General features: G+C 69.5%; 48 protein-coding genes and 2 tRNA genes (2 of these 50 cut by a window edge). 33 read left to right on the plus strand and 17 right to left on the minus strand.

Features of this window, described 5'->3' with window-relative positions; all coding sequences use genetic code 11:
- The 10 genes from ACYU7G_RS13575 to ACYU7G_RS13620 form a co-directional block, all read left to right on the plus strand.
- Positions 1-716, plus strand: the 3' portion of a protein-coding gene (locus ACYU7G_RS13575) for an Fpg/Nei family DNA glycosylase (protein ID WP_461108692.1). It extends 109 nt beyond the left edge of the window; the window shows 716 of its 825 coding nt (coding positions 110-825); the start codon falls outside the window, past its left edge; the stop codon is at positions 714-716.
- A 75-nt stretch (positions 717-791) separates the two neighbouring features.
- Positions 792-1928, plus strand: coding sequence for an ROK family transcriptional regulator (locus ACYU7G_RS13580; RefSeq protein ID WP_461108694.1), 1137 nt, complete (start codon positions 792-794; stop codon positions 1926-1928).
- Positions 1929-2043: 115 nt separating this feature from the next.
- The gene (locus tag ACYU7G_RS13585) at positions 2044-3348 is read left to right on the plus strand and encodes an extracellular solute-binding protein (RefSeq protein WP_461108696.1); all 1305 of its coding nucleotides are present in this window, start codon (positions 2044-2046) and stop codon (positions 3346-3348) included.
- Positions 3349-3427: 79 nt separating this feature from the next.
- Positions 3428-4414 (plus strand): carbohydrate ABC transporter permease, encoded by a 987-nt coding sequence (locus tag ACYU7G_RS13590; RefSeq protein WP_461108698.1) that lies wholly within the window; start codon positions 3428-3430, stop codon positions 4412-4414.
- Complete coding sequence (locus tag ACYU7G_RS13595; protein ID WP_461108700.1) at positions 4411-5253, plus strand: carbohydrate ABC transporter permease; 843 nt, start codon at positions 4411-4413, stop codon at positions 5251-5253. Before ACYU7G_RS13590 ends, ACYU7G_RS13595 begins: the two co-directional genes overlap by 4 nt.
- Positions 5250-6737: a glycoside hydrolase family 3 N-terminal domain-containing protein gene (locus ACYU7G_RS13600; protein WP_461108702.1), complete on the plus strand. Its 1488-nt coding sequence runs from the start codon at positions 5250-5252 to the stop codon at positions 6735-6737. Before ACYU7G_RS13595 ends, ACYU7G_RS13600 begins: the two co-directional genes overlap by 4 nt.
- A 46-nt stretch (positions 6738-6783) precedes the next feature.
- Positions 6784-7986 carry an MFS transporter gene (locus ACYU7G_RS13605; protein ID WP_461108704.1) on the plus strand — a complete coding sequence of 401 codons (1203 nt, stop codon included), beginning with the start codon at positions 6784-6786 and terminating at the stop codon, positions 7984-7986.
- A 63-nt stretch (positions 7987-8049) separates the two neighbouring features.
- The gene (locus ACYU7G_RS13610; RefSeq protein WP_461108706.1) at positions 8050-8766 is read left to right on the plus strand and encodes an HAD family hydrolase; all 717 of its coding nucleotides are present in this window, start codon (positions 8050-8052) and stop codon (positions 8764-8766) included.
- Positions 8766-11267 carry a glycoside hydrolase family 65 protein gene (locus tag ACYU7G_RS13615; RefSeq protein WP_461108708.1) on the plus strand — a complete coding sequence of 834 codons (2502 nt, stop codon included), beginning with the start codon at positions 8766-8768 and terminating at the stop codon, positions 11265-11267. Before ACYU7G_RS13610 ends, ACYU7G_RS13615 begins: the two co-directional genes overlap by 1 nt.
- A 2-nt stretch (positions 11268-11269) precedes the next feature.
- Positions 11270-12580 carry a hypothetical protein gene (locus tag ACYU7G_RS13620; protein ID WP_461108709.1) on the plus strand — a complete coding sequence of 437 codons (1311 nt, stop codon included), beginning with the start codon at positions 11270-11272 and terminating at the stop codon, positions 12578-12580.
- A gap of 1 nt (position 12581) precedes the next feature.
- Here ACYU7G_RS13620 and cls read toward each other — a convergent pair whose 3' ends face one another.
- The 4 genes from cls to ACYU7G_RS13640 all read right to left on the minus strand — a co-directional run bounded on the left by cls (position 12582) and on the right by ACYU7G_RS13640 (position 16749).
- Positions 12582-14015, minus strand: a complete 1434-nt coding sequence (cls, locus tag ACYU7G_RS13625; RefSeq protein ID WP_461108711.1) for a cardiolipin synthase — start codon at positions 14013-14015, stop codon at positions 12582-12584.
- 40 nt (positions 14016-14055) lie between these two features.
- Positions 14056-15030 carry an aldo/keto reductase gene (locus ACYU7G_RS13630; RefSeq protein ID WP_461108713.1) on the minus strand — a complete coding sequence of 325 codons (975 nt, stop codon included), beginning with the start codon at positions 15028-15030 and terminating at the stop codon, positions 14056-14058.
- A 65-nt stretch (positions 15031-15095) separates the two neighbouring features.
- Entirely contained in the window at positions 15096-15431 is a 336-nt protein-coding gene (locus tag ACYU7G_RS13635; RefSeq protein WP_461108715.1) for a TraR/DksA family transcriptional regulator, read from the minus strand.
- 34 nt (positions 15432-15465) lie between these two features.
- Entirely contained in the window at positions 15466-16749 is a 1284-nt protein-coding gene (locus ACYU7G_RS13640; RefSeq protein WP_461108717.1) for an MFS transporter, read from the minus strand.
- A gap of 173 nt (positions 16750-16922) precedes the next feature.
- On the opposite strand from ACYU7G_RS13640, the gene ACYU7G_RS13645 reads away from it, so the two are divergent.
- Positions 16923-17696, plus strand: coding sequence for a cyclase family protein (locus ACYU7G_RS13645; RefSeq protein ID WP_461108719.1), 774 nt, complete (start codon positions 16923-16925; stop codon positions 17694-17696).
- Positions 17693-19372, plus strand: a complete 1680-nt coding sequence (locus ACYU7G_RS13650; RefSeq protein ID WP_461108721.1) for a thiamine pyrophosphate-binding protein — start codon at positions 17693-17695, stop codon at positions 19370-19372. The genes ACYU7G_RS13645 and ACYU7G_RS13650 overlap by 4 nt, the downstream gene beginning before the upstream one ends.
- An 8-nt stretch (positions 19373-19380) precedes the next feature.
- Here the strand turns inward: ACYU7G_RS13650 and ACYU7G_RS13655 are convergent.
- A tRNA-Pro gene (locus ACYU7G_RS13655) sits at positions 19381-19456 on the minus strand.
- A gap of 65 nt (positions 19457-19521) precedes the next feature.
- Positions 19522-19911: a phage holin family protein gene (locus ACYU7G_RS13660; protein ID WP_461108723.1), complete on the minus strand. Its 390-nt coding sequence runs from the start codon at positions 19909-19911 to the stop codon at positions 19522-19524.
- A 211-nt stretch (positions 19912-20122) separates the two neighbouring features.
- On the opposite strand from ACYU7G_RS13660, the gene ACYU7G_RS13665 reads away from it, so the two are divergent.
- Genes ACYU7G_RS13665 through ACYU7G_RS13685 form a run of 5 tightly spaced genes read left to right on the plus strand, consistent with a single transcriptional unit; the run spans position 20123 to position 25828 of the window.
- Entirely contained in the window at positions 20123-21136 is a 1014-nt protein-coding gene (locus tag ACYU7G_RS13665) for a LacI family DNA-binding transcriptional regulator (protein ID WP_461108725.1), read from the plus strand.
- 55 nt (positions 21137-21191) lie between these two features.
- Positions 21192-22601: a glucuronate isomerase gene (uxaC, locus tag ACYU7G_RS13670; RefSeq protein ID WP_461108727.1), complete on the plus strand. Its 1410-nt coding sequence runs from the start codon at positions 21192-21194 to the stop codon at positions 22599-22601.
- On the plus strand, positions 22598-24001 hold the full coding sequence (locus ACYU7G_RS13675; RefSeq protein ID WP_461108729.1) for a mannitol dehydrogenase family protein: 1404 nt from the start codon (positions 22598-22600) through the stop codon (positions 23999-24001). Before uxaC ends, ACYU7G_RS13675 begins: the two co-directional genes overlap by 4 nt.
- A 52-nt stretch (positions 24002-24053) precedes the next feature.
- Complete coding sequence (gene manD, locus ACYU7G_RS13680; protein WP_461108731.1) at positions 24054-25283, plus strand: D-mannonate dehydratase ManD; 1230 nt, start codon at positions 24054-24056, stop codon at positions 25281-25283.
- Positions 25280-25828 carry a gluconokinase gene (locus tag ACYU7G_RS13685; protein WP_461108733.1) on the plus strand — a complete coding sequence of 183 codons (549 nt, stop codon included), beginning with the start codon at positions 25280-25282 and terminating at the stop codon, positions 25826-25828. Before manD ends, ACYU7G_RS13685 begins: the two co-directional genes overlap by 4 nt.
- A 125-nt stretch (positions 25829-25953) precedes the next feature.
- Here ACYU7G_RS13685 and rhaI read toward each other — a convergent pair whose 3' ends face one another.
- Together rhaI and ACYU7G_RS13695 are read right to left on the minus strand one after the other, a co-directional pair.
- Positions 25954-27120 carry an L-rhamnose isomerase gene (gene rhaI / locus ACYU7G_RS13690; protein WP_461108735.1) on the minus strand — a complete coding sequence of 389 codons (1167 nt, stop codon included), beginning with the start codon at positions 27118-27120 and terminating at the stop codon, positions 25954-25956.
- A gap of 5 nt (positions 27121-27125) precedes the next feature.
- On the minus strand, positions 27126-27488 hold the full coding sequence (locus tag ACYU7G_RS13695; protein WP_461108737.1) for an L-rhamnose mutarotase: 363 nt from the start codon (positions 27486-27488) through the stop codon (positions 27126-27128).
- 371 nt (positions 27489-27859) lie between these two features.
- Here ACYU7G_RS13695 and ACYU7G_RS13700 point away from each other — a divergent pair, with 371 nt between their 5' ends.
- The gene (locus ACYU7G_RS13700) at positions 27860-28882 is read left to right on the plus strand and encodes a LacI family DNA-binding transcriptional regulator (RefSeq protein WP_461108739.1); all 1023 of its coding nucleotides are present in this window, start codon (positions 27860-27862) and stop codon (positions 28880-28882) included.
- A gap of 175 nt (positions 28883-29057) precedes the next feature.
- Positions 29058-30542, plus strand: coding sequence for a rhamnulokinase (locus ACYU7G_RS13705; RefSeq protein ID WP_461108741.1), 1485 nt, complete (start codon positions 29058-29060; stop codon positions 30540-30542).
- On the opposite strand, the gene ACYU7G_RS13710 is transcribed toward ACYU7G_RS13705, so the two are convergent.
- Positions 30543-31679, minus strand: a complete 1137-nt coding sequence (locus ACYU7G_RS13710; RefSeq protein ID WP_461108743.1) for a class II aldolase/adducin family protein — start codon at positions 31677-31679, stop codon at positions 30543-30545.
- Positions 31680-31765: 86 nt separating this feature from the next.
- Positions 31766-31839: transfer RNA gene (locus ACYU7G_RS13715), tRNA-Gly, on the minus strand.
- 150 nt (positions 31840-31989) lie between these two features.
- Here ACYU7G_RS13715 and tig point away from each other — a divergent pair.
- The 7 genes from tig (at position 31990) to ACYU7G_RS13750 (ending at position 41840) form a co-directional block, all read left to right on the plus strand.
- Positions 31990-33546: a trigger factor gene (tig, locus tag ACYU7G_RS13720; protein ID WP_461108745.1), complete on the plus strand. Its 1557-nt coding sequence runs from the start codon at positions 31990-31992 to the stop codon at positions 33544-33546.
- A 159-nt stretch (positions 33547-33705) separates the two neighbouring features.
- Positions 33706-34917 carry an AI-2E family transporter gene (locus ACYU7G_RS13725; protein ID WP_461108747.1) on the plus strand — a complete coding sequence of 404 codons (1212 nt, stop codon included), beginning with the start codon at positions 33706-33708 and terminating at the stop codon, positions 34915-34917.
- Positions 34918-35025: 108 nt separating this feature from the next.
- Positions 35026-35622, plus strand: a complete 597-nt coding sequence (locus tag ACYU7G_RS13730; protein WP_461109597.1) for an ATP-dependent Clp protease proteolytic subunit — start codon at positions 35026-35028, stop codon at positions 35620-35622.
- Positions 35623-35630: 8 nt separating this feature from the next.
- Positions 35631-36275 carry an ATP-dependent Clp protease proteolytic subunit gene (locus ACYU7G_RS13735; RefSeq protein ID WP_461109598.1) on the plus strand — a complete coding sequence of 215 codons (645 nt, stop codon included), beginning with the start codon at positions 35631-35633 and terminating at the stop codon, positions 36273-36275.
- 122 nt (positions 36276-36397) lie between these two features.
- Positions 36398-37681 carry an ATP-dependent Clp protease ATP-binding subunit ClpX gene (gene clpX / locus ACYU7G_RS13740; protein ID WP_461108749.1) on the plus strand — a complete coding sequence of 428 codons (1284 nt, stop codon included), beginning with the start codon at positions 36398-36400 and terminating at the stop codon, positions 37679-37681.
- A 48-nt stretch (positions 37682-37729) separates the two neighbouring features.
- Positions 37730-40933, plus strand: coding sequence for a S41 family peptidase (locus tag ACYU7G_RS13745; RefSeq protein ID WP_461108751.1), 3204 nt, complete (start codon positions 37730-37732; stop codon positions 40931-40933).
- Between the two features lie 175 nt (positions 40934-41108).
- On the plus strand, positions 41109-41840 hold the full coding sequence (locus tag ACYU7G_RS13750) for a hypothetical protein (protein ID WP_461108753.1): 732 nt from the start codon (positions 41109-41111) through the stop codon (positions 41838-41840).
- On the opposite strand, the gene ACYU7G_RS13755 is transcribed toward ACYU7G_RS13750, so the two are convergent.
- Positions 41796-42758 carry an EamA family transporter gene (locus tag ACYU7G_RS13755; RefSeq protein ID WP_461108755.1) on the minus strand — a complete coding sequence of 321 codons (963 nt, stop codon included), beginning with the start codon at positions 42756-42758 and terminating at the stop codon, positions 41796-41798. The two genes, ACYU7G_RS13750 and ACYU7G_RS13755, sit on opposite strands and share 45 nt — an antisense overlap.
- Before the next feature lie 79 nt (positions 42759-42837).
- On the opposite strand from ACYU7G_RS13755, the gene ACYU7G_RS13760 reads away from it, so the two are divergent.
- The 3 genes from ACYU7G_RS13760 (at position 42838) to ACYU7G_RS13770 (ending at position 45888) form a co-directional block, all read left to right on the plus strand.
- Positions 42838-43719 carry a LysR family transcriptional regulator gene (locus ACYU7G_RS13760; protein ID WP_461108757.1) on the plus strand — a complete coding sequence of 294 codons (882 nt, stop codon included), beginning with the start codon at positions 42838-42840 and terminating at the stop codon, positions 43717-43719.
- Between the two features lie 312 nt (positions 43720-44031).
- A complete protein-coding gene (locus ACYU7G_RS13765; protein ID WP_461108759.1) occupies positions 44032-45099 on the plus strand; it encodes a 3-deoxy-7-phosphoheptulonate synthase in 1068 nt (355 codons plus the stop codon).
- A gap of 144 nt (positions 45100-45243) precedes the next feature.
- The gene (locus ACYU7G_RS13770) at positions 45244-45888 is read left to right on the plus strand and encodes a vitamin K epoxide reductase family protein (protein WP_461108761.1); all 645 of its coding nucleotides are present in this window, start codon (positions 45244-45246) and stop codon (positions 45886-45888) included.
- On the opposite strand, the gene ACYU7G_RS13775 is transcribed toward ACYU7G_RS13770, so the two are convergent.
- From ACYU7G_RS13775 to ACYU7G_RS13800, 6 genes are all read right to left on the minus strand, one after another.
- Positions 45881-46495 (minus strand): DNA-3-methyladenine glycosylase, encoded by a 615-nt coding sequence (locus ACYU7G_RS13775; protein WP_461108763.1) that lies wholly within the window; start codon positions 46493-46495, stop codon positions 45881-45883. The two genes, ACYU7G_RS13770 and ACYU7G_RS13775, sit on opposite strands and share 8 nt — an antisense overlap.
- A gap of 86 nt (positions 46496-46581) precedes the next feature.
- Positions 46582-50211 carry a discoidin domain-containing protein gene (locus ACYU7G_RS13780; protein WP_461108765.1) on the minus strand — a complete coding sequence of 1210 codons (3630 nt, stop codon included), beginning with the start codon at positions 50209-50211 and terminating at the stop codon, positions 46582-46584.
- A 119-nt stretch (positions 50212-50330) separates the two neighbouring features.
- Complete coding sequence (locus ACYU7G_RS13785; RefSeq protein ID WP_461108767.1) at positions 50331-50645, minus strand: hypothetical protein; 315 nt, start codon at positions 50643-50645, stop codon at positions 50331-50333.
- Positions 50646-50738: 93 nt separating this feature from the next.
- Positions 50739-53294, minus strand: a complete 2556-nt coding sequence (gene valS, locus ACYU7G_RS13790; protein ID WP_461108769.1) for a valine--tRNA ligase — start codon at positions 53292-53294, stop codon at positions 50739-50741.
- A gap of 66 nt (positions 53295-53360) precedes the next feature.
- On the minus strand, positions 53361-54158 hold the full coding sequence (locus ACYU7G_RS13795; RefSeq protein WP_461108771.1) for a DsbA family protein: 798 nt from the start codon (positions 54156-54158) through the stop codon (positions 53361-53363).
- A 152-nt stretch (positions 54159-54310) separates the two neighbouring features.
- The gene (locus tag ACYU7G_RS13800) at positions 54311-55078 is read right to left on the minus strand and encodes a DsbA family protein (RefSeq protein WP_461108774.1); all 768 of its coding nucleotides are present in this window, start codon (positions 55076-55078) and stop codon (positions 54311-54313) included.
- A 160-nt stretch (positions 55079-55238) separates the two neighbouring features.
- On the opposite strand from ACYU7G_RS13800, the gene ACYU7G_RS13805 reads away from it, so the two are divergent.
- The 4 genes in view from ACYU7G_RS13805 to ACYU7G_RS13820 are tightly spaced (at most 8 nt apart) and all read left to right on the plus strand, a layout consistent with a single transcriptional unit that may run on beyond the window.
- Positions 55239-56579 (plus strand): bifunctional folylpolyglutamate synthase/dihydrofolate synthase, encoded by a 1341-nt coding sequence (locus ACYU7G_RS13805; RefSeq protein WP_461108776.1) that lies wholly within the window; start codon positions 55239-55241, stop codon positions 56577-56579.
- Positions 56576-56926 carry a DUF4233 domain-containing protein gene (locus tag ACYU7G_RS13810; protein WP_461108778.1) on the plus strand — a complete coding sequence of 117 codons (351 nt, stop codon included), beginning with the start codon at positions 56576-56578 and terminating at the stop codon, positions 56924-56926. Before ACYU7G_RS13805 ends, ACYU7G_RS13810 begins: the two co-directional genes overlap by 4 nt.
- Positions 56927-56934: 8 nt before the next feature.
- Entirely contained in the window at positions 56935-57342 is a 408-nt protein-coding gene (ndk, locus tag ACYU7G_RS13815; protein ID WP_461108780.1) for a nucleoside-diphosphate kinase, read from the plus strand.
- Positions 57339-57526, plus strand: the 5' portion of a protein-coding gene (locus ACYU7G_RS13820) for a lysostaphin resistance A-like protein (RefSeq protein ID WP_461108782.1). The gene runs 934 nt beyond the window's last position; the window shows 188 of its 1122 coding nt (coding positions 1-188); it begins with the start codon at positions 57339-57341; its stop codon lies beyond the right edge, outside the window. Before ndk ends, ACYU7G_RS13820 begins: the two co-directional genes overlap by 4 nt.

Raw genomic sequence — 57526 nt, forward strand, 5'->3', positions numbered from 1 at the left:
AGCGCCTCGACGGATCCGTCCTGACCGGCGCCGAGGCCGTCGGCAAGCACCTGTTCGTGTCGTTCGACGTGCCGGAGCCGGCCCTGGTGCACATCCACCTGGGACTGATCGGGAAGCTGTTCGTCGGGCCGGGGGAGCCGTCCAAGGGGCAGGTCCGGCTCCGGATCACCGACGGGGACACTGCCGCCCACCTGCACGGGCCGCAGTGGTGCCGCTCCATCACCCGCTCCGAACGCGACGACGTGTTCGCCGCCAGCGGGCCGGACCCGCTGCGCCCGGACTCGGACCCCGAAGTTGGCTACCAGCGGCTGAAGCGCTCCGGCAAGTCCATCGCGGCCCTCCTGATGGACCAGAAGATCGCGGCCGGGGTGGGCAACATCTTCCGCGCCGAGGTGCTGTTCCGGCACCGGCTCAACCCCAACACGCCGGGCCGCGAGGTGGACCGCCGCACCTGGCAGGTCATCTACGACGACCTGGTGGGCCTCATGCACACCGCGGTCGGGGCGGGACGCATCGACACCGTCGTCGACGAACTCCACGGCCCCGATGCCCAGGGCCGTCCGCCCCGCGTGGACCGCCACGGCGGCGAGGTCTACGTCTACCGCCGCGCAGGGGACCCCTGCCTGGTGTGCGGCAAGACTGTGCGGACCGCGATGCTGGAGGGACGCACGATGTACTGGTGCGGCAACTGCCAGCGTCGCCGCCGCGCAGCTTGATACCCGCGGTGTGGACCGCACCCGCTGCCACCGGTGAGGTACTGTAAACAAAACTACTAGAGGTGGAGTGGTGTTGTGACGGGACCGAAGCCGGGTGTGCCGAGTCTGCTGCGTGAGCTCAATGACTCCGCTGCGTTGAAGCACATCATGCAGGTGGGCGGGGTGACCCGCTCGGAGTTGGCCGCCCACACCGGACTGTCCCGGGTGACCAGCTCCCAGGCCCTGACCCGGCTGGAGAGCCTCGGCCTCATCAGCAGCGGTGGCCGGCGTTCCGGGAGCCGCGGCCCGGCAGCAGAGCTCTACGTGCTCGCGCCCGGGGTGGGCTGCGCCGTCGGGGTGGCGCTGCACGCGCACGAGGTCCGCGCCGAGGTGGCGGACCTGACCGGCGAGGTCCTCGCGGCCGTGGCGTTCCCCCTCGATGACGCGCCCGTGGCCGCCTGCGCGAACGCCGTGCGTGCCGCGCTCTTCGAGGCGGGGGACGGCGTCGGCCCCCTGCTGGAGGCCACCGTCGCCACCCCCGGAGTCATCGACCCGACAACCGGAAACCTCACGTTCGCCTACGACCTGGGCTCCGAGACCGACCTCCGTGGGGAACTGGCCGCCGAGCTCGGCGTGCCGGTGTCCCTGGGCAACGACGTCCACCTCGCCGCGCTCGCGGAGCGCCGGGCCGGGGTGGCGGCGGGGGAGCGGGACTTCGTCCTGCTGTGGGTGGGGCGCGGCATCGGAATGGCCAGCGTCATAGACGGTGTGGTGCGCGTGGGCAGCAGCGGCGCGGCGGGGGAGATCGGCTACCTGCCCGTGCCGGGGGTGCCACTGCCGGGGCGGGTGGACAACCTCGAGCAGGGATCCTTCCAGCGAGTGGTGGGGGCGTCCGCCGTCGACGTCTTGGCCACCGAACACGGGATCTCGATGTCGGACCCCGAGTCAGTGGCGGCCAACGAGGCGTTCGTGACCGAACTCGGCCGCAGGATCGGGATGGGGGTGGCGGCCATCGGAACCATTCAGGACCCGGCCCTGTTCGTGCTGACGGGCGAGACAGTCTTCGCCGCCGGCGCCACGCTGCCCCCGGCCGTGTCCGAGGCGGCCGCCAGGATCGCGCCGGTCCATCCCCGGGTGGAACTGTCCGCACTGGGTGTCGAGGGCCCGGTGCGTGGCGCCGTGCTGCATGCCGTCGAGGAGGCCCGCGAGGTGCTCATGGGCCGCGTCAGGTAACGACTTCATCAAATCGCAGGATTCTTTCTGGAAAGTTTGTTGCTAGTGGTTTAGGCTGGTGGCACCGGACGGCGCAGCGACGCGCGGCGGTGAACCCAACGGAGGGACTGGAACCATGAAGACACGGCAGATCCTCGGGGCGCTGGCCATCAGTGCCCTCTTCCTCACGGCCTGCGGCGGCGACGCCGAGACCCCCGAAGACCCGGCGGACCCGGGCAACGAGCAGGGCCAGGAGGGCGAGGCCCCGGCGTCCGGCGAACTCACCGTCTGGCTGATGGACGGCAGCCAGCCCGAATCGGTGGTGGACGCCGTCAAGGCCCAGTTCAACGAGACCTACCCCGACGTCGAGGTGACGGTGGAACTGCAGCAGTGGGCCGGCGTGCAGGACAAGCTCACCACCGCCATGAACAGCGACGCCACCCCTGACGTCGTGGAGATCGGCAACTCCCTGACGGCGAAGTTCGCCGACTCCGGTCTGCTCTCGGACCTCACGGACCAGGCAGATGCCCTCGGCTCCGCCAACTGGCTGCCCGGTCTGGCCGCCAGCGGTGAGCTCGACGGCCAGCGCTACGGCATCCCGTACTACGGCGGCGTCCGCATCGTCATGTACAACACGGAGCACTTCGCCGAGGCGGGCGTGGAGGTGCCCACCACGCTCGACGAACTCGAGGAGGTGGCGGCCACGCTGGCCGAGGCCAACGGCGGCACCGACGCCGGCTACTCGGCCTTCTACTTCCCCGGCAAGTTCTGGTACGGCGCCCTGCCGTTCATCTGGGCCGAGGGCGGCGACATCGCCACCCGGGACGGGGACCAGTGGACCGGACAGCTCGACTCCCAGGAGTCCCGCGCGGGCCTCGAGCGCCTGCAGCGGCTGGTGGACACCTACTCCACGGCCCCCACCGACGGCGACGAGGTGTCCAACTGGGAGGTCTTCCAGGAGGACAACGTCGGCATGGTCATCGACTCCTGGTGGGCACCCGGTGCCGTCGCCGGGGTAGAGGGCTGGGAGGACAAGGTGGGCGCGTTCCCGTTGCCCGGCGTGACGGCGGACGAGACCGCACCCGCCTTCATGGGCGGCTCGGACCTGGCCATCCCCGAACGCAGCGACGCCAAGGAGTGGGCCGCCGAGTGGGTCCGCATCCTCACCGGCGAGGAGATCCAGACCCAGCTGGCCGCCGAGGGCGGGGTGATCCCGAACAACGAGGCCTCCTTCTCCGGGCACGAGGGCAACGACTTCCTCCTGGTCGCCGACGAGGCCGCACGGGTCTCCGCGTTCACCCCCGTCAGCCCGCAGTGGGGCAACGTCGAGGGCGAGGCCGTGATCCCGGACATGCTGGTGAAGATCCTCTCCGGCAGCGCCTCCATCGAGGACGCCACGGCCGAGGCCAACCAGCGCGTCACCGACATCCTCAACGGCTGACGAGACAGCCCAGACCCCTCCCAGGACGGTGGCGCCGCCGGTGCCGGCCGCGCCACCGTCCCTGCCCAGAAGGAAGGCCATGACAACCAACCAGTTGTCCATCGACGCGGGCCCGCGCGGTGCCGCGGAGACGGAGCCTGAGCAGGTCTCGGGCCCGGAGGGTGCCCCCGGGAACGGACGCCGGGCGCGGCTGCTGCCGTACCTGTTGCTGCTGCCGGCCACCGCCGTCGTGGCAGTCATGCTGGGCTACCCGATCTACCGGCTGATCGCCCTCAGCCTCACCACGGCGAGGCTGCGTGACCTGGTGCAGGGCTCCCACGTGTGGAACAACTTCGCCAACTACGCCGAGATCCTCGGCGACGACGCGTTCTGGGCGTCGCTGGGGCGCACCGTCGTGTTCGCGCTGACGTGCGTGGCGGCGACGATGGTGATCGGGATCCTGCTGGCGCTCCTGCTGAAGGAACTGCGCAGGGTGATGCGGCTGGTGGTCTTCGTCACCCTGCTGTGCGCGTGGGCGACGCCGCAGGTCACCGCCACGCAGGTGTGGCAGTGGCTGTTCGACACCCGCTACGGCCTCGTGAACTGGGCGCTGGTGGGCCTCGGGTTCGAGAGCTTCGACAACCACTCGTGGCTGGCCGAGCCCGTCTCCCTGCTGACCGTGGCCGGGGTGATCGTCGTGTGGGGAGCCATCCCGTTCGTGGTCCTGACCGTCTACGCCGGCCGCACGCAGATCTCGGAGAGCCTGTACGAGTCGGCCTCCCTGGACGGTGCGACGCGATGGCAGACGTTTCGGAGCATCACCGCCCCGATGCTGGCACCCATCCTCACCATGCTGGCGGCACTCAGCACCATCTGGAACTTCCGGGTGTTCACGCAGGTCTACCTGCTGCAGCAGGCCGGGGGCATCACGTCGGAGACCAACCTGATCGCCATCCACGCCTACCGCACCTCCTTCTCCGGCAACGACTTCGGGGTGGGGGCAGCGGCGTCGGTGGTGATGGTGCTGGTGCTGGCCGCCATCAGCACCTTCTACATCCGCCGGATCCTGAAGGAGGCGCAGCCGTGAGCCCCGCACTGCGCAAGCGCCTGCGGCGGGTGGTGCTCAACGTGGTCGCAGCGCTGGTGGCGCTGGTGATGATCTTCCCCGTCTACTGGATGACCACAACGGCGCTGAAGCCGAAGGAGGACGTGTTCACCCGCGACATCGTGCTGTTCCCCAAGTCGCTGACGTTCGGCCACTTCTCCCGCGTGCTGTCAGACCCGGGCTTCCTGCAGTTCGCCCGCAACAGCATCGTGGTCACCCTCGGTGTGGTGGCGGTGACCATGCTGTTCGGGTTCATGGCGGCCGCGGCCATGGCCCGCTTCGACTACCGGGGCCGGCGCGCCAGCATCGTGGCGGTGCTGTGCATCCAGATGGTCCCCGTCGAGGGACTGCTCATCTCGATGTACGTGATGCTGGAGAGCATGGGCCTGCTGGACCGGCTCCTCGGGGTGATGGCCACCTACCTCGCCCTGGCGCTGCCGTTCACCATCTGGACCCTGCGGGGCTTCATCGCCAACGTCCCCGCCGAGCTGGAGGAGGCCGCCCAGGTGGACGGCTGTTCCCGGCTGCAGTCGTTCTTCCGGATCCTGCTGCCGCTGGTGGCGCCCGGGGTGGCGGCGGCCAGTGTGTTCGCCTTCATCCTCGCCTGGAACGAGTTCGTGCTGGCCAACGTCGTGCTCCTGTCCGCGCAGAACCAGACCCTGCCGCTGTGGCTGGCGGGGTTCCAGTCCTCCTTCAAGGAGATGGACTGGAGCGGACTGATGGCCTCCTCCACGCTGTTCGCGCTGCCGGTGATCGTGTTCTTCGTCGCCGTCCAGGGCCGCATCCACGAGGGCGCCGCCGCCGGAGGGGTGAAGGGATGAGCGCGGAACAGGTCCGACGGCTCGCGCTCGGGGTCCTGCTGCCCGGGTTCGAGGGCACGCACGCCAGCGGCGTCCCCGGCTGGCTTCGGCAACTGGTGGCCGAGGGGTTGGCCGGCGTCACGGTGTTCGGGCGCAACATCGTCGCCCCGGACCAGGTGGAGAACCTGGCGGCCCTCACCACCCAGCTGCGCACCGGACGCGCCGACCTGCTGGTGGCGATCGACGAGGAGGGCGGGGACGTCACCCGTCTGGATGCCGCCACCGGCTCTTGGTTCCCGGGCCCCGGCACGTTGGGGCGGATCGACGACGTCGCGGCCACCACCCAGTGCCACACCATGCTGGCGGAACGCCTCGCCGCGGCGGGGGTGAACCTCAACTTCGCGCCCGTGGCGGACCTGGCCTCGGAGCCCGACAGTCCCATCGTGGGCACCCGGGCGTTCTCGCCGGACCCCGCGGTGGCGGCGCGCCACGTCGTCGCCTCGATGCGGGGCCACCTAGCGGCCCGGGTGGCGCCGGTGGTCAAACACTTCCCGGGCCATGGCGACACCACCGACGACAGCCACCTCGTGGTGCCGCGGATCACAGCCCCACTCACCACGCTGCGCGCCCGGGAACTGGTGCCCTTCGTGGCCGCCATCGAGGCTGGTGCACCGGCGATCATGACCGGACACCTCTTGGTGGAGGCCCTCGACCCGGAGCAGCCCGCCACGCTCTCCCCGGCCATCATCACGCGGCTGCTGCGGGAGGGGCTCGGGTTCAGCGGCGTGGTGGTCACCGACGGCCTCGACATGCATGCCATCAGCCGCGGCGTGGGCCGCCCCGAGGCGGTGGTGCGGGCGCTGCTCGCCGGGGTCGACCTGATGTGCATCGGCGGCGACAGCGTCAGCCACGCCGTGGTGGAGGAGATCCTCGCGGCGGTGGTGGCAGCAGTCGGGTCTGGGAGGTTGCCCCTGGCGCGGCTGGCCGAGGCCGCGCAACGCGTGGCCGGGCTGGCCTCCCGCTTCCGGGTCCGCCCCGCAGCACCTCCGGCACGCGGCCACGACCGCGAGGCGCTGGTGGCGTTGGCCCGGCGGGCGCTGCGCCTCATCGGTGACCCGGTGCCGGAACTGCTCGGTCCGGTGCTGGAACTGCAGAACCAGCCGTCCATCGTGGCCGGCCGGGTGGAGTTCGGCCTCGGGACCCACCTCCGACGGATCGCGTCCGCCGCCCACAGCGTCCGCCTCACCGCGGGGGACCCGCTGCCGGCGATCAGCGGCGAGGAACTCGTGGTTTGCGTCAGGGACAGCCACCTCAACCCGTGGCAGGCCAGGGCGGTGGCGCAGCTGCGGGCAGCCAACCCGGACCTGATCGTCGTGGACCACGGCGCCACCGCGGCCCCCGAGGTGCTGGGGCGGCGGGCCATCGTCGCCCCCGACTCCTCGGCGGCGGCGTCGGCGGCCGTGGCCCGGGTCCTGCTGAACTCTTCGATGGCGGTGCTGCGCTAGGGTTGCCCGGGCCCGAAACGGGCCCAAGGACCAGGACGGAGCCCACATGAGCGAACCCGGCCGTTCCCGCACGAGACTGGCACTCGGGGCCCTGGCGCTGGGTGGCTTCGGGGTGGGTGCGACGGAGTTCGTCGCCATGGGTGTCCTGCCGCAGATCGCCCAGGACCTGCTGCCGCAACTGTGGGCCACCTCGCCCGAGGACGCCATCGCCCGGGCGGGCGTCGTGATCACCGCCTACGCGCTGGGCGTGGTGCTCGGCGCCGCCACCATCGCCGCCGCCACCGCGAAACTGCCGCGCCGCTCCCTGGTGATCGCGTTCGCCGTGGCGTTCACCGTCGGCTCCCTGCTCTCCGCGCTGGCACCCACCTTCGAACTGGTGGTGCTGGCACGTTTCCTCGCAGGCCTACCCCACGGCGCGTACTTCGGGATCGCCTCCCTGATCGCCGCGGACCTGATGGGGCCCGGCAAGCGCGGCCAGGGCGTCGCGCTGGTGATGTCCGGCCTGACCATCGCCAACGTCGTCGGGGTGCCTGTGATCACGGTGGTGGGGCAGCAGTTCGGATGGCGCGCCTCGTACTTCATCGTCGCAGCCGTGTTCGCGCTCGCCACCGCCGCCATCGCGCTCACCGTTCCCCGTCAGCCGGGCAACCCCAATGCCACCATCCGGGCCGAGCTGAGTGCCTTCCGGCAGCCGCAGGTGTGGCTGGCGCTGGCCATCGGCTCCGTCGGGCTGGGCGGGTTCTTCGCCGTCTACTCCTACGTGGCGCCGATGGTGACCGAGGTGGCGGGGCTCGGCGAGGGCTGGGTGTCGGTGGCGCTGGTGTGCATCGGCTCGGGCATGACCGTCGGCAACCTCATCGGCGGCCGCCTGGCCGATTCCGGGGCGCTGCGGGCCATCCTCGTGCTGCTGCCGGTGATCGCCGCGTGGCTGGTGCTGCTGTGGCTGATCGCCCACAGCCCGCTGCTCCTGTTCGTCGCCCTGTTCGGCTTCGGGGCCGTGACCTCGGCGCTGGTGCCGTCCATCCAGACCCGGCTGATGGACGTCGCGGGGCGCGCCCAGACCCTCGCCGCGGCGCTCAACCATGCCGCCCTCAACGTCGGCAACGCACTCGGCGCGGCGCTGGGCGGGGCCGTGATCGCCGCCCAGTTTGGCTACCTCGCCCCCGCGTGGGTGGGGGTGGCGTTGGCGGTGCTCGGACTCCTGATCGCGCTCGTCAGCCGATCCATCGAGCGCCGCGGCCGCGCCTGAGCCAACGCGCTGCCGGTCACGTCCTCCCTTGGGCGGCGCCGATCGGTCGCTAGGGTGGCAGACATGGACCTGGGCCCGTACTCGGTATACCTGTTCGACCTCGACGGCGTGATCACGCCCACCGCGGAGGTGCACATGCGCGCGTGGTCCGAGATGTTCAACGGCTTCCTCGCAACCGTGGACGGGCAGTTGCCCTACACCGACGAGGACTACTTCCGGTTCGTCGACGGCAAGCCCCGCTACGACGGCGTGCGCGACTTCCTGGCCTCCCGCGGGATCGCCTTGCCGGAGGGCAGCAGCGACGACGCCGCCACGGCCCTGAGCGTGCGCGGCCTCGGGAACCGCAAGAATGCCACCTTCAACACCATCATCGACCGCGACGGAGTCGAGCCGTACCCCGGCACCGTCGCGCTGATCCGCGAGCTCGCCGGCCGCGGCGCGAGGCTGGGCGTGGTGTCGTCGTCGAAGAACGCGCCCGCCGTGCTGAAGGCCGCGGGACTCAGCGACCTGTTCCCGGTGGTGGTCGACGGCAACGTCGCACGCGAACTCGGCCTCCCCGGCAAACCGGCCCCCGACACGTTCGTGCACGGCGCCGCGGAGCTCGGCGCCACCCCGGCGGAGGCGGTGGTGCTCGAGGACGCGCTGTCCGGTGTGATGGCCGCGGCGGCCGGGGAGTTCGCGGTGGTGGTGGGCGTGGACCGCGGCGTCGGCCGCGACGCGCTGGTGGCAGCAGGTGCGGATCTCGTCGTCGCGGACCTGCAGGAACTGGTGGAGGGCTGATGCGAAGGATCGTCTCGTCGGACCCGCTCAACCGGTCCCGGTTCCCGATCGACCCGTGGCGGCTGGTGGAGAGCGAACCGTCCGCGCTCGACGTCGGCACCACAGAGACACTGTTCGCCGTCGGCAACGGCTACCTCGGGATGCGCGGCAACCCGGAGGAGGGCCGCACCTCGTACGCGCACGGCACCTTCATCAACGGATTCCACGAGACGTGGCAGATCAAGCACGCGGAGGAGGCCTTCGGCTTCGCCCACACCGGGCAGACCATCGTGCACGTGCCCGACAGCAAGCTCATAAAGCTCTACGTCGACGACGAACCGCTCACCCTGTCCGTGGCGGACCTGGACGAATACGAGCGGGCCCTCGACTTCCGCACCGGTCGGCTCGGACGGGACCTGGTCTGGCGCACCCCCGCCGGCAAGTACGTGCGCGTCACCTCCAAGCGGATGACCAGCCTCACCGACCGGCACCTGGCGCTCTACGAGCTCGAAGTGACCATGGTCAGCGGTGACGCCCCGATCATCGTCAGCTCCCAGATCGTGAACCGCCAGGACGGCTTCGACGACTACCGCCGGCCCGGCACCGACGAGGGCTTCGACCCGCGCCGCGCCGCCAAGTTCAACGGCCGCGTCCTGCAGCCGAAGGCCAACTGGTACCAGGGCGGGCGGATGGCGCTGGGCTACGAGACCACCAACTCCGGCATGACCCTGGGCGTGGCGGCGGACAACTACATCGACACCGAGAACGAGTTCGAGTCCTTCATCGCCACCGAGGACGACCTGGGCAAGCAGGTGTTCCGTGTGGAGGCCCGGGAGGGCGTGCCGATCAGGATCCGCAAGGCGGTGGCCTACCACACCTCCCGCGGGGTGCCCGTGACGGAGCTGTTCGACCGGTGCCGCCGCACCCTGGACCGGGTGCAGGACAACGGGTTCGAGTACTACTACGACCTGCAGCGCGAGTGGCTCGAGGAGTACTGGGCCAACACCGACGTCGAGATCGAGGACCAGCCGGCGGTGCAGCAGGCGGTCCGCTGGTGCCTGCTGCAGTTGGCTCAGGCGGCCGCGCGCAGCGACCAGATGGGCATCCCCGCCAAGGGCGTGACCGGCTCCGGGTACGAGGGCCACTACTTCTGGGACTCAGAGGTCTACCTGGTGCCGTTCCTGATCTACACCAACCCCGTCATGGCAAGGAACGCGCTCCGGTTCCGCGTGAACATCCTGCCGCAGGCCCGGGAACGCGCCCGCGTGCTCTCCCAGGACGGCGCCCTGTTCCCGTGGCGCACCATCAACGGCGAGGAGGCGTCGGCCTACTACGCCGCCGGCACCGCCCAGTTCCACATCGACGCCGACGTGGCGTTCGCGTTCTCCAAGTACCGCGACGTCACCGGCGACACCAGGTTCATGCACCGCGACGGCGCGGCCGTGCTGGTGGAGACCGCCCGGCTCTGGGCGGACCTCGGGTTCTGGCGGACCGAGGCCGACGGCACCGAGACCTTCCACATCCATGGCGTCACCGGGCCCGACGAGTACACCGCCGTCGTGAACAACAACATGTACACCAACGTGATGGCGCGTGGGAACCTGCGCGCCGCCGTGTCCCTCATCAGGGAGTTGGAGCGCGACGACCCGGTGGCGTTCCGCCGCGTCAACGACCACCTGGAGCTCCGCCCGGAGGAGGTGGTGGAGTGGGAGCGCTGCGCCGACGCCATGGTGGTGCTCTTCGACGACACCCTCGGCATCCACCCGCAGGACGAGAAGTTCCTCAGCAGCGAACTGTGGGACGTGGCCAACACACCACCTGACAAGTACCCGCTGCTGCTGAACTACCACCCGCTGGTGATCTACCGCTTCCAGGTCCTGAAGCAGGCCGACGTGGTGCTGGCCCTGTTCCTGCAGGGCGACCAGTTCACCCGGGAGGAGAAGCGCGCCGACTTCGAGTACTACGACCCGATCACCACCGGCGACTCCTCCCTCTCCGGGGTGGTGCAGTCCGTGATCGCCTCCGAGGTGGGCTACCAGGAGATGGCCATGGAGTACTTCCTCGGCGGCCTGTTCGTGGACCTGGCAGACCTCCACCAGAACGCCCGCGACGGCGTCCACATCGCCTCGGCCGGCGGGGTGTGGAACGCCCTGGTCTACGGCTTCGGCGGGCTGCGTGACTACAAGGGCCGCATCACCTTCGACCCGCGCCTGCCCGCCGAGTGGCCCAGCATGCGGTTCCCGCTGCAGATCCGCGGCTCCCGGATCCGTGTCCTGCTGGAGCGGGAGCGGATCTCGTTCACCCTCGAGAACGGCGGCCCGGTGGAACTGGCGGTGCGCGGGCAGGAAGTCGTCGTCGCATCCGAGACCCCGGTGGTGGTGGAACTGGCCGACCAGGGCGAGGTGCTCCCGTCGCTGGACGCCAAGCACCCCGTCACGGGTGGGCGCCGCGCCGACGGCTCCGTCATCACCGCGAACGTGCCCGAGTCCCACGACCAGCGCATCACCGGCGTCATCGACTGACCGTGGAGACGATCGAGACCCCGGGCGGCTTCCGGGTGGAGGACCTGCCCCGCCCGATGGACTGGGTGGAGTTCCAACTGCCCGACGGCTGGGCCAGACTGCGTGACGGGGACGACGACGTGCTCGGCTACGGCCAGGGTGAACTGGTGATGCGGGTGCGTGTTCGCCACGAGCCCCGCTTCGGGATCGACGTCGAGGTGGACAACACCTCGGCCGACGACCTCCTGCTGGCCGAGTCCCCGCTACTGGTGGTCCACTCCGACGGCCCGCAACTGCCGTGGCTGGGAGGCGCCTCCGGGCAGGTGGTGCTGCCCACCCCGTCGCAGGTGGGGCTGTTCCGGCAGTGGCGCGGCAACTGCGGCCCACCCCCGGGACGCTCCGCGGCCGACGGCATCGCGATCTTCGGCGACGGCGGCTGGATCCGCGCCGGGCAGTCCCTCGGCGCCGGATGGCGCCTCGAAGTCCTCGACGAACTGCCGCCGGAACCGACGTGGCTGCCGGAGCGCCGCTTCGTCGGGGAAGGTGACGAGATCGACATCCTCGCGCCCGACGCCGCGGTGACCGCACCGGGGCTGCGTGACTCCTCCGACGGTGACGCGACGACGCTGACCGGACCGGTGGGCGTGCACGAGGTACGGTTCTCCGACGCCCGCGGCACCACCAGGTTCGACGTCGGCTGGCACCTGCAGCCGGCCGAGATCGCCGCCGAAGCCGTGGGCGCGGCCACCACCGACGACCTGGCCGCCTGGCTGCACGTGGCCGGCTCGGCACGACGGGTGGAGGACCGGACCGCGCTGGACGAACTGGACATGCTGCTGGGGGAGTCCTTCGAGGAACCGACGCTGTGGGGCGTCCTCGCCGGGCTGCGGGCGGCGGCCACCACGGAACTGCCCGTGGGAGGCGAGGCGGCCGCCGCTGCCGATGCGCTGCTGGCCGCGGACCCGGGTTCCGAACTCGCACCCATCCTGATCGCGCAGGGAGTGGTGGTCACCGTCGGGCCCGGGGCCGCCGTCGGGAGGCCCGCGATGGACTGGTGGTCCGTGCTGGCCGGGGAGGACGAAACCCTGCGCCACAAGGTGATGGAGTGGGTGGACTACGGCCTGCCGAGCTCCGTCCCGCCCGTGCACGGGGCCAGGGGAGTGGCGCTGGCCTGCCTCTGGCTGGCAACGCACGAGCAGTCTCGGGGACAGCTGGAGGTGGCACGCGCCACGGTGCGGATGTTCGCGCACCTGCTGGCGGCAAACTCCGTCGACCCGGACCCGCAAGAGGTGGCGTGGCTGCTGCTGGCCGACACCTGGCTGTTCGAGGCCTGACCTACAGCAGGTTCGACAACAACCGGCAGGCGGAGTTGCGGAACCGGCGCAGGTGGCCCCAGCCCTCGACCTCCTCCAGCGTGATCTCGCGGCACTCGGCGAGGTCGTCGGCGAAGTGCTGCTCGTGCTGGGCGGTGAGCTCGGCGTCGTAGACCCACACCATCAGTTCCTTGTGGAGCCGGAGGCTGCGCATGTCCAGGTTGAGGGTGCCGATGGAGCAGGCGACGCCGTCGACGGTCATGGACTTGGCGTGGAAGAACCCCTTCTCCCACTGGTGGATGCGGCCGCCGGCGCGCAGGAACTTCAGGAAGTAGGTCTCCGCCGCGTACCAGGGGATCTTCTTGTCCAGGTACTTGGTGGTCATCAGTTCCACCCGCACCCCGCCGGCGGCGGCGTTGACCAGCGCGTCCATGGTGGAGGTGTCGGGCACGAAGTAGGGCGACTGGATCAGGATCCGGTCCCGGGCACCCGAGATGGCCAGTTGGTGCGCGCGGGTGGTGGCGTGCCACGGGTCGTCGTGGGCGTGGTGGACGGTCTGGACCATGGTCTCGCCCACCGGCAGCGAGGGGTCCGGGTAGTACTCGTCGCGGAACAGGTCCTCCTTGAAGACCTCGTACCAGCGGATGTCGAACAGCTTCTCCAGGTCCGCCACACCGGGGCCGGTGAGGCGCAGGCCGGTGTCGCGCCAGGCGGGGAACCGTTTGCCGCCGTCGATGTACTCCTGGCCGATGTTGAAGCCGCCGGTGTGGCCGATCTCGCCGTCGACGACGGTGATCTTGCGGTGGTTGCGGTAGTTGAGGCGGGCCAGCCCCTTCATGTCGCTGCCCACCAGCGCGCCGGCGGCCTTGAGTTGGCGCATCTCCTTCTTGGAGTAGGGCATGCAGCCGAAGAAGTCGTTGAGGATGCGGACCTCGACGCCGGCCGCGAGCCGGTCCAGCAGCACCTCGGTGATGCGGGCACTGAGTTCGTCGCGCTTCCAGATGAAGTAGCCCATGTGGATGAAGCGATTCGCGGAGGCCAGGTCCGCGATCAGCATGTCGAAGTACTCGGCGCCGTCCACCGAGATCTCGCACGTCCGCACCGGCAGGGGCGGGGCCTCGGACTTGTTGGTGATGAAGGTGCTCATGCGCTCCACCCAGTCCGACGGCGGGGCGCCACGGAAGGCTGCCGTCTGCTCGGCGTGCGGCAGGTGCACGCGAGGCATGAATGCCCGTCCCAGCTCGAGCAGACGTTTTCGCACCGGCGAGCGCTGTGAGATGGCGGCCCAGTTGCGGCCGAAGAAGAAGTAGATGACCAGGCCGACGACGGGCAGCAGCACCAGGACGAGCAACCAGCCCAGGGCCGCCGTGGGGTCCCTGTCCTCGCTGATGATCAGGACGATGGCCCCGAGCCAGTACAGCACCAGGACGATGTCGAGGATCAGCCACCAGTTCACGCCAGCATCCTTGCAGATCGGTCTCGCCGCTGGGCGGGCCTCAGAACAGCGCGATCTTCTTCGCCGGCGGGAAGATCTCGTCGAGCGCGACCTCGTCCTCGGCGGTGGGCACCCATCCTGCTGCCGCAGCGTTCTGGGTGATCTGTTCGGGGCGGGTGGCGCCGGCGATCACGCTGCCCACGGACTTGCGGGAGGCGAGCCACGAGAACGCCACCTCGATCTCGCTGAGGCCGCGCTCGGCCGCGAAGGCCCCGAAGCGTCGCAACTGCTCGAAGTCGGTCTTGTCCATCAGGTACTGCCGGGCGTGGGTCAGGCGGCTGCCCTCCGGGGCGGTGCCGTCGGAGTACTTGCCGGTGAGCAGGCCGTTGGCGAGTGGGAAGTAGGGGAGCACGCCCAACCCGTAGGCCTCGGCCGCCGGGGTGACCTCCAGTTCGGCGCGACGGTCCAGCAGGTTGTAGTGGTTCTGCGCGGACACGAACCGGGCACCGCCGGCGGCCCGGGCCACGAACTCCGCCTCGGCGATCTGCCAGCCCGCACGGTTGGAGTGTCCGATGTAGCGGACCTTGCCCTGGCGGACCAGGTCATCCAGCGCGGCCAGGGTCTCCTCGATGGGAGTCAGGGGATCGGGGGTGTGGAACTGGTAGAGGTCGATGTGGTCGGTGCCCAGCCGCTGCAGCGACGCCTCCACGGCGCGCATGATGTAGCGGCGGGAGCCGCGGGCGTCGAAGTCCGGCCCGTTCAGGCCGTGCATCGGCATGCCGAACTTGGTGGCGAGCACCACGTCGTCGCGGCGGGACCCAAGGGCCTTGCCCAGCAGCACCTCGGAGAGCCCCTGTTCCTTGCCGTAGGTGTCGGCGACGTCGAACAGGGTGATCCCGGCATCGAGAGCGGCAGCCACGACGGCGTCGGTGCCGGCCTGGTCCTCCGTGGCGGTCTTGGCGCGGCCGAGGTTGTTGCACCCCAGCCCGACGGCGGAGACGGTGAGGCCGGAGTTTCCGAGACGGCGGTACTGCATGGGACACCCTTCAGTTGGCTACGCCGCTCATCGTAGTCAGTCCCTCCGTCGGGAAGGGCATGCGTCTACGCAGCGTGCTGGACGCAGGTGGCCGCCCACGGGCGGAACTCGAGGCGCGACGTCGGGATCGGTTCGCCGCACACCACGCACCGGCCGTACTCGCCCGCCTCCAGCCGGGCCTGGGCGTCGTGGACCTCGTTGAGTGTGCGCTGCAGTGACTCGGCCGTGGAGGAGTCCGCGAGTTGCTGCACGGCCTGGATGGTGCCGTCGCCGATGCGCTTGCCGAAGCCGATGGTGGCGCCCGCCTCAGGGGGACGGGTGAGTTCGGCGATGCGGGCGCGGAGCTCGTCGGCCTTGGTCTGGAGCTCCACCGCGACTTGTTCCAGGTCGATGCTGTCCATGCCGCATTGTTTCACCTCAGGGCGGGAACGGGACTCAGGCGGTGTCGTGCGATTCCTCGTGGGTGGTCACCCAGAACCGCCCCGCCACCACGAGCCCCAGCACCAGCAGGCCGGAGGTCAGCAGGAACGGCCAGCTGCGGTCAATGCCGGACAGCCAGCCGCTGATCCAGCCGAAGGGGGCGGTGACCAGCATCACGGCGGTGCGCTGGATGGCCATCACCCGGGAGCGTTCGTTGCGGTCCACGTGCAGGGCGACGAGGGACTCGGCCAGCATGAACAGGATGCTCGCGCCGAACGCGTCCAGCAGGAGGCAGACGGCCAGCAGCAGGTAGGTGGAGACGGCGGCGCCGCCGTCGGGGGAGGGGATCCCCACTAGCAGCAACTGCCCGGCAAGGTAGACGCCGAAGCCGAGCAGGGTCGGGACCTTGAGGTGTCTGGCGTGGGTGAGCCTGGGGATGATCGTGAAGAAGAACAGCACAGACAGCAACGAGCGCACCATCGGGAAGAACGGCAGCAGCGCATCGGGCACGCCAAGGCGCTGGTTGATCACGATCTGCCAGAACGTGCCGTTGACCAGCGTGACTGCACCGACGATGGCGGCGATCACGAGGGAGAAGATGGTGCCCTTGGACCGCACGATCAGGCCGAGCACGCTGCGGTACTGCCACAGCGACTTCCAGATGCTGATGCCGCGGGTCTGCTCCATCCGGATGCGGCCGGTGGCGGTCTCCGTGGTGTAGCGGTACAGCAGCCAGATCTTGACCGACATGATGAAGAACGCGTTGAGGTAAAGGATCCGAACCGCGGACTCCAGGCCCAGGTTCGCGACGAGCAGGGCGGCGATGGGGGCGAACAGTGCGGAGAACTCCGCGGCCACCTTGATCAGCGAGTACACCTTGGGGATCTCGGCGCGGTCCACGTCCTCCACCAGGAGGCAGTCCCAAGAGTTCTGGGTGACCTGCCAGGCGCCGTTGATCAGCGACGCCACCAGGAACCACCAGAAGTTCTGCGCGAACGCCCACACCAGGCACGGGATGACCCACGCGATGATGTCGAACACGGCCGTTGTGCGGCGGCGGCCGAGCTTGTCGGTGATCACGCCGCTGAGCAGGCCGAAGACCACCTGCGAGAGCATCGAGATGGTGGCGAGCAGACCGATCTGCGCGTCGTGGACGCCCAGGGCCAGCATGAACACCGAGGCGTAGGGGAGCACCAGCATCATCGACAGGCCCCACATGGGCTCCGTGTAGACGGAGGCGCGGCCGTTGCCACGCAGGCCCAGGAGGGTGACGATCATCGGGTTGCGGGCGCGGTGCACCGCAACAGTCAACCCCCGCCCGCTGGGTTTGTCCAACCCCGGGGCAATCCGGCTGGGACGGTTGTCAGCGCACAACCGGGCGGTGTCGTCGGGGATTCTGGTACGGCTCCCCAGTCGGTGCTCCGGCATGGAAGAATCCGGGTCAAATCCGCACTGCGCCGAAGGAGTCGCCCATGTCAGTCCTAGCCCCGCTCGTTTCCGCCCTCGCCGACGGATCCGTGGAGGTCATCGACCTCACCACCCCGCTCGGCCCGGACACCGTGATCCTGGAACTGCCCACCCCGTTCGCCAACACCCGCGGCCTCAGCAGTGAGCAGGTCTCCAAGTTCGACGACGCGGGCCCGGCCTGGGCGTGGAACGACATCACCCTGGGGGAGCACGCCGGCACGCATCTGGACGCCCCCACGCACTGGATCACCGGACGCGACGGCCTGTCCGTGGACAAGATTCCGCCCGCGCGGCTGGTGGGGCCGATCGTCGTGATCGACAAGACGGCGGAGGTGGCACAGGACCCGGACCACAACCTCACCCCGGCGGACTTCGAGGCGTGGGTGGCCGCCAACGGCGAGTTCCCCGAGGGTACCTGGCTGCTGGTGCGCACCGGCTGGTCCGCCCGTTCCGGCAGCAAGGAGGAGTTCCTCAACGCCGACGAGGCCGGTCCCCACACGCCGGGCATCACCGCCGACGGCGCCAGGTGGCTGGCCGAGAACCCGCGGATCGTCGGCTACGGCGTCGAGACCGTCGGCATCGACTCCGGGCAGGCCGGTGGCTTCGAGCCGCCCTTCCCTGCCCACAACTTCCTGCTGGGCGCCGACACCTACGGCATCACGTCGCTGCGCAACCTGGACCGGTTGCCGGCCACCGGCGCCACCATCGTGGTGGCGCCGCTGCCGATCGTCGACGGCACGGGCTCGCCCACCCGCGTGTTCGCGCTCGTCGAGCGATGAGCGTCGCCGAGGCCGTGGCCGCGACGCTGGCGCGGCTCGGCGTCGGTCACGTCTTCGGGGTGGTGGGCTCCGGGAACTTCGCGCTGGTGCGCGTACTGCGGGAGTGCGGGGTGCCCTACACCGCCGCCCGGCACGAGGGCGGTGCCGCCACCATGGCCGATGCGTACTCGCGCACGGCCGGGAAGCTGGCCGTGGTCACCACCCACCAGGGCTGCGGCTTCACCAATGCCCTCACGGGTGTGGCGGAGGCGGCGAAGTCCCGGACGCCGCTGCTGGTGCTGACCGCCGACGCGCCACCGTCGGCGCGGTTCAACAACTTCCGGATGGACCAGGACGCCGCGGCGAAGGCTGTGGGGGCCGTCGCCGAGCGGGTGTACTCGCCGGCCACTGCCGTTGCCGACACCGAACGTGCCTGGCGCGTGGCCGTGCACGAGCGCCGGACCGTGGTGCTGAGCGTTCCCATCGACCTGCTCGGTGAGCCGGCAGAGGCCGCCGGTGGGGGAGCCGAGGGGGATGGCGACCACCGCAGCGATCCGCGGGCCGTGCGTCCCACTGCGGCCTCCGCAGCAGCGCTGGCCGAACTCCTGGCGGGTGCCGAGCGTCCGGTGTTCATCGCAGGCCGGGGAGCGCGCGAGGCAGGTGCGCAGGTCGCACGGCTCGCGGAGCGCTGCGGCGCGCTGCTGGCCACCAGCGCCGTGGTCAAGGGGATGTTCCGCGGCTCGCCCGACGGTGCGGAACCACCGCACGGCGGGGCCGACCTCGGCATCTCAGGCGGCTTCTCCACCCCGGTGGCGGCGGAACTGATCGCAGCGGCGGACGTGGTCGTCGGCTTCGGCTGCGCCCTGAACAACTGGACCACCAGGCACGGACGGCTGCTGTCCCCGGGCGTCCGGCTGGCGCAGGTGGACGTCGACCCCACGGCGATCGGTGCGCACCGTCCGGTGGGCCTGGCTGTGGTGGGGGACTGTGCGCTGACGGCCGACGACGTCGCCGCCCTGCTACCGGAGCAGCGCATCGGCTACCGCACCCCCGAGGTGCTGGAACGAATCCGGAACGAGGGGCGGTGGCGCGACGTCGCCTTCGAGCCGCTCTCCGAGCCCGGCCGGATCGACCCCCGGAGCGTGACGATCGCCCTCGACGACGCCCTCCCAGCCGAGCGGGTGGTGGCCGTCGACAGCGGCAACTTCATGGGATACCCCAGCCAGTTCCTCGACGTGCCCGACGTGGCCGGCTTCTGCTTCACCCAGGCGTTCCAGTCCATCGGGCTGGGGCTGGCCACCGCCATCGGCGCCGCCGTCGCAAGGCCGGACCGGATCCCCGTGCTGGGCACCGGCGACGGCGGATTCCACATGGCCCTGGCCGAACTGGAGTCCGCCGTCCGGCTGCGGCTGCCGCTGGTGGTGCTGGTGTACAACGACGCCAGCTACTCCGCAGAGGTGCACCACTTCGGCGAGGCCGATCCGTCGGTGATCTTCCCCGACACGGACCTGGCCACCGTCGCGCGGGGCTTCGGCGCCGACGGTGTCAGCGTGCGGGGAGCCGAGGACCTGCCGGCGATGGCCGCTGCCGTGCGCGAATGCGTGGAGCGGCCACGCCCTGACGCCCGGCCGTTGGTGATCGACGCCAAGATCGCCTCCGACGGCGGCAGTTGGTGGCTGGCGGAAGCGTTCCGCTGAGAATCATCTGGTCGGGGCGACAGGACTCGAACCTGCGGTCTCCTGCTCCCAAAGCAGGCGCGCTAGCCACTACGCTACGCCCCGTTCACCCGCGAACGGGCTCTGGCGAGTCTACTGCACCGGGGCCCGCCGGGGCCAAACGGTGAGGGTCAGCGGCGGGCCTTGTCCTTGTCGACGCCCAGGACGCCTCCCACGAGCGCGGACACGATGCTGATGATGATGGCGCCGATGACGGCGGACCAGAAGCCGTCGACGGCGAATCCGATGCCCAGGTTGCCGGCCAGCCACGACACCAGCATCAACATCAGCGCGTTGATCACCAGCAGGAACAGGCCGAGGGTGAGGATGATGAGGCAGAACCCGACCACCTGCGCGAACGGCTTCACCACCGCGTTGACGACGCCGATGATGGCCGCCACCACGAGGAGGGTGAACACCATGTCCATCCGGTCCGTGGCGGTGACCGAGATGCCGGGTACCAGCCACACCGCGACGGCGGTTCCGACGGCGGCCGCGATCAGCTTCAGGATCAGGTTCATGCCCCAAGTCTAGGTAGGTGAACGCTGGCGCGGCGGTCGTCGTCGCAGGATGGGGGAAGGTTCAGGGTGCCCCCGGGGTCGGTGGAGCGGACGGCACCGGAGACGGAGCTGTCCGCTCTGACCATCCGGTGCCCGCTCCTCCCGCCCGGGCCGCAGGACTTGTTGCCACAAGTTGCACAATTGTCTCCTCGGATGGTCGAAGATTGGTGCCATGGCCGAAGAAGAACCCAAACCCGTGACGATCTACGACGTCGCGAAGGCCGCGGGTGTCTCGGCGTCGACGGTCTCGCGCACCTTCGCCCGGCCCGGCCGGGTGAGCTTCTCCACGGCCCAGAAGATCAAGCAGGTGGCACTCGAACTCGGTTACAGGGCAGTGGAGCTGCGGGTCAGCGTCCCGGAAGGGTCCCGGCGCCACGGCACCATCGCCCTGGTGGTGGCCGACATCACCAACCCCGTCAACTTCGACATGATCCGGGGCGCCGAGGAGGAGGCCGCCCGGCACAACTACACGATGCTGCTGGCCCACACCCGCGAGTCCGCCATCGTGGAGCGCGAGGCTCTCGAGCGCGTGCTGGACAGCGTCGACGGGATCCTGCTCAGTAGTTCGCGGATGTCGGACTCCGGCATCCGGGCCATGGCCAAGCAGAAGCCGACATTGGTGATCAACCGGGGCGTCACCGGTGTTGCCAGCGTCGTCACGGACAACGCCCGCGGCATGCGACGGGCGATAGAGCACATCGGGGAACTCGGGCACCATGACATCGCCTACCTGAGCGGCCCCGAGGCGTCCTGGGCCCACGGCATGCGCTGGCGGGCACTGAAGGAGGGTGCCCACGAACTGGGGCTGAACATCACCCTCGTGGAGAGCCCGGCCCCCACCAGGGAGGGCGGCGAGGCGATCGCCGAGACAGTGCTCACCACGGGCGCGACGGCCGTCGTCGGCTACAACGACCTCCTGGCCCTCGGGTTCATGGGCCGGGCTCGGGAACTGGGCCGCGACGTCCCGGGAGACATCAGCGTCGTCGGCTTCGACAACTCGGTGTTCGCCAGTCTCACCACACCGGGCCTGACAAGCGTCGCAGCCCCCATGCACGCCATCGGGGCCACCGGCGTGCGCAACCTGCTGGGCATGGCCGGCAACACCATGGCCGACCCATTCCGGCCCGTCGTCCTGCCCACCAGACTCGTGGTCCGGAACTCGACCGCACCGCCCCCCGGCAATTGAGGCAACCGACGGCAACTCATTGCCACCGGCCACCCGCTACGAAGAACATGACAACATGCCTTCCAACATCTCGAACCATCCCGACCGGCTCCTCCCCGCAGATCCCGGTGTGCGCGAGATCGCCCGTCGCCTCCACGCCGAGGTGGAGAACCTGCCGATCATCTCCCCGCACGGGCACGTGGATGCCGCCATCATCGCCGATGACGTCGCCTTCCCGGACCCCACCGCACTGCTGATCAGCCCCGACCACTACGTCACCCGCGTCATGCACTCCGCAGGGGTGAAGCTGGACCAGCTCCGGGTGGGCGGCACCGAGGGTGCCACACCGCGCGAGGCCTGGCGCACCTTCTGCAAGCACTGGCCCCTCTACGACGGGACTGCCTCCGGCTACTGGCTGCGCCAGGAGTTCGCCACCGTCTTCGGAGTCGATGACCTGGACATCCGCGAGGAGACCGCCGACGAGGTCTACGACGCCATCCAGGCGCGCATCAACGAGCCCGGTTTCCGCCCCCGCGCGCTCATGGACCAGTTCGGCATCGAGGTGCTGGCCACCACCGACGACCCGCTGGCGGACCTCGCCCCGCACGACCGGCTCGCTGCCGACGAGTCGTTCTCGCCGCGCGTGCTGCCCACCTTCCGGCCCGACGCCTACACCAAGTTCTGGGCCGACGACTTCGCCGGCAACGTCGACCGTCTGGTCCAGGCCGCCGGCGACGGCAAGTCCGGCTACGACGGCTACATCACGGCGATGGCGAACCGCCGTCGCTACTTCGTCGAGCACGGAGCAGTCTCATCGGACCACGGCACCGAGACCGCCGACACCCTGAAGCTCAGCCGCGACGAGGCCGCCGCCCTGTTCGACAAGGGCGTCGCCGGCACCGCCAGCCGTGCCGAGGCCCTCGCCTTCGAGGCGCACATGATGTACGCCCAGGCGGCCATGGCCGTCGAGGACGGGCTCGTGATGACCATGCACGCCGGCGTCCACCGCAACACCCACCCCGAGAGCCTCGCCCGCTTCGGGCCGGACACGGGCCACGACATCCCGCACGCCGTGGACTTCGCCACGGGCCTGCAGCCGCTGCTGGCGGACTTCGGCACCGCCGAGGGCTTCCACTTCATCCCGTTCACCATCGACGAGACCGTCTACTCCCGCGAGCTCGCGCCGCTGGCCGGATTCTTCCCGTCGGTCTACATCGGTGCGCCCTGGTGGTTCCTCGACGCCCCCGACGCGATGACGCGATTCCGCGCGGCCGTCACGGAGACCGCCGGCTTCTCGCGCTCGTCCGGCTTCATCGACGACACCCGCGCGTTCTGTTCCATCCCGGCCCGCCACGACGCCAGCCGCCGCATCGAGGCAGGCTTCCTGGCCCGCCTCGTCGCCGAGCACCGGGTGACCGAGGAACGTGCCGCAGAGATCATCGTCGACCTCGTCGACGCTTCACCGAGGAGGGCATTCAAGCTGTGACGAAACCACTCAACGCCACCACCCATGACGCCGGCCAGCGCCCGCCGGCCCGGATCGTCCACCTCGGGCTCGGTGCGTTCCACCGCGCCCACCAGGCCTGGTACACCCAGCGCGCCGGCGACGGCTGGGGCATCGCGGCCTTCACGGGCCGCAGCCCCGAGGCGGCCGAACTGCTGTCCGCCCAGGACGGCCTCTACACCCTGGTGGAGCGCGGCCCCGACGGCGACAAGCACGAGGTGATCTCATCCGTGGTCTCCGCCCACGACGGTGCGGACCTCGCCGCCCTCGCCTCGCTGGTGGCGCAGGCCGAGGTTGCAGTTGTCACCCTCACCGTCACCGAGGCCGGCTACAAGCTGCGCCCCGGCAACGCCGAACTCGACACCGACGACCCGCAGGTGGCCGCGGACATCGAGGCGCTGCGCAGCCACTACGCCAAGGACTTCACCGTCAGCCAGGGCCTCGGTGGCAAGGTCAAGAGCGCCACCGCCCGCCTCGTGGTGGGCCTGGCCGCCCGCCGCGCGGCCGACGGCTGGCCCATCGCCGTCGTCTCCTGTGACAACCTGCCCGGCAACGGGGCAGCGGCCAAGGCCTCCGTGCTGGGCTTCGCCTCCGCGGTGGACCCGCTGCTGGCCCGCTGGATCTCGGACAACGTGTCCTTCGTGGACAGCTCCATCGACCGGATCACGCCCCGCACCACGGACGAGGACAAGCAGGCCGTCGCCGAGGCCACCGGCTATGACGACGCCTCGCCCGTGATCACCGAACCGTTCGCCTCCTGGGTGTTGGCCGGTGACTTCCCCGGCGGCCGACCCGCCTGGGAGAACGCCGGCGCGGTCTTCGTCGAGGACCTGGAGGCCTTCGAGCGGCGCAAGCTGTGGCTGCTCAACGGCGCGCACTCGCTGATGGCCTACGCGGGTGTCCTGCGCGGCCACGGCACCGTGGCCGCCGCCCTGGCCGACGAGAAGGTCTCCGGCTGGGTGGAGGACTTCTGGGACGCCGCCGCCAACCACCTGACCGACCCTGAACTGGACATCCCGGGCTACCGGGCAGCGCTGCGGGACCGCTTCAACAACCCTCGCATCGCGCACTACCTGACGCAGATCGGGATGGACGGTTCCCTGAAGCTGGCGGCCCGCGCGGTGCCGGTGCTCCTCGCCGAGCGCGAGGCCGGGCGCGACGGCGCCGCCGCCCTGCGACCCATCGCGGCCTGGATGGACCGGGTCACCGAGCAGGTCAGCGCGGGGGAGCACGTCAAGGACCCCGCCGGGCCGCGGATCGCGATCGCCGCCGGGGCCGACGACCAGACCCCCGCTCTGCTGGCCATCATCGACGAACACCTGGCGACCGAGCCCGAAACCGTGGCGGCCCTCAAGGCGCTGCGCGGCACCTTCAAGAACTGAACAGCCCACACCACTCCAGGCGCACCGCGCCGCTACCGGTAAGGATGCACACATGAAGATCACCAAGGCCGAAGTGTTCGTGACGAGCCCGTCGCGCAACTTCGTGACTCTGCGAGTCGAGACCGACGAGGGTCTCGTCGGCATCGGCGACGCCACCCTCAACGGTCGCGAGCTCGCCGTCGCGGCCTACCTCAAGGAGCACGTGGCCCAGCTGCTCATCGGCAAGGACCCGGCCAACATCGAGGACACCTGGCAGTTCCTGTACCGCTCGTCGTACTGGCGTCGCGGCCCGGTCACCATGGCCGCCATCGCCGCCGTCGACATGGCGCTGTGGGACATCAAGGGCAAGGCCGCCGGCATGCCCGTCTACCAGCTCCTCGGCGGCGCCTCCCGCAGGGGCCTGCGCGCCTACGGCCACGCGTCCGGCACCGACATCGAGTCGCTGTTCGACTCCATCCGCATGCACCTCGAGCAGGGATACAAGTCCGTGCGTGTCCAGACCGCGGTCCCCGGCATCAAGGCCGTCTACGGCGTCGCCGCCCAGGCCCAGGCCTCCGGCGAGCGCTACGACTACGAGCCTGCCGGCCGCGGCGCCTTCCCCACCGAGGAGGACTGGGACACCCGCGCCTACCTGCGCCACCTGCCCACCGTCTTCGAGGCGGTCCGCAACGAGTTCGGCCCCGAGCTGCCGCTGCTGCACGACGGCCACCACCGCATGACCCCCAACCAGGCCGCGAAGCTGGGCAAGGCACTCGAGCCCTACGACCTGTTCTGGCTGGAGGACTGCACCCCGGCCGAGAACCAGGAGGGCCTGCGCCTGGTCCGCCAGCACACCACGACGCCGCTGGCCATCGGTGAGATCTTCAACACCATCTGGGACTTCCAACTGCTGATCAAGGAACAGCTCATCGACTACGTGCGTGCCGCCTCCACCCACTTCGGTGGCATCTCGCCGCTGAAGAAGGTCATGGCCTTCGCCGAGCAGTACCAGATCAAGTCCGGCTTCCACGGCCCCACCGACATCTCGCCGATCGGCTTCGCCGCGCAACTGCACGTCGGCCTGTCCATCCACAACTACGGCATCCAGGAGTACATGCAGCACTCCGATGCCACCAACCAGGTCTTCGAGCAGCAGATGACCTTCACCGACGGCTACCTGCACCCGGGCGACGCCCCCGGACTGGGCGTCGAGTTCAACGTCGAAGCCGCCAACGCGTTCCCGTACCAGCAGGCCTACCTGCCGTACAACCGCCTTGTCGACGGAACGGTCCACGACTGGTGACCAGAGCACAGGATGCGGGCTCCGCGGCGCAGGCCGCGGGGTTCCGCGTCGTCGTCATGGGTGTCTCCGGCAGCGGCAAGACGACGGTGGGGGAACTGATCGCAGATGACCTCGGCGGCGACTTCGTCGACGGTGACGCACTGCACCCGCCCGCGAACATCGAGAAGATGAGCCAGGGCATCCCGCTGGACGACGACGACCGCCTCCCCTGGCTGGAGGAAATCGGGTCCCGGCTGCAGACCGCGCGCGACGAGGGCCGCACCCTCGTGCTGGGCTGCTCCGCGCTCAAGCGCAGCTACCGCGACATCATCCGCGCCGGGGCACCGGACGCAGTGTTCGTGCACCTGCACGGCAGCCGGGACCTGCTGTGGGACCGGATGCAGGTCCGCCCCGGGCACTTCATGCCCGCCAGCCTGCTGGACTCGCAGCTGGCGACGCTGGAGATGCTCGACACGGACGAGACCGGACGCGTGTTCGACGTCTCCGACTCCCCGGAGGAGCTGGCCTCCGTCGCCACCGCCTGGTTGCGCTGCAACGGCCACTGACACCGCCCTCAGGGGACCAGTACCTGCCAAACCAGTTGCCCTGGGGTGCGAGCTTGCGAGCCTCGAAGGGCGCAGTCAGATGCCCTTCGAGGCTCGCTGCCGCTCGCACCCCAGGACGACCGGGGTCAGGCGCCCCAGCTGGACTGCTGGCCGCCGACGCGCTCCTCGGCGATCTTGCCCAGGTAGCCGGACTCCGCGAAGGCGCGCATCGGGTCGGCCGGGAGGCCACGGGAGGTACGCCACTCGGCCAGCGCCGGCCGGACGTCGGTGTAGAAGGCATCCATCAGGATCCCGTTCGCGCCCAGCACGTCACCGGCCTCCTGCGCCATGCGCAGGGCCTCGCGGTCCACGAGCAGTGCCCGGGCGGTCATCTCCTGGACGTTCAGGACGGATCGGATCTGGCCGGGAACCTTGTCCTCGACGTTGTGGCACTGGTCCAGCATGAACGCGACGGGGGAGTCCTCGTCCAGTCCGCCCCCGACGACCACCTCGAACAGGATGCGGAACAGCTGGAACGGGTCCGCGGCGCCGACGATGAGGTCGTCGTCGGCGTAGAAGCGCGAGTTGAAGTCGAACGAGCCGAGCCTCCCGAGCCGCAGCAACTGCGCGACGATGAACTCGATGTTGGTGCCGGGGGCGTGGTGGCCGGTGTCCAGGCAGACCATCGCCTTCTCACCGAGCGCGGCCACCTGCACGTAGGAGGTACCCCAGTCGGGGACGTCGGTGTGGTAGAACGCCGGCTCGAAGAACTTGTACTCCAGCACCATCCGCTGGTCCGCCCCGAGCTGGGCGTAGATCTCCGAGAGCGACTCGTGCAGCCAGTCCTGGCGGGCACGGATGCTGACCTGGCCCGGGTAGTTGCTGCCGTCGGCGAGCCAGATCTTGAGGTCCCGGGAACCGGTGGCGCCCATGATCTCGATGCACTCGAGGTGGTGGTCCACGGCCTTGCGGCGGATTGCCGGGTCCGAGTGGGTGAGTGAGCCGAACTTGTAGATGTCGTCCTGGAACGTGTTGGAGTTGATGGTTCCAAGTCCCACCCCGAGGACCTCGGCGAAGCGGCGCAGCGCGGCGTAGTCGTCCACCTTGTCCCAGGGGATGTGGAGCGCGACGTCGGGAGCCAGCCCGGTGTGCTTGTGCACCTGTGCGGCGTCGGCGAGCTTCTCCTGGACCGTGCGCGGCGTGCCCGGCGTGCCGAACACCTTGAACCGGGTGCCCGAGTTGCCGTAGGCCCAGCTCGGCACCTCGATGCGCTGCCGGGCGAGGACGTCCAGGATCTCCTGGGGGATGGTCATGGTGTTCAGTTCTCCTTCTGGCCGGAGGCGGCCGCTAGCTGGGTTTCGAGGTTGAAGACCTCCTCGATCGGCTGGAAGCCGACGTCGGGAGTGGAATCGAGTCCGACGAATAAGTCGCTCATCTCCGCCTGCCAGCGGGCGTTGACCTCGGTGGCGGCCATGGCGGCCTGGGCCGCGTCGAGGTCGTCGCTCTCGACATAGGCGATCAGGAGCCCGTCGGGCCGCAGGAACAACGAGTAGTTGTGCCACCCGGACGCGGCGAGGGCCTGCAGCATCTCCGGCCACACTGCTGCGTGGCGACGTTTGTACTCGTCGATGCGTGCGGGGTCCACCTGCGCGTGCATGCAGTAGCGGCGACGTTGGGACATGTGCCCTCCACAGTGAGGATGAAACGATTCAGTGCATTGATCGTTCCACACCGGTGCGTGCGAAGTCAATGCCCGGTGGCTCCGGGGGAGGCGGGGTGTCGGATCGCTCCCCGCGTCACGCGGCGACCGTCCCCGGTCGTGTGGACGCTACCCGAGGCCCAGTCGCTACCGCCATGGAGGTAGCGGCTGGGGTGCCGGGTGGCGTCCGGTGTCGCGGGTAGCGTCTGGGGTCGGGGTCGCGGCTCCGTGCATCAAAGGGCGCCGAATTCGGGCACGGTTTCGCGAGTTCACAGCGTGAAACGATTCACGCTATGGGAGGATTGCTCAGACGTGTCAGAGGGCCGCGACGAGCGGCGGTGTGGAGGTGTTCGGTGGTTCGTGAGGGCGGAGCTGGGATCAAGGACGTCGCCCGGGAGGCCGGCGTCTCCGTGGGGACCGTGTCCAACGTGCTGAACAAGCCGAACACGGTCTCCGAGGCCAAGCGGCGGCGCGTGCTGGATGCCATAGCCGAGCTCGGCTACGTCCCCAACAACGCCGCGCGACAGCTCAAGGCGGGCGTCAGCCGCGCCGTCGGCCTGGTGGTGGTGGACACCTCCAACCCGTTCTACGGCAGCATCGCGCTCGCCGCGGAGGAGGCGGCCGAGGAGCAGGGCCTCGGCCTGTTCGTCGCCAACAGCCACCGCCGCGTCAGCAAGGAGCAGTACTACCTGTCCCAGTTCGAGCAGCAGCGCGCCCGCGGCATCCTGGTCACCCCCGGTGCGGCCGACCTGACGCAGCACCGCGCCGTCGCCGCACGCGGGACCCGCGTGGTGCTCGTGGACTCGGTCGAGCCGGAGGCAGACTTCTGCACCGTCTCGGCCGACGACTTCCACGGCGGCCAGCTGGCGATGCAGCACCTCCTCGAGCTCGGCCGCAAGCGCATCACCATCCTCGGCGGCCCGGACCACTACCGCCAGATCGGGCGCCGACGCGCGGGTGCACTCAGTGCCGCGGAGGGCGCGGGCGTCGAGGTCAACTACCTGGAGCCCGAGGAGATGAGCATCCTCGCCGGCCGGGCGCTGGGGGAGCAGGTGCTCGCCGGTCCCGACCGCCCCGACGCCATCTTCGCCATGAACGACCTCCTGGCCACCGGCGTCCTGCAGTCGCTGGTGATGGGCCGCAGCCTCGAGGTCCCCACCGACATCGCCCTGATCGGCTACGACGACATCGACTTCTGCCAGAGTGCCGTGGTGCCCATCACCTCGGTGCGCCAGCCCGCGGAGGAGCTGGGTCGGGAGGCGCTCCAGCTGCTGGAGGCCGAGATCCTCGACGGCGACGCCCACGGGCACCGCGACGTCGTGCACCAGCCCGAACTGGTGGTGCGGGCCTCGACGGTGGGACGCGCTGCGGCCTGACGTGCGCCTCGGCCGGTGGTGCGGGCTCTGCGCCTGGGCTCGCCGCCTCCTGCGCTCAGGGTGGTGACTCTGCTGGTGAAGCATCCGAATCACCACACCGGACCCACCCCCACGGCTGACGATCCCCAATGCACTGCGCTATGATGCGTGAAACGTTTCATGAAAGGTGCTGTCGATGACGACGCTTGCTGCGGTTGACCTCGGGGCCTCGAGCGGCCGGGTGATCACCGGCACCCTCACCCGCGGGCGGTTCGAGCTGCGGGAGGCCGCCCGGTTCCCCAACGGTCCCGTCGAGGTCCCCACCCGGCGCGGGCCGCGACGGCACTGGGACGTGCTGCGGCTGTGGGAGTCGGTCACCGCCGGGCTGCGGGCGGCCAGCCACGACGTCGGTCCCCTGGAGAGCGTCGGGATCGACACCTGGGCCGTCGACTACGGCCTGCTCGACGCCGACGGCGAGCTCATCGGCAACCCGGCCAGCTACCGCTGCGACAGGACCCTCGGCGCGCCCGAGGCCTTCTTCGCCGAACTGCCCAACGAACGGCTCTACGGCCTCACCGGGCTGCAGGTGCAGCCCTTCAACACCGTCTTCCAACTGGTGGCGGAGTCCCGGGAGCGGCTGGCCCGCGCGCAGGACCTCCTGTTGGTGCCGGACCTGCTCGCTTGCTGGCTGACCGGGCGCCGCGTGGCCGAGGTCACCAACGCCTCCACCACCGGCATCCTCGACCCCCGCACCCGGCGCTGGCGCCCCGAGGTGCTCCAGGTGCTGGCGCAGCGCTTCGACCGTGACGTCTCGCCCCTGCTGGCCGACCTCGTCGAGCCCGGCCACGTGGTGGGACCCGTCAACGCCGGTGGGCTCGGCCTCACCACCGCGGCCGGTGAGCCCACCCCGCTGGTGGCCGTCGGCACCCACGACACCGCCTCCGCCGTCGTGGCCATCCCGGCACAGCGCGAGGACTTCGCCTACATCTCGTGCGGCACCTGGTCCCTGGTGGGGCTGGAGCTGGACGAGCCGGTGCTCAGCGACGAGGCCCGTGCGGCCAACCTCACCAACGAACTGGGGGTCGACGGCACGGTCCGCTTCCTGAAGAACGTGATGGGGCTGTGGGTGTTCAACGAGTCCGTGCGGACGTGGCGCGAGCAGCGGATCGAGGTGGACGTGCCGGGGCTGGTGGCGCAGGCGGCCGCGGTGCCCGCGCTGCGGACCGTCATCGACGTCGACGACGCCGCGTTCTTCCCGCCGGGTGACATGCCATCGCGGATCGCGGAGGCCGCGCGGCGCACCGGCCAGCCGTTGCCCGAGACGCCGGCGGAGTTCGCGCGCTGCATCTTCGACTCCCTGGCCATTGCCTACGCCCGGGCCATCCGACGCTCGGCCGAGATCAGCGGACGTGACGTCGGGGTGGTGCACATCGTGGGCGGTGGGGTGCGCAACGAGTTGCTGTGCCAACTGACCGCCGACGCCACCGGACTGCCCGTGGTTGCCGGCCCCGACGAGGGGACCGCGCTTGGCAACCTGGTGGTCCAGGCCCGAGCCGTCGGACTGCTAGAGGGTGGGCTGGGTGAACTCCGCGACGTCGTGCGCGCCTCGTCGCAGACCCGCACCTACCTCCCCTCGGGCGGTGCCGAACAGTGGGAGCGGGCAGCGCACCGGATGGGCTGATCAGCCCTCGGCAGCCACCGACTGGCGGTAGGCCTCGGCCTCCCAGTTCTCGATGAAGTGGCGCTCGCGCTGGTCCAGCACGCGCACCTCGCCCAACCGGTCGGCGTCCCGCGCGACGCGCAGCGCGTCGAGGAAGGTGTCCAAGGCGTTGCGGGCAGCCTTCTCGGTGGCGCCGACGGCGAACGCCGCCTGGCCGGGGACCACGGCGGAGACCGGGGCGCGCCCCTTCTCCGACGCGAAGCGCTCGACCGCCGCCGCGACCCCGTCGGCCTCGTCGGGCAGGTGTGCGGGCAGGGACCCGGCGTAGACGATCTGGTCCGGGATCAGTGGTCCGTGGCAGACGGGACCGCTGCCAAGTACGGCGTTGGCGCGGACGAACTCGTCGGCTGCCGAGGCCACGGCGGCGGAGCCGGTGGCCGTGCGGAATGCCTCGGCGACGGCGTCGACGTCCACCGTCAGCGCTGCCGGCCGGCCCTCCGCTGCAGGGGCGGCGTCGATCGCGTCCCGGATGGTGCGGGTGAGGTGCTCGATCCGGGCGGCCACCTCGTCGTAGGAGTTCCCTGCGACGATGATGCCGTGGTTGCCGAGCAGGGTGATGCCGGGTGCCGGCCGGCCGGTGCGCTCCTCGTACTCCTTGCGGGCGTTGTCGATGCCGCGGGCCAGGGGAACGCCCGGGTCGATGTAGTCCACCCACACGGCCTCGTCGCCCAGCAGTCGGGCAGCCAGTCGGGGCCCCTTCTCGTTGCACGTGAGGGCGTTGGCCGCCAGCGGGTGCAGGTGCAGGACGAGGGGCTCGGGCATCAGGGCGTGGAACAGGATCTCCACACTGGGGCGCCGGCCGTCGGGGTCGCCGACCCTGGCTGCCGTCGCGGCCGCCATCACCGGGTCGCCCTCGACCAGTTCGTCCGAGGCGAGCGCCGCCAGGAGCACGTCGATGCGCAGGGGGACGAGGTCCTCGTCCCGCAGCGTGGCGAGAGTGGTGCCCGAGGGCTTGATGTGCAGGATGCCGTCGTGCTTGACCGAGGCGTTGCCGCCGCCGGCGCGGGCGTACTCCACCTGGGAACCGAAGTGGTTCGAGAGGCGGACCAACTGTTCGTGAAGGGAGGCGGCGTCGTCCATCGGGTCTCCATCGTCCATGGCGTGAATCGTTTCATGGGCAAGATACCACTGCTGCTCGGGGGAACACGAGGGCCCCGGCGCAACAGCCGGGGCCCTCGTGGAACTGGAGCGGATGACGGGAATCGAACCCGCGTGGCTAGTTTGGAAGACTAGGGCTCTACCATTGAGCTACATCCGCAGAACCGTCCGCCATTCTATATGTATGTGGCGGCCGGGGACCAATCGCCGCGCTGCAGCGGCGGTCCGCCGTGATCGGCGCGATTGTTGTCCGAGGGGGCCGCGTCGCTAGGATTGGGCGGAACCACCAACTCACCAGGAGACAACTTTCGTGCCCAGCACCCTAGAGCAGCTCAGCCCCACCCGGGTGAAGCTCACCGTAGAGATCCCGTTCGCAGACCTCAAGCCCCACCTGGACAAGGCTTACAAGGAGATCGCCGAACAGGTCAGCATCCCGGGCTTCCGCAAGGGCAAGGTGCCGGCTGCGGTCATCGACCAGCGCTTCGGCCGTGGTGTCGTCCTGCAGGAGGCCATCAACGAGGCCCTCCCGGATGCCTACCAGGCGGCCGTGGTCGAGTCCAACATCAAGCCCATGGGCCAGCCCGACGTGGACGTCACCAAGCTCGAGGACAACGAGCTGATCGAGTTCACCGCAGAGGTGGACGTGCGTCCCGAGTTCGAGCTCCCGGAACTTTCGGCGATCGAGGCCACCGTCGAGAAGGTCGAATCCGGTGACGACGCCGTCGACGAGCGCATCGAGCTGCTGCGCCAGCGCTTCGCCACCAACACCGTCGTGGAGCGCGCCGCCAAGGACGGCGACGTGCTGTCCATCAGCCTGGTCGCCTCCCAGAACGGCGAGCCGCTGGCCGACGCCACCGCCGACGACGTCACCTACAAGATCGGTGACGGCAACGGCATGCTCGAGGGTCTCGACGAGGCCGTCACCGGCCTGAGTGCCGGCGAGTCCAAGACCTTCACCTCCACCCTCGTGGGCGGCGCCTTCCGCGGCCAGGAGGCCGAGATCGAGGTCACCGTCAGCAAGGTGCAGGAGCAGGAGCTGCCCGAGGTGGACGACGAGTTCGCCCAGCTGGTCTCCGAGTTCGACACCGTTGCCGAGATGCGCGAGGACCTGGCCAAGGCCGTCGCCCAGCAGGGTGAGGCCGAGCAGCTCGCCGACGCGCGTGACAAGGTCCTCGAGGCCATCATCGCCAAGACCGAGTTCGAGGTTCCCGAGCAGCTCCTGAAGGCCGAGCTCGAGGCCCGTCGCCAGCAGATCGAGCGCCAGCTCGCCAACGGCGGCCTGAGCGTCGAGGACTACCTGGAGACCGCCGAGGAGGAGGACGCCGAGACCCCGGAGGAGTTCTGGGCCGCCATCGACGAGCGTTCCGAGCAGGCCGTCCGCGCGCAGATCGTGCTGGACAAGTACGCCGACGACAACTCGCTCGACGTCTCCCAGCAGGAGCTCACCGAGCTGATCTTCCGCAAGGCGCAGGAGAACCGCACCACGCCGCAGGACGAGATCAACCACATGATGGAGCACAACCACATGGGCGACTGGATGCAGGAGATCCGTCGCGGCAAGGCGCTCGCCGCCATGTGCCTGGCTGCCACCGTCAAGGACTCCGAGGGCAACACCATCGAGTTCCCCGAGCCCGCCTCCGAGGAGGTGGACCAGCTCCAGCAGATCGTTGAGCAGGCCGAGAAGTCCGCCGCTGACGTCGCGGGCGACTCCGTCGTCGCGGCCGACGAGGCCGACGCGCCCGCCGCCGAGGAAGCTGCCGTCGAGGAGGCCCCGGCCGAGGAGGCCAAGCCCGCCAAGAAGAAGGCCGCCCCCAAGAAGAAGGCTGCCGCGAAGAAGGACGACGAGAAGGCTGACGAGGACAAGTAGGACCTCCCTCACCAGTACTGACGACGCCGCCGGGACACTCCCGGCGGCGTCGTCGCATCTCCGGGTCCGATCAGGGGGATGCGCGGGGCCCCGAAGGCCCGCCCAGCCCTAGACTTGCCGTGCCCGGACCGCGCCGGGCGCTTCAGTGTGGAGGATCGAATGACGCAGGAATCCCGGGAACGCCAGCCGGTCGTCGACGAAGAACAGACCACCGACGCCGCCACGCAGGACGTCGGTGCTGGGGAGCGGCGCCCTCCGACATCGAGGCTGTCCCAGTTCGCGATGGTGGCCCTCGTGCTCGCCGCAGTGGCGTTGTCGTTGATGCTGTTGCGCGAGTACAGCGGCATCATCGCCCCACTGTTCCTGGGCGTGAACCTGCTGGTGACCGCCTACCCCATCTACACGTGGCTGACCAAGCACCGGGTGCCGCGCTGGATCGGCGCGATCGCCACCGGTCTGACGGTGCTGCTCGTGCTGCTCGCGGCGGTGGGCATGATCGTGTGGTCCGTCACGTCGATGGTGCGCAAGCTCAGCGACTACTCTGCGGAGTTCCAGCAGATGTACGAGGAGAGCATCGCCTTCCTGGCACAGTTCGGCTTCGACCAGGCCGCGCTGCTCGAGCAGCTGCGCAGCATCAGCCCGGCCAGCATCCTCAACGTGGTCGGCAACATCGCCTCCGCCGGCTCCGGGGCCACCGGGATGATCGTCGTGGTGGTGATCGTGATGGTGTTCATGGTGATGGACCTGCCGTCGATGAGCACCCGGTTCGGGATCACCGACCGGCTCCACCCCACCTTCACCGACAGCCTCGAGTCGTTCGCCCTCGGCATCCGTCGCTACTGGCTGGTCACCACCGTGTTCGGCCTCATCGTCGCGATCCTCGACGGCGTGGTGCTGGTGGTCCTGGGCATCCCGCTCCCGCTGGTGTGGGTGATGCTGAGCTTCATCACCAACTACATCCCCAACGTCGGGTTCGTCATCGGGCTGGTGCCGCCGGCGCTCCTGGCCCTGTTCGAGAAGGGGCCCATCACCGCCCTGATCGTGGTGGTGGCCTACTGCGTGCTGAACTTCGTGATCCAGTCGATCATCCAGCCCAAGTACACGGGGGAGTCGGTGGGCATCACTCCCACGGTGTCCTTCCTCTCGTTGCTGCTGTGGACCGCCGTGTTCGGTGCCCTGGGGGCGCTGATCGCCCTGCCGTTCACGCTGATGATCAAGGCGATGCTGATCGACAACGACCCGCGGCTGCGTTGGGTCAACGCCCTGATCGCCGCCAACCCGAAGGACGTCCTGCCGGAGGAGGACCCGCCGGAGCGGGAGTCCGAGCCCGCCGCGGAGCCCGCGGCGTCGCCCGTCACCGGGGATTCCTGAGCGTGGCCCGGGGTTCATCGGTGCGCGAACAGCGTGGGGATCGCTTCGGTTGTCGGAACTACCCGGTAAGTTTGTGACGTGACCGAGAAGCGAAGCAACGAAGTGACGATGGCTGGCCCCGGCGGGTCCCCATTCGGCCTGAACGACAATGTCTACTCCTCCCTGTTGGCGAACCGGATCATCTTCCTCGGCTCCGAGGTACGTGACGAGAACGCGAACGCGATCTGCGCGCAGATGCTGCTGCTGAACGCGGAGGATCCCAACAAGGACATCTACCTCTACATCAACTCTCCCGGCGGCTCCGTCGACTCCGGCATGGCGATCTTCGACACCATGCAGTGGATCAGCAACGACGTGGCCACCGTGGCGATGGGCCTCGCGGCCTCCATGGGGCAGTTCCTGCTCTCCGCGGGCACCCCCGGGAAGCGGTTCGCGCTCCCGCACAGCCGCATCATGATGCACCAGCCCTCCGGCGGTCTCGGCGGCACCGCGTCGGACATCCGGATCCAGGCCGAGCAGTCCCTGCACATCAAGAAGACCATGGCCGGGCTCATCGCCCAGCACACCGGACAAACTGTCGAGCAGATCGAGGCCGACTCGGACCGGGACCGCTGGTTCACGGCCCTGCAGGCGCAGGAGTACGGCTTCATCGACCACGTCTACGAGCGTGCGTCCCAGATCAACTCGGAGGCTCCGAACCAGTGAACAACAACATGCCCCTGATGCCCGGCGGCCTGGCCCCGGCCGGTCCCTCCATGGACTACTACATCCCGCAGTGGGAGGAGCGCACCAGCTACGGCGTGCGTCGTGTGGATCCCTACACGAAGCTCTTCGAGGACCGCATCATCTTCCTCGGCTCGCCCATCTCCGACGACATCGCGAACGCCGTCATGGCGCAGCTGCTGTGCCTGCAGTCGATGGACGCCGAGCGCCAGATCTCCATCTACATCAACTCGCCCGGTGGCTCGTTCACCGCGCTGACGGCGATCTACGACACGATGCGCTACATCAAGCCGGACATCCAGACCGTCTGCCTGGGCCAGGCGGCCTCCGCCGCGGCCCTGCTGCTCGCGGCAGGCACCCCCGGCAAGCGCCTCGCGCTGCCCAACTCGCGGATCCTGATCCACCAGCCCGCCACCGAGGGCGGTTACGGCCAGTCCTCGGACCTGGAGATCCAGGCGCGTGAGATCATGCGCATTCGGGAACTGATGGAGAACATGCTGGCCACGGACACGGGCCAGCCGCTGGACAAGATCAGCAAGGACATCGAGCGCGACAAGTACCTGACCGCCCAGGAAGCGGTCGAGTACGGGATCGTCGACGACATCCTGACCTCGCTCAAGGACGTCGAGTCCTAATCGTTATCCGGGATCGGCTGGCGCGCCGTCGGTTCGCGCGTCAGCTGGCCCGGTGACGGGTAGGGTTTGCGGCACCACAACTTTTACGTAGGTATCCGAAGTCTCATCGGGGAGGTGAGGGCATGGCACGCATCGGGGAGTCCAGCGAGCTCTTCAAGTGCAACTTCTGCGGCAAGAGCCAGAAGCAGGTCAAGAAGCTGATCGCAGGGCCCGGCGTCTACATCTGTGACGAGTGCATCGGCCTGTGCAACGAGATCATCGAGGAGGAGTTCCCCGAGACCGAGGACCACGGCATCGCCGAGGAGCTGCCCAAGCCCCGCGAGATCCATGACTTCCTGGACACCTACGTCATCGGTCAGGACTCGGCCAAGAAGGCCCTCTCCGTGGCCGTCTACAACCACTACAAGCGGATCCAGTCGGACGCCCTGGTCCCCGCCCGCCACGGCGGTGACAGCGAGCCGGTGGAGGTGGGCAAGTCCAACATCCTCCTCATCGGCCCCACCGGCTGTGGCAAGACCTACCTCGCGCAGACGCTCGCCAAGATGCTGAACGTGCCGTTCGCCATGGCTGACGCCACCGCGCTGACGGAGGCCGGCTACGTCGGCGAGGACGTCGAGAACATCCTCCTGAAGCTCATCCAGGCCGCGGACTTCGACATCAAGAAGGCCGAGACCGGAATCATCTACATCGACGAGATCGACAAGGTGGCCCGAAAGAGCGAGAACCCGTCGATAACCCGTGACGTCTCCGGCGAGGGCGTGCAGCAGGCACTGCTGAAGATCCTCGAGGGCACCGTCGCGTCCGTCCCGCCGCAGGGCGGGCGCAAGCACCCGCACCAGGACTTCCTCCAGATCGACACCACCAAGGTGCTGTTCATCGTCGGTGGCGCCTTCGCCGGCCTCGAGGACATCATCGACTCGCGCATCGGCAAGCGCCCGCTGGGATTCAACATCTCCACGGAGAAGCAGGTCGTCAGCGCGGACCCGATGGCGATGGTGCGTCCCGAGGACCTCCACAAGTTCGGCCTGATCCCCGAGTTCATCGGCCGGTTGCCGATGATCTCCAGCGTCTCGCCGCTGGACAAGGAGGCGCTCGTTCGCATCCTCGTCGAGCCCCGCAACGCACTCACCAAGCAGTTCGCACGGCTCTTCGAACTCGACGGCGTCCGCCTGGACTTCACCGACGAGGCCATCGAGGCCATCGCCGAACTCGCCCTCGAGCGCGGCACCGGCGCCCGTGGTCTCCGGGCCATCCTCGAGGAACTGCTCCTCGACGTGATGTTCGACGTCCCCTCCGACGAGGACATCGCACAGGTCGTCATCAACGGCGACGCAGTCTCCGGCGAGGGTGCCCCGGAACTCATTCCGCGGGCCAAGCTGGCACGTCGCAGGGACCTGTCCGCCTGAGATATTTCGGGCTCGAATCGCTTGTCCCGAGCGAGTAGGTTTGTGCCCATGACTTCTGGCTACCTGCGCTACCCGCACGTCCTGGGGAACCGAATCACCTTCGTCGCCGACGACGACGTCTGGTTGGCCTCCACCGACGGTGGCCGTGCCCACCGCCTCACCGCGGACGGGCATCCGCCGCGGAGCCCTCGGTTCTCGCCGTCGGGTACCAGCGTGGCTTTCGTCAACGACGTGGGCGGCGGCCAGGACCTCCACGTGGTGGACCTCGACGGGGGTCGGCGTCGGCTCACCTGGGTGGGGGCCCGCCGCATGCAGGTCTCCGGCTGGCTGGACGACGAGCACGTCCTGCTGGCCTCCGACCACGCCGACGGCAACCGTGCCCTGACCAGCCTCTACTCCGTCTCCCTCGACGGCGACGTCGAGCGCATGCCATGGGGTCCCGCCATGGCCGCGGCGGTGCACCCCGACGGGCGGGTCGTCGTCGCGTCGCCCAACTTCCGTGGCCCCGAGATGTGGAAGCGCTACCGGGGCGGCATGGCGGTGCGGCTGTGGGTCTCCGACGCCAAGCGCAAGAAGTGGAGCCGGCTCCTGCCCGAACAGGCCGCCAGCCTCAATGCGCCGGCCTGGTTCGGGGACCGGATCATGTTCACCTCCGACCTGGGGGCCTCGCTGCCGGGAAACCCCCGCGAGCAAGCCCAGGTCTGGTCCGTCAACCCTGACGGCACCGACCTGCGCAGCCACACCCACCACACCTTCGACGAGGGCTACGTCCGCGATGCCACCACCGACGGCACCACCGTCGTCTACCACGCCCGCGGGCAGCTGTTCCGGATGAAGGGCCTGGAGGGCAAGTCCAAGCGGATCGACGTGCAGGTGGCGCTGGCGGACCCGGCACCGTTCGCGCCGTCGCCGACGGAACGGCTCGAGGCCATCGTGCCCGACCACGGCGGGGACGGCTCGCTACTGGACTGGCGCGGCTCCGCCTGGTTCCTGACCCACCGCGGAGGTCCCGCCCGCGCGCTCAGCGACCTGCCGGGCGTGCGGATCCGTGAGCCCCAGATCCTCGGCAACTCCGGCAAGGCCATCTGGGTCAGCGACGCCGAGGGCGAGGACTGCCTGGAGATCATGCAGCTCGACGGCGACGGCGACCCCCGCCGCATCGCGCAGGGCAAGCTGGGACGCGTCCTGGCGCTGGCCTCCAACGCCGACGGCACCAAGGCGGCCGTAGCCAGCCACGACGGGACCGTCAGCGTCGTCGACGTGGCCCGAGGCAGCGTCAAGAAGGTGGGCCGCTCCGCGGAGGGCGAGGCCACCGGTCTGGTGTTCTCACCCGACGGCCGCTACCTCGTGTGGCGGGAGGCCATCGCGAACGAGGGGATGCTGGGCCGACTCGTGGCCCACGACCTCGCCGAGGACACCTCCGCCACGCTCACCCGGGGGCAGTTCAACGACTTCAGCCCGGTGTTCAGCCTGGACGGCAAGTACCTGTACTTCTTGTCGTCGCGCACCATCGACCCGACCTATGACGAACTGGTCTTCGACCTGTCGTTCACCCACACGATCCGCCCGTTCGTTATCCCGCTGCGCGCCGAGGACCCGGCACCGTTCGGCCCGTCGGCCGACGGCTGGAACATCAGCGAGGACGAGGAAGAGCCCAAGAAGGACGGCGAGGAGGACTCCAAGCCCGAGGTGGTGGTCCTCGACCTCGAGGGCGCCGAGAGCCGGATGGTGCCGCTGCCGGTGCCGTCGGGCCGGTACGTGGACCTGCAGGCCTGCAAGGACGGCGTGCTGTGGCGCAGGCTGTCGGCCTACACCGGAGAGCTGGGCGCGGGCAAGGTGCCCGGCGACGAGGCGAAGGACAGCATCGAGTTCTACGACGTGGGCAAGCGCAAGCTGGGCGTCGTCGTCGAGGCCTGCGACGCCGCCTGGGTCAGTGGTGACGGCAAGCAGTTGGTGGTCCGCAACGGTGACGACGTGTGGGTGCAGCCGGCCGAGGCCAAGCCGGGTGACGACGATGACTCCCGCATCGCCGTGGACTTGCACCGGCTGCGGCGTGAGATCCATCCCCGCGACGAGTGGCGCCAGATGTTCGACGAGAACGCCCGCCTGATGCGTGACCACTACTGGCGCGAGGACATGGACGGCAACGACTGGCAGGCGATCACCGCCGGGTACCGCCCGCTCGTCGAACGCCTCGCCACCCACGACGACCTGGTGGACGTCCTCTGGGAGACCGTCGGCGAGCTCAACACTTCGCACGCATACGTGATCCCGCCGGACCACGGCGAGGACACCGGCCGCGTGGGATGGCTCGGCGCCGAGTTCAGCCGCAACGCGAAGGGCGAGGTGGTCATCGCCCGCATCCTGGAGGGGGAGACCTCGGACCCGTCGGCCCGCTCCCCGCTGCGTGCCGCGGGTGTCGCCGCCCAGCCGGGTGACGTGATCCTGGCCGTCGACGGCCGCTCCACGGCAGAGGTCGCCGACATCGGTGCGCTGCTGCAGGGTTCTGCGGAGAAGGTGGTGGAGCTCACCCTGGCCAGGGGCAGGATGAAGCGCCGCGTGGCCGTCGTGCCGGTGGCGGGGGAGGCCAGCCTGCACTACCACGAGTGGGTCGCGAGCCGGGCCGAGTACGTGCGCCAGAAGTCGAAGGGCCGCATCGGCTACGTGCACGTGCCGGACATGGCCGCGCACGGCTGGGCAGAGTTCCACCGCCTGATCGGGGAGGCCGTCCAGTGCGAGGCCGTGATCGCCGACGTCCGCTTCAACGGCGGCGGGCACACCTCGGAGCTGGTCATCGAGCGGCTCGCCCGCAAGGTCACCGGCTGGGCCTGGGGCAGGCACTTCGGCCAGGCCATGACCTACCCCAGCCAGGCCCTGCGCGGTCCGCTGGTGTTCGTCACCAACCCATTCGCCGGGTCCGACGGCGACATCGTCACCGCCGCCGCGCAGGAACTTGGACTGGGACCGGTCATCGGCGAGCGCAGCTGGGGCGGTGTCATCGGGATCGACGGCCGCTTCAGCCTGGTCGACGGCACCGACGTCACGCAGCCTCGCTACGCACACGCGTTCAACAAGCTCGGCTACGGGCTGGAGAACCACGGCACCGAGCCCGACATCGTCGTGCCCGTTGGCCCGGCCGAGTGGGAGTCCGATGCGGACGTCCAGCTTGACCGGGCCATCGAGGAGGCACTGCAGCGGCTGGAGGAGACCCCGGCGGCCACCCCGCCGAAGATCGAGCCGCCCCGCGTCTGACAGGCAAGTAGGCGCGGGAACCGCTGGTCGAGTAGACGGCGAGGAACGAGCCGACGTGTCGAGTGAGAGGCAAGTAGGCGCGGGAACCGCTGGTCGAGTAGACGGCGAGGAACGAGCCGACGTGTCGAGACCTCAGGCGCCGCGCGCCGCGTTGAACCTGGGGCAACATGGGCTCATGACTGCGTTGCCCCTGGCGCCGGGACCGGATGACTTCCGGGCGCTGGCGCGCTCCTCGCCGTGGCGGTTCGGCTCGCTGCACTTCACCCACCGGTCGTCAGGCACAGAACCGGCGGAGGCGTGGTTGAGCAGGCCGGGGCACCTGGAAGTGCTCTTCCGGGGAAAGCGCCACGTCGAGACGGGGGTGCCCTACAGCCGCTCGGCGTTGTTCGGGTGGGACGGTGGTGGGAAGCCGGTGCAGCCCGTGCACGTTCCCACGGTCGCGCCGCAGGAGGTGGAGCCGCGGCGTCGTTCCGACGGACTGGTCGAGAAACGACCGGATGCGGTGGGGATCGACTACGACGACCCGATGTGGGAGAACTACCGCTGGGTGGCAATGCTGGACCCGGTGGAGTTGTCACACGGTGTCGACGTGGGCGCCGTCGAGGCCCACCGCCGTCTCGGTCGCGAGACGTGGACCGCCACCTGCCGGGCCCGGCCCGGCGAGGAGGACGGCTACAACCCACGGTGCTCCTGCTGCCCGCTGCTGTACGGCGAGGTGAGCCAGGCCCTGGACTTCAACGATTCTGCCGAGGTGGCGCGCCGCCGCCCGCCACTGGGCTATCCCAGCTCCTACCGGGTCTCGCTGGATGTGGAGACCGGCGTCGTCGTGGAGGTCCTGCCCTGCGACGGTGACGACTCTGGCTCAACGTTCAGCAACGAGATCCACGCGGTTGGGCCGCTCGGCTGACCCTTCGGAGGGGTGGCCGGGGTCATCGCGGCCGACCAGCTGGCCCGCGACCAAGGCCGCGAGCGCCAGGGCGAAGCCCAGCAGTTGGACGAGACTGAAGGTCTCGCCCAGTGCCAGGGCGCCGATTGCGGCCGCGACCAGGGGTGAGAGCAGGCCCAGCAGGGCTGTCGGGGCCACGGGCAGCGCGCGCACTCCGCGGAACCAGAGCGTGTAGGCCAGCAGCCCGCCGACGAGCCCGAGCCAGGCGTAGCCCACCATGGCCTTGCCGTCGATCCCGGTAGGCACTCCTTCGATGAGCAGCGTGGGCACGAGCAGCACCAGACCGCCGGCAGCGAGCTGCCAGCCGGCATAGGCCATGGGTCCGACGCCGTCTGGACGTCCCCACTTCTTCGTGAGCGTGACCCCCAGCCCCATGCTCGCGGCCCCGACCAGGCCGGCAACCACCCCCACCACGTCCATGCCCGCACCCGGTCCGAGCACCACCAGTCCGACGCCCACTACCCCGAGCACGCCCCAGAGCAGCCGCGACGCCGAGAGCTGTTCGGACAGGATCAGCACTGCCAGCAGCGCCACGATGATCGGCTGCGTCGCGCCCAGCGTGGCCGCGACGCCGCCGGGGAGGCGCTCGGCCGTGATGAACAGCATCGGGAAGAAGATTCCGATGTTCAGGGTGCCGAGCACCGCTGCGCGCCACCACCACGAGCCGCGGGGGAGCGTCCGCGAGAGGAGGATGGCCAGCAGGCCGGCGGGCAGGGCCCGCATGAGACCGGCGAACATCGGGCCGGGCGGCAGTAGTTCGGTGGTGACGATGTAGGTGGTGCCCCAGACCATCGGGGTGATGGCCGTCGTGAGGATCATCGCCGTACGGCCGCCGCTGCGTTGCGGAGCGACGGGTGCCGACTGCTGGGTGGTGGTCATGTCTCCAACCATGCTCCACCGGCAGCCATGAGTCCAACACATGCTTGTCATCGAATCGATCTTGATCCACGATGGACGGATGGAGCTCCAACAACTTCGATACGTCCTCGCGGTGGCCCGCACGAAGAGTTTCACGCAGGCCGCCCGGGACTGCTTCGTCGTCCAGTCCGCCCTGAGTCATCAGATCAAGGTGTTGGAGCGTGAGTTCGGGTTCACGCTGTTCGCACGCACCAGCCGTCGGGTGGAACTGACGGCAGCGGGGGAGGCCTTCCTGCCTTCGGCGCGTGCCTGCCTCGAGGCCGCCGATCGCGCCGTGGTCGATGCCGCCGCCGCTGCCGGACAGGTGCGGGGACAGTTGGTGATCGGCATCATCCCGACCGTCACCGCCGTCGACGTTCCCGCGGCCCTGAGCCGGTTCCGGGCAGCGCACCCGGAGGTGGGGGTCAGCGTTCGGGGAGGCGGCAGCACCCAGTTCATCGAGTCGATCAGGCAGGGGCAGATGGACGTGGCCTTCCTCGGTTTGCCGGCGAACGACCCGCCCAGGGGTGTCGGCCATCGAGAGTTGCGCCGTGCCCGGTTGGTGGCGGTGCTGCCCGAGAGCCATCGGTTGGCGAGGCGCCGTCGACTACGGCTGGTGGACCTCACCGACGAGCCGTTCGCCGACTTCCCGGCCGGCACTCCCGGCCGCTCCCAGAGCGACGGTGGGTTCGCCGCTGCGGGACTTCGCAGGGAGGTCGCCTTCGAGGCCATGGCGGTGGACCTGATGCTGGACCTGATCGGCGCCGGACTGGCCGTTGCGCTGTTGCCGCCCGGAGTGGTGCCCGAGCGCCGCGGGCTGGTGACCATCCCCGTGACCGACGGCCCCGAGAGGGTCGAACACTTGGCGTGGAGCGACTTCAACGCCAGCCCCGCAGCGCTGGCGTTCCTGGAAGTGCTTGAGGGGGTGGCGGAGACCCCGTGACAGCCGTCCGCCGCAGGCGGCTCCGAGGCACTGTGGGATACGAACGCGGTGTGTCGCCGACCGTGGTCACGCCGGCCACCGTGCGCCGGCGAGACGAACTACGGGGCGAGTGCCTCGTGTGTGTATGCTCTGGCCCATGAACTCCGCTCGTTGGTATTGGCGCTTTGTGTCGGCTCCGGCCGCCGCAAGCACCTGCTGACGCGCGCGGACGGAGCCCGACCAGGCGTGGACCAACAGTCCACGCCCAGCCATTCCAGGCGGGCGCTCCGTAGCGTCGGTGGGTCCGCCGCAACGATCTCGAAGGACCCGAAGATGACCGCCACACCAGCCGCTGAACGCACCCAGGACCTGCGTGTGTTGCGCATGGACCCGTTGCCCACGCCCACCGAGCTGATCGACGACCTGCCGCTCCCCGACAAGTCCGCCGCCCTCGTCTCGCGCTCCCGCGCCGAGGTGGCCGACGTCCTCGCCGGCCGGGACGACCGCCTCCTCGTGGTGGTCGGCCCCTGCAGCGTGCACGACCCCGAGGCCGCCATCGACTACGCCTCCAAGCTCGCCGCCACCGCCGAGCGGTTCTCCGACGACCTCCTCGTCGTGATGCGCGTCTACTTCGAGAAGCCGCGCACCACCGTCGGTTGGAAGGGCCTCATCAACGATCCAGGTCTGGACGGCAGCTACGACATCCCCCGCGGCCTGCGGCTGGCCCGTCGGGTGCTGCTCGGCGTCCTGGACACCGGTCTGGCTGCGGGCTGCGAGTTCCTGGAGACCACCTCGCCGCAGTACATCGCGGACACCGTCTCCTACGGAGCCATCGGGGCCCGCACCGTCGAGTCGCAGGTGCACCGGCAGCTGGCCTCGGGCCTCTCGATGCCCATCGGGTTCAAGAACTCCTCCTCCGGCGACGTGAAGGTGGCCATCGACGGCTGCCTGGCCGCCGGATCGCCGCAGGCCTTCCTCGGCGTCGACGACCAGGCCCGTGCGGCGCTGGTCGAGACCGCCGGCAATCCCGACTCGCACGTGATCCTCCGGGGTGGCCAGGCCGGTCCCAACTACGGCCGCGAGCACGTCCGGGCCGCCACCGAGAAGCTGGCTGCCGCCGGCCTGGCGCCGTCTGTGGTGGTGGACGCCAGCCACGGCAACTCCGGCAAGGACCACATCCGGCAGGCTGTCGTCGCCGGTGAGATCGCCGAGCAGGTTGCAGCGGGGGAGCGCGGCATCGCCGGCGTGATGCTGGAGAGCTTCCTCGTCGGCGGCCGGCAGGAGCCGGCACCCAGCGGACTCACCTACGGCCAGTCCGTCACCGATGCGTGCATGGCTTGGGACGTCAGCGAGGGTGTCCTCGAGCAGCTCGCCCGGGCCGCCGCCGACCGTCGGGGCTGAACCCGGGGAACTCATCGGGGGACTGGGTCGTTGCCATTGGTGGACCGTCATAGCGCCGCCTCCCGTCCCGGGAGCGCGGACGCGCGCGGTACCTTTGGAGCGGCCCACACCCGGGCCAGTGAGCAGGACCGGAAGGAACAGTCGATGACACGAAGCGACGCCGTGGCCGAGGAGTCACACGAACTCCTCAGCGAGGGGGAGTGGAAGCGGGCCCGTCGATTCCTGTTCGGGGAGATGCTGCTGTTCGCGGTGCTCAGCCTGATCGCCTCGTTCGTGCTCTCGCACGACGCCATCATCCTGGCCGCGGATCCCGACGCCACCCTGGCCTGTTCGATCAACCCGTTCCTCGACTGCGCGAAGGTGGGCCTTACGTGGCAGGCCAACCTGTTCGGGTTCCCCAACGCGTTCCTCGGGCTGATCTCCGAGCCCGTGGTGATCACCATCGCGGTCGCATCGCTCGCCGGGGTGCGGTTCCCGCGCTGGTTCATGTTCACCGCGAACCTCGTGTACCTGCTCGGTGTGATCTTCGCCTACTGGCTGCTGTTCCAGTCCACCTACGAGATCGGCGCCCTGTGCCCCTGGTGCATCCTGGTCACCATCTCCACGACCTTCGTGTTCGTGTCCATGACCCACTGGAACATCCTCGAGAACAACCTCTACCTCAAGCCCGCCGCGCACGAGAAGGCGGTCGCCTTCGCCAAGGGTGGCTGGATCACCATCTGCCTGATCGGTTGGCTGGCGATCGTCGTCATCCTCGAGGTGTTCCGCTGGTACCCAGCCTTCATCTGAGTGCCCGCGGGCCCGACACCGTCGGGTCACCCGCGATCCGGAACCGCAGCCACAGGTGCTCCGGGTCCGTAGCCTCCGGACGCAGCCCGATCCTCGGCCCCGCCACCGTTTCAGGTGCGGGGCCGATGCGGTCCGCCACGAACATCCCGCTGCCCGGATCGCAGAGGTCCAGGCCGTCGTCGAGCCAGGAGATCCCCAGCGCCACTGTCATCCGACCGGGGCCCTGGGCCAGGTCCGTGTTCTTTCGGGTGACGCCGGCGGCGGCTCGCCGGGCGCGGGCCACCTCCACCCCGCGGACCACCTCGCCCGCCCGCACCAGGCAGCCGTTGGCATGGTCCCGGGTGGAGGCGACGATGTTGCAGCACGAGTGCAGCCCCATGTGCCGGTACACGTACAGGTGACCTGCCTCCCCGAACATGGTGGCGTTGCGTGCGGTCATGCCTCGGTAGGCGTGCGAGCCCGGGTCGGCCTCGCCGTCGTAGGCCTCCACCTCCGTGATCCGCACCACCACCTCCCCGGCGACGATGTGGCAGCCGAGGAGGCGGGGCGCGAGTTCCCGCGCGGGGATCTCGAAGAAGGACCTGGGCAGTGGTTCGAACTCGGTCACGGGGCCATTGTGGCCCAGAGAAGGAAACACGGGCCGGTGCGCAGGTGGATCCCCTGCGCACCGGCCCGTGGTGCTGCCCCGATGGATCAGCCCTTTCGGAACACCACCATGTTGTTGAACACCCACTTGGTGGCCCAGGCGAAGCTGTGGCCGCCGCCCGGCCGCGGCGTGGACTCGATCACGCGCGCCTCCACGAACGAGCGGCACGCGTCACGCCCGGTGGCCGGGGTGTCGCACTCGGTGCGCCAGTTCCGGCCGTCCGCCGCGGTCCACGAGTTGCTGTACCCGAGCGGGTTCGCGGCCCACTGTGCCCGGGTCATCCTGGGCAGGTAGGTGTAGTTGTTGAACGTCCAGCCGTTGCTCTGGACGAACCTTCCGCCAACCTCGGTCACCGTGGTGGCCCAGATGTCCGTGCGGCAGCGGGTGGTCTGCGAGTACGGCTCGCACACCGTGACCCACCACCGGCCGTTGATGTGGAACAGGCCCGGCTGCAGGTAGGGGCTGGTCGGCTCCGCGGGCTCGGTGGGCTCCTCCGTGGGATCCTCGCTCGGCTCCGGCGACGGCTCCTCGCTGGGCTCCGGTTCCTCGCTCGGCTCCTCGCTGGGCTCGGGTTCCCCGCCCTCGACGGGGGTCCCGAAGGCCTGCAGTTCACCGATCTGCATCTGGTAGCCGTCCCGGGCGTTCTGGCTCACCTTCAGCTTGGTGGCCAGCAACCGCACGTAGGAGGCCTCCACCGGCTCGGTCAGCGTGATCTGCCTGGGTGCGGCGTTGATCTCCGTGTCACCGGTCACCTCGGCGGCGACCGTCCAGTTCACGCCGTCGAGTGAGGTCTCGATCCGGTAGTCGGTGGGGAAGCCCAGCCCGGCGTTGGCCCTGTCATTGGCCGCGTTGCGGGGATGGACCACCACTTCCTCCAGCAGGTAGGGCCCACCCAGGTGGACGGCCACCCACTCGCTGGCGTCCTCCGTGGTGTGGCGGTTGATGTCCGAGGTCCAGCCGTTGGTGCGGGCGTCCTCGCCGTACTCGCCGTCGACGACGAATGCGGCGGACCACCCCCAGACGGCAGCCTCGTAGGAGCTGGACACCTCGAACTGCCGGCCCTCGGCCAGGTTCTTGCCCTCGAACCAGGGCTCGTCGGTGTCCCGGTCCGCCAGGTTCTCCGGCCCGGGCAGGGTGCCGTCGTCCAGGTAGACCTCCAGTTCGGACAGCCGGAGTGCGGGCTCGTCAGCGATGGTGGCGTAGTCGCTGAAGCCGAGCCGCAGGTACTGGGCAGTGGTTTCAGGGAACGTCACCGACGGCGCGGGCTCGCCATTGGGTGCGGCGAGGTCCTCCTCGGCCACCGTGGTCCAGGTGGATCCGTCCGTGGAGGTCTCCACCACCACGTGGCCGGGGAAGCCGTCGGCATAGCCGAAGAGGTTGCCGGCAGGGTAGATGTCCACCCGGTTGAAGGCCTGCTGGGAGCGCAGGTCCAGCGTCACGGGTGTCACGTCGTCGGTGATTTCCGTGGCGCGCCAGCCGCGGGTGTTGGCCTCGGAGAAGCGCACCTCGTCGGTGAGCTTGTCCAGGTACCAGCCGTTGGAGCCCTCGGACGTGGCCGCCGTGACGTTCGCATTGGCGGCGAGGTTGCCCGCCACCTCTGCGGTTGGGGGAGTGGGCGCATCGGCGGGAAGGCGCAGCAGCACGGCGTCGCCGGTGGCCAGGTCGAAGCTGAACGCGCCATCGGCGTCGTGGAGGGTGGTGCTGGAGCCGTCGGTCCGGCTGATCTCCTCCACGTCGGTGATGCCGTCGAGGCTGAGCTCCACCGACTGCGGTGCCGTGAAGTCGTTGTTGACCACCATCAGGTACTGGCGGCCGGTCTCACGGTCCACCATGCGGGAGACCAGCACGTTGTCATCGGCGCCGAACTGGGCGACGAAGTCCGCCGGCACGGCCTCCTGCTGGAACAGGTCCGGGCCGTGGACGTACACGTCGAGGGCGTCCAGGCCCAGCAGCACCGGCCCCAGCGCCTTCACCTCGGCGTTGATCTGCTTGACCGGCTCGTAGAGGTCCGTGGGCGTGCCGTCGGGCGCGATGATGGCGTCGGTGAACAGCTCCGGACGGCCGGTAGGGGTGAACCAGGTGAAGTAGGAGATCTGCTTGAAGCCATTGGCCAGGGCGGCGTTGACCTCGTAGCGGATCTCGTTGCCGTTGGTGCGGCGGAAGCCGGCGGGGCTGCCGTCGGCGTTCACCCGGCCGATGGACTGCAGGTAGATGCCAGTCGGGACGTCGTTCTCCAGCCCAACCGTTCGCACCGACTTCATGTTGTTCAACATGTCGTGGTAGGCCAGCGTGTCGGGGACGTTGCCGAATGGGTACAGGTCGTAGATGAGGTAGGAGACCTCGTCGGTGCCGGCGAGCTCCAGGAAGTCGTCCATCTGGCTCTCGTACGTGGGAACGTCGGTGTAGACGAACATGTTGAAGAAGTTCAGGTAGGGGTAGAGCCACGGCGCCTCCGCCTTCACGGCCCGGTGCGCGGCGGCGTACGGGTTGGCGTTGAGCGGCTCGTCCTTGAGGTAGAAGCCGCCCACGCCCGGGATGTTCTTCCAGGAGGCGACGATCTCGCGAACCTCCTCGTCGGTGAGGTCGAGCGGCTCGTTCAGGCGCGGGTCGGCCACGCCGATGCGCATGCCGCGCTCGGCTGCCATTCGTGCCATCTCCAGGTTCACCTCGCGGCCCTGGAGGTCCGTGCTGTCCACGTTCTGGACGTAGTCGAGGTTCGCCTCAGCCAGCAGGTCCCACTGCTCGGGGGTGTTGAACTCGGCCGTGGGTGGCCAGAAGGCGGAGATCATGAACTCACTGTCGGTGGGCACGCGCTCGGCGATCACCTCCACCGGAATCGTCACGGCCTCACCCTCGGTCGGGGTGGCGGTGACTGTGGTGGTGCCCAGCGCCACGGCCGTGACGGTGCCATCGGCCACGGTCGCAACCGCCGGGTCCGTCGCTGCCCATGCCAGCGAAGTCGGGTCGCCGGGGGCGCCGTCGACCATCGGGCTGATGACGTCGGACTCGCCCACCAGCAGCTCGAGTGCCGGCTTGTCGACGGCGCTGCCCGTGGCCTCCGGCGCGGTGCCGTAGACCGAGAACTCGGCCAGCTGCACCAGCGCGCCATCGGCGCCACCGGGCGCGCGGCGGGTGACGTTGACCCTTGCGTAGCGGCCCTCGACCGCGTCGAACGAGAACACTTGCGCCTCCGTGACATCGGTGTTGTCGGTACTGGTTACGGCGGTGGTCCAGTCCACGCCGTTGGTCGAGATGTCGACGGTGAAGTCGACCGGATAGTTCTCGCCGGGCTGGTCCAGGCGCGGCCACAGCGCCACGCCGCTGATGGTGCTGGTGGCTGCCAGGTCGATCTGGACCCAGGCGGGGGTGGTCTCCGTGGCGGTGTTGTTGAAGGGGTCGGTGGACCAGCCGTAGGCCAACGTGTCCCCGATCATCCCGTCGTTGACCATGTTCGTGTGCCAGCCGTCCGGGGCGTAGTCATAGCTTGACGAACTGCTGGCCCGCTTGCCGTGCGCGAGGTTGGTGAGACCCTCTGGCAGGTTCGGGTCGACGTCGAAGATGTTGACGTCGGCAGCCCGTGCGATGCTGGGGGTCCCCAGCATTCCGATGACCAGCGCCATGCCGGCCATTGCCGCCAACACGGCTCTGAAACGTTTGAAGACCTGGTCAAGCTGCATGGTTGCTCCTCGGTGTGGGCACGACGGCGTGCGCGTCTGGAATCAGGAGCCTAAGGGGCCCCGTCGACAAATTGTAGGGATTCCCAAAAAATGAACTGTGGTGGTGAGCGGAATCCGGCCTAACGGGCCGGGACCGGCACCCAGCGGCCCCCCACGCGGCGCAGCAGGCGGCCACCCCCGAGGGTGGCCACGCCGTCGATGGCCTGCCACACGGACTTCGCGACGGCGAGCGCCGAGGTGCGCTCGTCCTCAGTGCTGCTGGCGGGAACGGTGAACCGCAGCGCGACGTAGGGGACGCCCCGGGCCACGTCGACGAACGAGTCGTCGAGGTGGGCAAGTGCGCGCACCGCCGCACGGCCAGCCTCCAGGACCTCGTCCGGGGCGTGCCCCGGGCGCACGTCCCAGATCTCCGCGGTGACCCTGAAGCTGGGCATGCGTTCTCCCTCTTCGAGCCCTTCGAGGCTCGCTGCCGCTCGCGCCTCAGGGCGACTGGTTGGGGCGGTCGCGCCTCAGGGCGACTGTGGGGGTCAGGCCTCCGGGGCCACCAGGTCCACGTCGACTGCGAGGTCCGCCTCCGACTCGGCCCACGTGACGTCGCCCGTGATGCGGCCGACGGCGCGCAGGTCGGGCTCGATGTGCTGGAGACGGCCGATGACGTCGGCGGGGCCCGTGAAGGCCGCGCGGGAGATCTCGGTCTTCATGGACATCTTCGCGTTCGACTTGGCGCCGCGCACCGCGATCAGCGCGGCGGCGACGTCGTCGAGGAGTGCCGGCTCGCCGTCGACGGTCAGTTCCGACGGCAGCGGCCACTGGGCGCGGTGGATCGAGCCCTCGTGCGTCCAGCTCCACGTCTCCTCGGCCACGAACGGCAGGAAGGGCGCGAACAGCCGCAACTGGATGTCCAGTGCCAGCCCGAGTGCGGCCTGGGCGGAGGCCTGCTCAGCCTCGCCCTGCGAGCCGTAGGCGCGCTCCTTCACAAGCTCCAGGTAGTCGTCACAGAACGCCCAGAAGAAGGTCTCGGTCTTCTCCAGCGCGGAGGTGTAGTCGAACGCCTCGAAGGCCTTCGTGGCCGACTCCACCACGCCGGCCAGCGCTGCCAGCAGCGCCTTGTCCACGGGGTTGGTGACCGCCTCGACGTCCGGGGAGCCGGAGGCCATGGAGAGCACGAACTTGCCCGCGTTGAGCACCTTCATGGCGAGGCGCCGACCCACCTTCATCTGCGACTCGTCGAACGGCGAGTCCAGCCCCGGGCGGGCCATTGCGGCGCGCCAGCGGACGGCGTCGGAGCCGAACTTGTCGAGGATGTCGGTGGGGACCACGACGTTGCCCTTGGACTTGGACATCTTCTTGCGGTCCGGGTCCACGACGAAGCCGGAGATGGTGGCGCGCTTCCACGGCAGCGAGTCGTGCTCGAAGTTGGAGCGGACCACGCGGCTGAACAGCCAGGTGCGGATGATGTCGTGCGCCTGCGGGGCGACGTCCATGGGGAACACCAGATCGAACAGCTCCGGGTCACGCTCCCAGCCGCCGGCGATCTGGGGGGTGAGCGACGACGTCGCCCACGTGTCCATCACGTCGGGATCGGCCATGAAGCCGCCGGGGACGCCGCGCTGCTCCTCGGAGTAGCCCGGGGGCACGTGGCTCATCGGGTCGATGGGCAGCTGGGACACGTCGGCCAGGATCGGCGACTCGTAGTCCGGCTCGCCCTCCAGGTCCAGGGCGTACCACAGCGGGAACGGGACGCCGAAGAAGCGCTGGCGCGAGATCAGCCAGTCACCGTTGAGGCCACCCACCCAGTTCTCGTAGCGGTGCCGCATGTGCTCCGGCGTCCACTCCAGCTCGTTACCGCGGGACAACAGCTTGGCCTTGAGGTCCTCGTCGCGGCCACCGTTGCTGATGTACCACTGGCGCGTGGCGACGATCTCCAGCGGCTTGTCGCCCTTCTCGAAGAAGTTCGCCATGCGGGTGGTGGGCTTCGGGTCGCCGATCAGGTCGCCCGAGGCCTTGAGGGCCTCGACGGTGGCGGCGCGGGCGCTGAAGACGGTCTTGCCGGCCAGCGGCTCGTAGGCCTCGGTGTTGACCACCCAGTCGGGTGTCTCGGCGGTGAACCGGCCGTCGCGGCCGATGACGGTGCGGGTGGGCAGGTCCAGTTCGCGCCACCAGGTGACGTCGGTGAGGTCGCCGAAGGTGCAGCACATCGCGATGCCGGCGCCCTTGTCGGGCTCGGCGTCGGGGTGCGCCAGGACGGGGATCTCCACCCCGAACAGGGGCGAGGTGACGGTGGTCCCGAACAGGTCCTGGTAGCGCTCGTCGTCGGGGTGGGCGATCAGGGCGCACACGCTGACCAGCAGCTCGGGACGGGTGGTCTCGATGTGGACCGGCTCGCCGCCCTCGCGGTGGAACGCGACGCGGTGGTAGTGGCCCGCGTACTCGCGCGCCTCGAGCTCGGCCTGCGCGACGGCGGTCTGGAACGTGACGTCCCACATCGTCGGCGCGTAGGACATGTAGGCCTCGCCGCGCTGGCAGTTGCGCAGGAACGCCTTCTGGGCCACGGTCTGCGCCTCGGCGGAGATGGTGCTGTACAGCGTGTCCCAGTCCACCGACAGGCCCAGCGTGCGCCACAGGTCCTCGAAGGCCTGCTCGTCCACCTGGGTCAGCTCGTGGCACAGCTCGATGAAGTTGCGTCGGCTGATCGGGACCTGGCGCTTCGGGTCCGGCTTCGCCGGGGGAGTGAAGTCCGGGTCGTAGGGGATGTTCGGGTCACAGCGCACCCCGTAGAAATTCTGGACGCGACGCTCGGTGGGAAGGCCGTTGTCGTCCCAGCCCATCGGGTAGAACACCTGCTTGCCGCGCATCCGCTGGTAGCGGGCGACGACGTCGGTGTGGGTGTAGCTGAACACGTGACCGACGTGCAGCGAACCCGATACCGTCGGCGGCGGGGTGTCGATGCTGAATACGTCGTCGCGGGAATCCGGCCGCTGGAACGCGTACGTCTTCTCGTCGCGCCAGACCTTGCTCCACTTCGCCTCGAGTCCTTCGAGGACGGGCTTTTCGGGCAGGCCGCGCTGGTCGTGTGCAGTCATGCGTGCGATCTTAGTGAACCGCCCCGACCCAACGCGAAACCGGTCGCCGGGCAAACCCCGTGGGGATCAGCCCGCGGCCTCCGTGATGGCGCGCAGCAGATCCTCGGGCGTGGGTTGGATCAGCACCTCCCGGGTGTCCTCGGCGTAGAACTGCAGCGCCACGTCACCCACGAGGAAGGTGGGGGTGCCGGTGATGCCGGAGGCCTTGAACCCGGCGTGGGAGTCCTCGACGAACCGGGCGAAGGCTTGGCTGTCGTAGAGTTCCTGGAACTTGGCGAGGTCGTCGCCGGTGATACCGACGGCCGCCGGGAAGTCCACCCGCAGCTGCTGCTCGGTGAACCCTGCCCCGGTCCCGGAGAGCTGGGAGTACACGTGGGTGTGGAACTCCCGGAACTTGCCGACGGCGTCCGCGGCTGCCGCTGCCCGAGCCGCGTTCGTCGATGAGTCGTTGCCGAGGTTGTCCTCCATGAAGGTGGCGTAGCGGACCTCGAGGGTTATGTCACCGTTGTCGATGAGGGCGGCGAAGGCTGGCCCGTAGACCGCCTCGCGGTCTGCGCAGGCCGGGCACTGGAAGTCCTCGTAGACGATGACGTGGGGCGCGTCGGCCGCCGGCGCGACGTCGCGGCTCACCTTCTCGATGCCGTGGCCCGCGGTGGCGTTGGGCGGGGTCTGCTGCCCGGCCGCCGTCTCCCGCCCCTGTCCCACGGTCTGCACGATCACCAGCGCCAGGATGACCAGTACGACGATGCCCACCCCGGCGAGGCCGAACCCGAGGATCCTGGAGTTGCGCCTGCGGCGGTCCTCCAGTTCCTGCTGCTGCTTCAGGGCGGCGCGCTTGCTGTGTCCGGAACGGTGGTTGGCCATGTGCTGGGTGCATCCTTCCTGCCGACGCAAGGGTCGGTGGGTATCGGGGATGCATCCAGACTACGGGTGGGCCTCCCGCGCGAACGGTGCAGGGTCGGGTAACGAGGAACCGCCGCCCCGGGCATCGGGACGGCGGTTCTGGGGTGCGTGTCTCAGACGGCGCCCTGGATGAGCTCCAACAGCCCCTCCGGGGAGGTCTGGCCGCCCGGCTCGATCTTCGTGTCGCCCACGAAGTAGGCAGGGGTGCCAGTGGCATCGGAGTTCTCGAAAGCCTTGTTGGAGTTGTCCACGAAGTCCGCGAAGGCCTGGGTGTCGTAGAGCTCCTGGAACTTCGTGAGGTCCTCGCCCTCGATGCCGACGGCGGCGGGGAAGTCGACGCGCAGTTGCTGGTCGCTGTACCCGGCGCCGGAGGACGACTGCTGGGACATGGCGTAGGAGTGGTACTCGCGGTACTTGCCGACGGCGTCGGCGGCCGCTGCCGCGCGGGCGGCGTTGGTGGAGGCGTCGTTCATGAGGTTGATCTCCATGAACGTGGCGTTGCGGATCTCGAGGGTGATGTCCCCGTTGTCGATCAGCTGCTCGAACATGGGGCCGTAGGCGGCCTCGTACTCGGCGCAGTGGGGGCACTGGTAGTCCTCGTAGACCACGACGTGGGGGACGTCGTCGGCCGGCTCCACGTCCTGGCTGACGATCTCGATCCCGTAGCCCTCCGTGGCGTTCGGCGGGGTCTGCTGGTTGGCGGTCTGCTCTCGGTTCTGGCCGAGGGTCTGGACGATGACGATGGCCAGGATGACGATGACGACGAGGCCGACACCGCCGAGGCCGAAGCCCAGGATCCTGGAGTTGCGCTTGCGTCGTTCCTCGAGTTCCTGCTGCTGGCGCAGTGCGGCCCTCTTGCTGAGGCCTGAGTTGTTGGCCATGTTCTCGTTCCTGTTCCTTGCTGCTCGGCCTTACCGGGTGCACCTGGTTCGCGCACCGTCGTACAGGATAGTTGACTGGACAAGTATCCCGCACCACCCAATACAACGCCCGGGAGGCCGAAGTGGTTCCCTCCGCCCGACCGGTACGCTTGCATCCATCATGAACCAGTCTCACGCGGACCTCGTCGCCGCACTCACGAGCCGCTGGCCCGAACACCGGGTCGCCCCCAGCCTCAACCGCATCAGCGCACTGATGGACCTGCTCGGTGATCCCCAGCACGCGGTCCCCGTCATCCAGGTGGCGGGCACCAACGGCAAGGGCAGCACCGCCATCATGATCGACTACCTGCTGCGCGCCGCCGGGCTGCGCGTGGGTCGCTTCGCCAGCCCGCACCTGAGCCATGCCCGCGAACGCATCAGCATCGACGGGGAGGCGATCAGCGAGGAGCGCTTCGACGAGGTCTGGCGCGAGATCGAGCCGTTCGTCCAGATGGTGGACGAGCAGAAGCACGACGGCGTCGACATGACGTTCTTCGAGGTGATCACCGGCATGGCCTACGCCGCCTTCGCCGACGCCCCGGTGGACGTCGCTGTCGTCGAGGTGGGGCTCGGCGGGCGCTGGGACGCCACCAGCGTCGTCAACCCGAAGGTCTCCGTGGTCTGCCCCGTGGCGCTGGACCACACCCACATCCTCGGCAAGGACCTCGCGGAGGTGGCCGCGGAGAAGGCGGGCATCATCAAGGAGGGCGGTATCGCCGTGCTCGCGGGCCAGGACCCCGAGGCCGCGAAGGTGCTGCTGGCCCGCGCCGTGGAGGTGGGTGCGCAGGTGCGCGCGGAGGGCGTGGACTTCTCGCTGCTCGACCGCGCCGTCGCCGTCGGCGGCCAACTGTTGCGGATCGACACCGTCGGTGGTCCCGTGGGGGACGTGTTCCTGCCGCTGTTCGGTGAGCACATGGCCCGCAACGCCGCCCTGGCCGTCGCCGCCGTCGAGGCGTTCCTCGGCGGCAAGCCGCTGAACCCGGAGATCATCCTCGAAGGGTTCGGTGCCGTCGAGGCCCCGGCGCGCCTGGAACTGGTACGACGCTCGCCCGCCATCGTCCTGGACACCGCCCACAACCCGCACGCCGCGCGCGCCACCATCGACGCCGTCGCCGAGTCGTTCGCGTTCGCGCCCATGATCGGTGTGGTGGCGATGATGCAGGACAAGGACGCAGAGGCGGTGCTGCAGATCTTCTCCGAGCAGATGGAGCAGGTGGTGATCACCCGCACCGCCAACTCGCCGCGAGCCAAGGGCGTCGACGAACTGGCCGAGCTGGCCGAGGAGGTGTGGGCCCCCGCGAAGGTGCACCGCGCCGAGCGCATGGCCGACGCCATCGAACTGGCCACGATGCTCGCCGACGCGGCCGGAGCCCACTCGGGCGTGCTGGTGGCCGGGTCCGTGATCGCCGCCGGCGAAGCCCGGGACCTGCTGGTCTCGGAGGAAGCGGGGGAGCCGCAGTGAAGCTCTCGGCCAAGAACCCCATCCGTTCCGCACTGATGTCGGTGCTGGTGTTCGAGGTGATCGTCTTCTGGCTCGCGTTCGCGGGCATGGTGCAGCTCTCCGAGGTCACCGTCGGTGTCGCGGCCTTGTGGACCTCCGTGGCGTCCCTGCTGGCCCTGCTCGGGGCCGTGGGTTTGCGCAAGGGCTGGGGTTACTGGTTCGGTTGGGCTGCCCAGGTGGCCGCGGTGCTGCTGGGGCTGCTGACCCCGTGGATGTATGCCATGGGTATTGTTTTCGCATTGATCTGGATCATGTCGTTCGTGCTGGGGAAGCGGTTGGACCACCGCCCGGCCGGCGACGGAGCGTGAGGAGCGCCATGTCTGAGCAGACCTTCGTCATCATCAAGCCCGACGCCGTCGCCGGCGGACACGTCGGCAACATCCTCGGCCGTTACGAGGCTGCCGGCCTGCGGATCGTTGAGATGGAACTGCGCACCATCGACGGTGAGTTCTCCGACCGGCACTACGCCGAGCACCTCGAGCGCGACTTCTACCCGCCGCTGCGCGTGTTCATGACGTCCGGGCCGCTCGTCGCCGGGATCCTGGAGGGTGACGACGCCATCGCGCGCGTCCGCGAGATCAACGGCGCCACCGACCCGGCCCAGGCCGATGCCGGCACCATCCGCGCTGACTTCGCCACCTCCACCCGCGAGAACTGCGTCCACGGCTCCGACTCCGTCGAGTCCGCGGTCAAGGAGATCGCGCTCTGGTTCCCCGGAAAGTGACCGCACCGGGCCCCGACGCCGTCCCCGGCGGTGAGCCGGGGCCCACTCCCGCGCCCGCAGCGCCCGGCAACTGGGCCCCGCCCGAGACCTGGGCGCCGCCGGGCCAGGCACCCGGACCGGGGCAGGCCTACAGCCCTGGGCCGGTGCCGACGCCGTACCCGAACGCCCACCCCACGTGGGTCCC

It is taken from the genome of Tessaracoccus terricola, from assembly GCF_054776555.1.

Bases quoted from the DNA above. Each gene is read 5' to 3' on its own strand.
- ACYU7G_RS13585 (WP_461108696.1), top strand. From the start codon at position 2,044: ATGAAGACACGGCAGATCCTCGGGGCGCTGGCCATCAGTGCCCTCTTC.
- ACYU7G_RS13590 (WP_461108698.1), top strand. From the start codon at position 3,428: ATGACAACCAACCAGTTGTCCATCGACGCGGGCCCGCGCGGTGCCGCG.
- ACYU7G_RS13600 (WP_461108702.1), top strand. From the start codon at position 5,250: ATGAGCGCGGAACAGGTCCGACGGCTCGCGCTCGGGGTCCTGCTGCCC.
- ACYU7G_RS13605 (WP_461108704.1), top strand. From the start codon at position 6,784: ATGAGCGAACCCGGCCGTTCCCGCACGAGACTGGCACTCGGGGCCCTG.
- ACYU7G_RS13610 (WP_461108706.1), top strand. From the start codon at position 8,050: ATGGACCTGGGCCCGTACTCGGTATACCTGTTCGACCTCGACGGCGTG.
- ACYU7G_RS13615 (WP_461108708.1), top strand. From the start codon at position 8,766: ATGCGAAGGATCGTCTCGTCGGACCCGCTCAACCGGTCCCGGTTCCCG.
- ACYU7G_RS13630 (WP_461108713.1), bottom strand. From the start codon at position 15,030: ATGCAGTACCGCCGTCTCGGAAACTCCGGCCTCACCGTCTCCGCCGTC.
- ACYU7G_RS13635 (WP_461108715.1), bottom strand. From the start codon at position 15,431: ATGGACAGCATCGACCTGGAACAAGTCGCGGTGGAGCTCCAGACCAAG.
- ACYU7G_RS13645 (WP_461108719.1), top strand. From the start codon at position 16,923: ATGTCAGTCCTAGCCCCGCTCGTTTCCGCCCTCGCCGACGGATCCGTG.
- ACYU7G_RS13650 (WP_461108721.1), top strand. From the start codon at position 17,693: ATGAGCGTCGCCGAGGCCGTGGCCGCGACGCTGGCGCGGCTCGGCGTC.
- ACYU7G_RS13660 (WP_461108723.1), bottom strand. From the start codon at position 19,911: ATGAACCTGATCCTGAAGCTGATCGCGGCCGCCGTCGGAACCGCCGTC.
- ACYU7G_RS13665 (WP_461108725.1), top strand. From the start codon at position 20,123: ATGGCCGAAGAAGAACCCAAACCCGTGACGATCTACGACGTCGCGAAG.
- uxaC (WP_461108727.1), top strand. From the start codon at position 21,192: ATGCCTTCCAACATCTCGAACCATCCCGACCGGCTCCTCCCCGCAGAT.
- manD (WP_461108731.1), top strand. From the start codon at position 24,054: ATGAAGATCACCAAGGCCGAAGTGTTCGTGACGAGCCCGTCGCGCAAC.
- rhaI (WP_461108735.1), bottom strand. From the start codon at position 27,120: ATGACCATCCCCCAGGAGATCCTGGACGTCCTCGCCCGGCAGCGCATC.
- ACYU7G_RS13695 (WP_461108737.1), bottom strand. From the start codon at position 27,488: ATGTCCCAACGTCGCCGCTACTGCATGCACGCGCAGGTGGACCCCGCA.
- ACYU7G_RS13705 (WP_461108741.1), top strand. From the start codon at position 29,058: ATGACGACGCTTGCTGCGGTTGACCTCGGGGCCTCGAGCGGCCGGGTG.
- ACYU7G_RS13710 (WP_461108743.1), bottom strand. From the start codon at position 31,679: ATGGACGATGGAGACCCGATGGACGACGCCGCCTCCCTTCACGAACAG.
- ACYU7G_RS13725 (WP_461108747.1), top strand. From the start codon at position 33,706: ATGACGCAGGAATCCCGGGAACGCCAGCCGGTCGTCGACGAAGAACAG.
- ACYU7G_RS13730 (WP_461109597.1), top strand. From the start codon at position 35,026: ATGGCTGGCCCCGGCGGGTCCCCATTCGGCCTGAACGACAATGTCTAC.
- ACYU7G_RS13735 (WP_461109598.1), top strand. From the start codon at position 35,631: ATGCCCCTGATGCCCGGCGGCCTGGCCCCGGCCGGTCCCTCCATGGAC.
- clpX (WP_461108749.1), top strand. From the start codon at position 36,398: ATGGCACGCATCGGGGAGTCCAGCGAGCTCTTCAAGTGCAACTTCTGC.
- ACYU7G_RS13745 (WP_461108751.1), top strand. From the start codon at position 37,730: ATGACTTCTGGCTACCTGCGCTACCCGCACGTCCTGGGGAACCGAATC.
- ACYU7G_RS13750 (WP_461108753.1), top strand. From the start codon at position 41,109: ATGACTGCGTTGCCCCTGGCGCCGGGACCGGATGACTTCCGGGCGCTG.
- ACYU7G_RS13755 (WP_461108755.1), bottom strand. From the start codon at position 42,758: ATGACCACCACCCAGCAGTCGGCACCCGTCGCTCCGCAACGCAGCGGC.
- ACYU7G_RS13760 (WP_461108757.1), top strand. From the start codon at position 42,838: ATGGAGCTCCAACAACTTCGATACGTCCTCGCGGTGGCCCGCACGAAG.
- ACYU7G_RS13765 (WP_461108759.1), top strand. From the start codon at position 44,032: ATGACCGCCACACCAGCCGCTGAACGCACCCAGGACCTGCGTGTGTTG.
- ACYU7G_RS13770 (WP_461108761.1), top strand. From the start codon at position 45,244: ATGACACGAAGCGACGCCGTGGCCGAGGAGTCACACGAACTCCTCAGC.
- ACYU7G_RS13780 (WP_461108765.1), bottom strand. From the start codon at position 50,211: ATGCAGCTTGACCAGGTCTTCAAACGTTTCAGAGCCGTGTTGGCGGCA.
- ACYU7G_RS13785 (WP_461108767.1), bottom strand. From the start codon at position 50,645: ATGCCCAGCTTCAGGGTCACCGCGGAGATCTGGGACGTGCGCCCGGGG.
- valS (WP_461108769.1), bottom strand. From the start codon at position 53,294: ATGACTGCACACGACCAGCGCGGCCTGCCCGAAAAGCCCGTCCTCGAA.
- ACYU7G_RS13795 (WP_461108771.1), bottom strand. From the start codon at position 54,158: ATGGCCAACCACCGTTCCGGACACAGCAAGCGCGCCGCCCTGAAGCAG.
- ACYU7G_RS13800 (WP_461108774.1), bottom strand. From the start codon at position 55,078: ATGGCCAACAACTCAGGCCTCAGCAAGAGGGCCGCACTGCGCCAGCAG.
- ACYU7G_RS13805 (WP_461108776.1), top strand. From the start codon at position 55,239: ATGAACCAGTCTCACGCGGACCTCGTCGCCGCACTCACGAGCCGCTGG.
- ndk (WP_461108780.1), top strand. From the start codon at position 56,935: ATGTCTGAGCAGACCTTCGTCATCATCAAGCCCGACGCCGTCGCCGGC.